Annotated in this window: 57 protein-coding genes (2 of these 57 only partly in view); 28 read left to right on the plus strand and 29 right to left on the minus strand. The window is 56.8% G+C overall.

The genetic code is table 11. The features are described 5' to 3' along the window. The 3 genes from cysT to oscA form a co-directional block, all read right to left on the minus strand. Positions 1–8, minus strand: the 5' portion of a protein-coding gene (gene cysT, locus CHB79_RS14670; RefSeq protein ID WP_089360467.1) for a sulfate ABC transporter permease subunit CysT. Its footprint begins 811 nt before the window's first position; 8 of the gene's 819 nt are visible here — the first part of the coding sequence; it begins with the start codon at positions 6–8; the stop codon falls past the left edge of the window. An 89-nt stretch (positions 9–97) separates the two neighbouring features. After that, a complete protein-coding gene (locus CHB79_RS14675) occupies positions 98–1096 on the minus strand; it encodes a sulfate ABC transporter substrate-binding protein (protein ID WP_089360468.1) in 999 nt (332 codons plus the stop codon). Positions 1097–1262: 166 nt separating this feature from the next. Beyond that, complete coding sequence (gene oscA / locus CHB79_RS14680; RefSeq protein WP_010487411.1) at positions 1263–1436, minus strand: sulfur starvation response protein OscA; 174 nt, start codon at positions 1434–1436, stop codon at positions 1263–1265. A 244-nt stretch (positions 1437–1680) separates the two neighbouring features. Between oscA and CHB79_RS14685 the strand changes: the two genes are divergently transcribed. The 5 genes from CHB79_RS14685 to CHB79_RS14705 all read left to right on the plus strand — a co-directional run bounded on the left by CHB79_RS14685 (position 1681) and on the right by CHB79_RS14705 (position 6498). After that, a complete protein-coding gene (locus CHB79_RS14685; RefSeq protein WP_089360469.1) occupies positions 1681–2262 on the plus strand; it encodes an RBBP9/YdeN family alpha/beta hydrolase in 582 nt (193 codons plus the stop codon). A 172-nt stretch (positions 2263–2434) separates the two neighbouring features. Next, on the plus strand, positions 2435–3727 hold the full coding sequence (gene hmgA, locus CHB79_RS14690; RefSeq protein ID WP_176443199.1) for a homogentisate 1,2-dioxygenase: 1293 nt from the start codon (positions 2435–2437) through the stop codon (positions 3725–3727). A gap of 412 nt (positions 3728–4139) precedes the next feature. Beyond that, entirely contained in the window at positions 4140–4934 is a 795-nt protein-coding gene (locus CHB79_RS14695; RefSeq protein ID WP_089360470.1) for an outer membrane protein OmpK, read from the plus strand. 118 nt (positions 4935–5052) lie between these two features. Further along, positions 5053–5901, plus strand: coding sequence for a DMT family transporter (locus CHB79_RS14700; protein ID WP_089360471.1), 849 nt, complete (start codon positions 5053–5055; stop codon positions 5899–5901). 99 nt (positions 5902–6000) lie between these two features. Further along, a complete protein-coding gene (locus CHB79_RS14705) occupies positions 6001–6498 on the plus strand; it encodes an LEA/WHy family protein (protein WP_245851499.1) in 498 nt (165 codons plus the stop codon). 1 nt (position 6499) lies between these two features. Here CHB79_RS14705 and CHB79_RS14710 read toward each other — a convergent pair whose 3' ends face one another. Next, entirely contained in the window at positions 6500–7585 is a 1086-nt protein-coding gene (locus CHB79_RS14710) for a GGDEF domain-containing protein (RefSeq protein ID WP_176443200.1), read from the minus strand. A gap of 936 nt (positions 7586–8521) precedes the next feature. Here CHB79_RS14710 and CHB79_RS14715 point away from each other — a divergent pair. Both CHB79_RS14715 and CHB79_RS14720 read left to right on the plus strand, forming a co-directional pair. After that, entirely contained in the window at positions 8522–8863 is a 342-nt protein-coding gene (locus tag CHB79_RS14715) for a zinc ribbon domain-containing protein YjdM (protein WP_010487399.1), read from the plus strand. Between the two features lie 180 nt (positions 8864–9043). Further along, on the plus strand, positions 9044–9772 hold the full coding sequence (locus CHB79_RS14720) for a substrate-binding periplasmic protein (protein WP_089360473.1): 729 nt from the start codon (positions 9044–9046) through the stop codon (positions 9770–9772). Between the two features lie 3 nt (positions 9773–9775). Here CHB79_RS14720 and CHB79_RS14725 read toward each other — a convergent pair whose 3' ends face one another. From CHB79_RS14725 to aptA, 5 genes are all read right to left on the minus strand, one after another. Further along, positions 9776–10306, minus strand: coding sequence for an AAA family ATPase (locus CHB79_RS14725; protein WP_089360474.1), 531 nt, complete (start codon positions 10304–10306; stop codon positions 9776–9778). Beyond that, positions 10303–10869 (minus strand): nicotinamide riboside transporter PnuC, encoded by a 567-nt coding sequence (gene pnuC, locus CHB79_RS14730; RefSeq protein WP_089360475.1) that lies wholly within the window; start codon positions 10867–10869, stop codon positions 10303–10305. The genes CHB79_RS14725 and pnuC overlap by 4 nt, the downstream gene beginning before the upstream one ends. A gap of 281 nt (positions 10870–11150) precedes the next feature. After that, the gene (locus tag CHB79_RS14735; RefSeq protein ID WP_089360476.1) at positions 11151–12647 is read right to left on the minus strand and encodes a CoA-acylating methylmalonate-semialdehyde dehydrogenase; all 1497 of its coding nucleotides are present in this window, start codon (positions 12645–12647) and stop codon (positions 11151–11153) included. A 95-nt stretch (positions 12648–12742) separates the two neighbouring features. Beyond that, positions 12743–13039 carry a cupin domain-containing protein gene (locus tag CHB79_RS14740; RefSeq protein WP_010487391.1) on the minus strand — a complete coding sequence of 99 codons (297 nt, stop codon included), beginning with the start codon at positions 13037–13039 and terminating at the stop codon, positions 12743–12745. Continuing rightward, positions 13039–14385, minus strand: a complete 1347-nt coding sequence (gene aptA / locus CHB79_RS14745; RefSeq protein WP_010487388.1) for an omega-aminotransferase AptA — start codon at positions 14383–14385, stop codon at positions 13039–13041. Before aptA ends, CHB79_RS14740 begins: the two co-directional genes overlap by 1 nt. 121 nt (positions 14386–14506) lie before the next feature. On the opposite strand from aptA, the gene CHB79_RS14750 reads away from it, so the two are divergent. From CHB79_RS14750 to CHB79_RS14760, 3 genes are all read left to right on the plus strand, one after another. Beyond that, entirely contained in the window at positions 14507–15427 is a 921-nt protein-coding gene (locus tag CHB79_RS14750) for a LysR family transcriptional regulator (RefSeq protein WP_089360477.1), read from the plus strand. Positions 15428–15693: 266 nt separating this feature from the next. After that, the gene (locus tag CHB79_RS14755) at positions 15694–16617 is read left to right on the plus strand and encodes an aldo/keto reductase (RefSeq protein WP_010487385.1); all 924 of its coding nucleotides are present in this window, start codon (positions 15694–15696) and stop codon (positions 16615–16617) included. Between the two features lie 31 nt (positions 16618–16648). Next, positions 16649–17962 (plus strand): NTP/NDP exchange transporter, encoded by a 1314-nt coding sequence (locus CHB79_RS14760; RefSeq protein ID WP_089360478.1) that lies wholly within the window; start codon positions 16649–16651, stop codon positions 17960–17962. On the opposite strand, the gene CHB79_RS14765 is transcribed toward CHB79_RS14760, so the two are convergent. The 6 genes from CHB79_RS14765 to CHB79_RS14790 form a co-directional block, all read right to left on the minus strand. After that, a complete protein-coding gene (locus tag CHB79_RS14765) occupies positions 17959–18924 on the minus strand; it encodes a PDR/VanB family oxidoreductase (protein ID WP_089360479.1) in 966 nt (321 codons plus the stop codon). The two genes, CHB79_RS14760 and CHB79_RS14765, sit on opposite strands and share 4 nt — an antisense overlap. Then, entirely contained in the window at positions 18921–20357 is a 1437-nt protein-coding gene (locus CHB79_RS14770; protein ID WP_089360480.1) for an amidohydrolase family protein, read from the minus strand. The genes CHB79_RS14765 and CHB79_RS14770 overlap by 4 nt, the downstream gene beginning before the upstream one ends. A gap of 39 nt (positions 20358–20396) precedes the next feature. Then, positions 20397–21185, minus strand: a complete 789-nt coding sequence (locus tag CHB79_RS14775; RefSeq protein WP_089360606.1) for an ABC transporter permease subunit — start codon at positions 21183–21185, stop codon at positions 20397–20399. 70 nt (positions 21186–21255) lie between these two features. Then, positions 21256–22065: an ATP-binding cassette domain-containing protein gene (locus CHB79_RS14780; RefSeq protein ID WP_089360607.1), complete on the minus strand. Its 810-nt coding sequence runs from the start codon at positions 22063–22065 to the stop codon at positions 21256–21258. A gap of 23 nt (positions 22066–22088) precedes the next feature. Continuing rightward, positions 22089–23123, minus strand: coding sequence for an aromatic ring-hydroxylating dioxygenase subunit alpha (locus CHB79_RS14785; RefSeq protein ID WP_089360481.1), 1035 nt, complete (start codon positions 23121–23123; stop codon positions 22089–22091). A gap of 64 nt (positions 23124–23187) precedes the next feature. Then, complete coding sequence (locus CHB79_RS14790; protein ID WP_089360482.1) at positions 23188–24219, minus strand: ABC transporter substrate-binding protein; 1032 nt, start codon at positions 24217–24219, stop codon at positions 23188–23190. Positions 24220–24760: 541 nt separating this feature from the next. Between CHB79_RS14790 and CHB79_RS14795 the strand changes: the two genes are divergently transcribed. The 10 genes from CHB79_RS14795 to CHB79_RS14840 all read left to right on the plus strand — a co-directional run bounded on the left by CHB79_RS14795 (position 24761) and on the right by CHB79_RS14840 (position 35622). Further along, on the plus strand, positions 24761–25426 hold the full coding sequence (locus CHB79_RS14795; protein WP_089360483.1) for a TetR/AcrR family transcriptional regulator: 666 nt from the start codon (positions 24761–24763) through the stop codon (positions 25424–25426). Further along, on the plus strand, positions 25426–26010 hold the full coding sequence (locus tag CHB79_RS14800; protein WP_089360484.1) for an IMPACT family protein: 585 nt from the start codon (positions 25426–25428) through the stop codon (positions 26008–26010). The genes CHB79_RS14795 and CHB79_RS14800 overlap by 1 nt, the downstream gene beginning before the upstream one ends. 218 nt (positions 26011–26228) lie before the next feature. Beyond that, positions 26229–27770, plus strand: a complete 1542-nt coding sequence (locus CHB79_RS14805; protein ID WP_089360485.1) for an ABC transporter ATP-binding protein — start codon at positions 26229–26231, stop codon at positions 27768–27770. Positions 27771–27780: 10 nt separating this feature from the next. Then, positions 27781–28878 (plus strand): ABC transporter permease, encoded by a 1098-nt coding sequence (locus CHB79_RS14810; RefSeq protein ID WP_089360486.1) that lies wholly within the window; start codon positions 27781–27783, stop codon positions 28876–28878. Between the two features lie 52 nt (positions 28879–28930). Next, positions 28931–29857: an ABC transporter permease gene (locus CHB79_RS14815; protein WP_089360487.1), complete on the plus strand. Its 927-nt coding sequence runs from the start codon at positions 28931–28933 to the stop codon at positions 29855–29857. 165 nt (positions 29858–30022) lie between these two features. Next, positions 30023–30709: an SDR family oxidoreductase gene (locus CHB79_RS14820; RefSeq protein WP_089360488.1), complete on the plus strand. Its 687-nt coding sequence runs from the start codon at positions 30023–30025 to the stop codon at positions 30707–30709. A 152-nt stretch (positions 30710–30861) separates the two neighbouring features. Further along, the gene (locus CHB79_RS14825; RefSeq protein ID WP_089360489.1) at positions 30862–32217 is read left to right on the plus strand and encodes an 8-oxoguanine deaminase; all 1356 of its coding nucleotides are present in this window, start codon (positions 30862–30864) and stop codon (positions 32215–32217) included. A 213-nt stretch (positions 32218–32430) separates the two neighbouring features. Then, complete coding sequence (locus tag CHB79_RS14830) at positions 32431–33513, plus strand: BMP family ABC transporter substrate-binding protein (protein WP_089360490.1); 1083 nt, start codon at positions 32431–32433, stop codon at positions 33511–33513. Positions 33514–33595: 82 nt separating this feature from the next. Then, positions 33596–34570: a 2-oxoglutarate and iron-dependent oxygenase domain-containing protein gene (locus CHB79_RS14835; protein ID WP_089360608.1), complete on the plus strand. Its 975-nt coding sequence runs from the start codon at positions 33596–33598 to the stop codon at positions 34568–34570. 104 nt (positions 34571–34674) lie between these two features. Then, complete coding sequence (locus CHB79_RS14840; protein WP_010487364.1) at positions 34675–35622, plus strand: adenosine deaminase; 948 nt, start codon at positions 34675–34677, stop codon at positions 35620–35622. Positions 35623–35749: 127 nt separating this feature from the next. Here CHB79_RS14840 and CHB79_RS14845 read toward each other — a convergent pair whose 3' ends face one another. From CHB79_RS14845 to CHB79_RS14865, 5 genes are all read right to left on the minus strand, one after another. Then, positions 35750–36217 (minus strand): copper chaperone PCu(A)C, encoded by a 468-nt coding sequence (locus CHB79_RS14845; protein ID WP_089360491.1) that lies wholly within the window; start codon positions 36215–36217, stop codon positions 35750–35752. A 116-nt stretch (positions 36218–36333) separates the two neighbouring features. Further along, positions 36334–36753, minus strand: a complete 420-nt coding sequence (locus CHB79_RS14850; RefSeq protein ID WP_089360492.1) for a DUF302 domain-containing protein — start codon at positions 36751–36753, stop codon at positions 36334–36336. A 79-nt stretch (positions 36754–36832) separates the two neighbouring features. Further along, on the minus strand, positions 36833–38242 hold the full coding sequence (locus CHB79_RS14855; protein WP_089360493.1) for a PepSY-associated TM helix domain-containing protein: 1410 nt from the start codon (positions 38240–38242) through the stop codon (positions 36833–36835). 96 nt (positions 38243–38338) lie between these two features. Continuing rightward, positions 38339–38728 (minus strand): DUF2946 domain-containing protein, encoded by a 390-nt coding sequence (locus CHB79_RS14860; RefSeq protein ID WP_089360494.1) that lies wholly within the window; start codon positions 38726–38728, stop codon positions 38339–38341. Between the two features lie 61 nt (positions 38729–38789). Continuing rightward, complete coding sequence (locus CHB79_RS14865) at positions 38790–39707, minus strand: LysR family transcriptional regulator (RefSeq protein WP_010487355.1); 918 nt, start codon at positions 39705–39707, stop codon at positions 38790–38792. A 114-nt stretch (positions 39708–39821) separates the two neighbouring features. Between CHB79_RS14865 and CHB79_RS14870 the strand changes: the two genes are divergently transcribed. The 3 genes from CHB79_RS14870 (at position 39822) to CHB79_RS14880 (ending at position 41527) form a co-directional block, all read left to right on the plus strand. Then, positions 39822–40115: a putative quinol monooxygenase gene (locus tag CHB79_RS14870; protein WP_245851505.1), complete on the plus strand. Its 294-nt coding sequence runs from the start codon at positions 39822–39824 to the stop codon at positions 40113–40115. A gap of 10 nt (positions 40116–40125) precedes the next feature. After that, positions 40126–41142 (plus strand): zinc-binding alcohol dehydrogenase family protein, encoded by a 1017-nt coding sequence (locus CHB79_RS14875; protein ID WP_089360496.1) that lies wholly within the window; start codon positions 40126–40128, stop codon positions 41140–41142. 124 nt (positions 41143–41266) lie between these two features. Further along, on the plus strand, positions 41267–41527 hold the full coding sequence (locus CHB79_RS14880; protein ID WP_425439605.1) for a hypothetical protein: 261 nt from the start codon (positions 41267–41269) through the stop codon (positions 41525–41527). Between the two features lie 21 nt (positions 41528–41548). On the opposite strand, the gene CHB79_RS14885 is transcribed toward CHB79_RS14880, so the two are convergent. From CHB79_RS14885 to CHB79_RS14895, 3 genes are all read right to left on the minus strand, one after another. Next, positions 41549–42739: a multidrug effflux MFS transporter gene (locus tag CHB79_RS14885; protein ID WP_089360498.1), complete on the minus strand. Its 1191-nt coding sequence runs from the start codon at positions 42737–42739 to the stop codon at positions 41549–41551. A 241-nt stretch (positions 42740–42980) separates the two neighbouring features. After that, the gene (locus CHB79_RS14890) at positions 42981–46121 is read right to left on the minus strand and encodes an efflux RND transporter permease subunit (RefSeq protein ID WP_089360499.1); all 3141 of its coding nucleotides are present in this window, start codon (positions 46119–46121) and stop codon (positions 42981–42983) included. A gap of 11 nt (positions 46122–46132) precedes the next feature. Further along, entirely contained in the window at positions 46133–47278 is a 1146-nt protein-coding gene (locus tag CHB79_RS14895; RefSeq protein WP_089360500.1) for an efflux RND transporter periplasmic adaptor subunit, read from the minus strand. Positions 47279–47421: 143 nt separating this feature from the next. On the opposite strand from CHB79_RS14895, the gene CHB79_RS14900 reads away from it, so the two are divergent. Then, positions 47422–48042 (plus strand): TetR family transcriptional regulator, encoded by a 621-nt coding sequence (locus CHB79_RS14900; protein WP_010487341.1) that lies wholly within the window; start codon positions 47422–47424, stop codon positions 48040–48042. Between the two features lie 91 nt (positions 48043–48133). On the opposite strand, the gene CHB79_RS14905 is transcribed toward CHB79_RS14900, so the two are convergent. After that, positions 48134–48682: an RrF2 family transcriptional regulator gene (locus CHB79_RS14905; protein WP_089360501.1), complete on the minus strand. Its 549-nt coding sequence runs from the start codon at positions 48680–48682 to the stop codon at positions 48134–48136. Positions 48683–48981: 299 nt separating this feature from the next. On the opposite strand from CHB79_RS14905, the gene CHB79_RS14910 reads away from it, so the two are divergent. Next, positions 48982–50187 carry an NAD(P)/FAD-dependent oxidoreductase gene (locus CHB79_RS14910; protein WP_010487337.1) on the plus strand — a complete coding sequence of 402 codons (1206 nt, stop codon included), beginning with the start codon at positions 48982–48984 and terminating at the stop codon, positions 50185–50187. Positions 50188–50248: 61 nt separating this feature from the next. Here CHB79_RS14910 and CHB79_RS14915 read toward each other — a convergent pair whose 3' ends face one another. Beyond that, positions 50249–50446: a heavy-metal-associated domain-containing protein gene (locus tag CHB79_RS14915; RefSeq protein ID WP_089360502.1), complete on the minus strand. Its 198-nt coding sequence runs from the start codon at positions 50444–50446 to the stop codon at positions 50249–50251. A gap of 150 nt (positions 50447–50596) precedes the next feature. On the opposite strand from CHB79_RS14915, the gene CHB79_RS14920 reads away from it, so the two are divergent. The 3 genes from CHB79_RS14920 (at position 50597) to cueR (ending at position 53914) form a co-directional block, all read left to right on the plus strand. Beyond that, the gene (locus CHB79_RS14920) at positions 50597–50989 is read left to right on the plus strand and encodes a hypothetical protein (protein WP_089360609.1); all 393 of its coding nucleotides are present in this window, start codon (positions 50597–50599) and stop codon (positions 50987–50989) included. An 85-nt stretch (positions 50990–51074) separates the two neighbouring features. Continuing rightward, complete coding sequence (locus CHB79_RS14925; RefSeq protein ID WP_089360503.1) at positions 51075–53450, plus strand: heavy metal translocating P-type ATPase; 2376 nt, start codon at positions 51075–51077, stop codon at positions 53448–53450. A gap of 56 nt (positions 53451–53506) precedes the next feature. Beyond that, entirely contained in the window at positions 53507–53914 is a 408-nt protein-coding gene (gene cueR, locus CHB79_RS14930) for a Cu(I)-responsive transcriptional regulator (RefSeq protein WP_089360504.1), read from the plus strand. A gap of 153 nt (positions 53915–54067) precedes the next feature. Here the strand turns inward: cueR and CHB79_RS14935 are convergent, their stop codons facing one another. The 4 genes in view from CHB79_RS14935 to CHB79_RS14950 are tightly spaced (at most 2 nt apart) and all read right to left on the minus strand, a layout consistent with a single transcriptional unit that may run on beyond the window. Beyond that, a complete protein-coding gene (locus CHB79_RS14935) occupies positions 54068–54523 on the minus strand; it encodes a GNAT family N-acetyltransferase (protein WP_089360505.1) in 456 nt (151 codons plus the stop codon). Between the two features lie 2 nt (positions 54524–54525). Further along, positions 54526–55128 (minus strand): HAD family hydrolase, encoded by a 603-nt coding sequence (locus tag CHB79_RS14940; protein ID WP_089360506.1) that lies wholly within the window; start codon positions 55126–55128, stop codon positions 54526–54528. Further along, a complete protein-coding gene (gene tesB / locus CHB79_RS14945) occupies positions 55125–55994 on the minus strand; it encodes an acyl-CoA thioesterase II (protein ID WP_089360507.1) in 870 nt (289 codons plus the stop codon). The genes CHB79_RS14940 and tesB overlap by 4 nt, the downstream gene beginning before the upstream one ends. Next, positions 55987–56240 carry the 3' portion of a nitroreductase family protein gene (locus tag CHB79_RS14950; RefSeq protein WP_089360508.1) on the minus strand. 1369 nt of this gene lie beyond the right edge of the window, so the window shows 254 of its 1623 coding nt (coding positions 1370–1623); the start codon falls outside the window, past its right edge — the gene reads right to left on this strand; it ends in the stop codon at positions 55987–55989. The genes tesB and CHB79_RS14950 overlap by 8 nt, the downstream gene beginning before the upstream one ends.

Genomic DNA, 56240 nt, shown 5'->3' on the forward strand with positions numbered 1-56240 from the left:
CGCAGCATGATCAATCCTTAACAAACAACCACGCAGGTGCAGTGCAACTTTAAGTAAGCTGTGCTGCACAACTGCAATTGTGGGCCTGGCCCGCTGACTACTGGACTTGATAGATCTGGTCGAACACACCACCATCGTTAAAGAACTTCGGCTGCGCGACTTTCCAACCACCAAAGTCCTTATCGACAGTGACCAATTTCAAGGCCGGAAACTGCTTGCTGAACTCGGCGGCAATTTGTGGATTGCGTGGGCGATAAAAATGTTTGGCGGCAAGGCGCTGCCCTTCATCGCTGTAGAGATATTCAAGATAAGCCTGCGCCACTTCACGCGTGCCTTTGCGCTCGACGTTCTTATCGACCACGGCAACAGGAGGCTCGGCAAGAATAGACAGTGAAGGTGCGATAATCTCAAACTGATCGCCGCCCTCTTCCTTCAGTGCCAGAAAGGCTTCATTTTCCCAAGCCAGCAATACATCGCCAATTTGGTTGTTCACGAAGGTGATGGTTGAGCCACGTGCGCCGGTATCCAGTACCGGCACGTTGCTATAAAGCTTCTTTACAAAATCCTGTGCCTGTTGGTCACTGCCAAGCTTTTGCTTGGCGTAGGCCCAGGCTGCGAGAAAGTTCCAGCGTGCTCCGCCCGATGTTTTCGGATTCGGCGTGATAACCGACACGCCCGGCTTGATTAGATCATCCCAATCCTTGATGGCCTTGGGGTTACCTTTGCGCACCAGGAAGACAATGGTCGACGTGTAGGGTGTGCTTGATTGCGGCAAGCGTTCTTGCCAATTTTCAGGGATCAACTTGCCGATGCGGTGTAGTTCGTCGATATCGCCGGCAAGCGCCAGGGTGACAACGTCAGCCGGTAAACCATCGATCACCGCCCGGGCCTGTTTGCCAGAGCCTCCATGGGATTGCTGAACCTTGATCGCCGGATGTCCTTCAGCCTGCCAATGTTTATTAAATGCAGCATTGAACTCGCTGTAGAACTCACGGGTTGGATCGTACGAAACATTCAACAAGGTTTGCGCTGCGGCGACGGGACCAGCAATGAAGGCGCTCGCCAGAGCGGCGAATGTAAGACCACGAATAAGCATGATGCAACTCCCTAAACAGACATTTGATTTGGACATGGCCGCACACAGCCTGGGGCTGATTAACGGATGCAATACCGGTACGTGTTGGGTTATCACGCCCTCCGGTGGTCCAGTCGGGCTAGGGTGAAAGCGGGAAATCCTTCGGAAACTGACGAGCTCCGCCAACCTATTGGTTTGCGGTTACCAACCTGAATTTTTCTTTGCGTTCTATTTGCACCACCTGGCCGTTATGCACGGCAATCTCTACCGAACCAAACTTGAGGCCGTTGAGCGCATTTTTGATTTCGCGCAACACCTGTGCGTCGTCCAGGTTGTTCGATTTTTTTTCTGTCGCAGTCATTGCTAGGCTCCTATCCCACCCCTGATCTTTGCCTGCAGGTGGGTCTGAATCGATATTAGGAGAGCCTTTCTATTCTTAAAAATACTATTTATTAACATATTTATTACTTTTTAGAATAAACAAACTCAAGCATCTTCATCTCGCCAAATCGATCAAAAGGAATAAGAAAATAATTTTTTATTCTTTTATTAACCAACCAATATTACCTACCCTGCTGGCGTCAAACACTTAATGAGCCAAGCCCATGCCTGAGCAATCCATTCGCTACTTAATCATTCCAGGCTGGCATGGCTCACCTGCAGAACATTGGCAAAGCCACTGGCAACGCGTGCTGCCGAACAGCAGCCGGGTCGAGCAAGACAACTGGCAACACCCACAAAAAACCAGTTGGGTTGAGCAATTGCAGCGTGCAATAGCAGATGACACACGGCCAGTCGTGCTTATCGCCCATAGCTTGGGCTGTGTGACTGTGGCTCATTGGGCCGCGCAAGCACCTAAAGAGCTGATCAACCGAGTACTGGGTGCGCTGCTGGTTGCTCCAGCCGATGTAGAACGACTCAACTGCCCTGGCCCACTGCGCAACTTTGCGCCCATACCAAGTGCCAGGCTGCCCTTTCCCAGCCAGCTAATTGGCTCGGATAACGACCCCGCCGCCAGCGCCAATCGGGCGCTGCAATTAGCGCAAGCTTGGGGCAGCGAAGTCTCAATTCTGCGCGGTGTCGGCCATATCAATGTGTCATCGGGCCATAGCCGCTGGGAGCAAGGCTTTAGTCATCTTTACCGTCTACAGCGGCAACTGGAAGACGATAGTCGGAAGATGGCCTGATTCACGCTTTAGCACTTTAGCCAACGCGACTATTCACCCGCTCCACCTTTTCTCAATACACACCGATCTGCACTTGCCAGAGCGGCGGCTGTGCGTCTGATTTCGCCGTGGTTTGACGACCAACACAACTCAAGTTACGCTTAACGTAATTCAATTACACAAAAATAAAATCATGAAATCCCAAGACCTCGTCTACTTATCGGGCTTTGCCAACCACCACAGCAGTGAAGCATTGCCGGGTGCTTTGCCGATCGGGCAAAACTCGCCGCAAAAAGTACCTTATGGTTTGTATACAGAGCTGCTCTCAGGCACTGCATTTACTGTCCCACGGGCAGACTCGCGGCGAACCTGGATGTACCGCATAAAGCCCTCGGCCAATCACCCCGCCTTTGTACGCATGGATAAACAGATTTGCGGTGGCCAGCTGGGCCCGGTCACCCCGAATCGCTTGCGCTGGAACCCCCTGCAAATACCTGAACCTGCGACTGATTTCATTGATGGTTTAGTTACCCTCGCCGCCACCAACGCTGCCGATCAGGCAAGCGGGGTCAGCGTGCATGTCTACCGAGCTAATTGCTCGATGACCCGGGTGATGTTCAACGCCGATGGCGAGCTGTTGATCGTGCCGCAGCAAGGTCGCCTGCGAATCGCCACGGAGCTTGGTCTGCTTGTGGTCGAGCCACTTGAAATTGCAGTAATCCCGCGCGGCATGAAGTTTCGTGTTGAGTTACTCGATGCCAGCGCCCGCGGCTATATCTGCGAGAATCACGGCAGTGCTTTCCATTTGCCGGAGTTGGGACCGATTGGCAGCAATGGTTTGGCCAACCCGCGCGATTTCCTCGCACCGGTCGCCCATTTCGAGGATGTGGAGCAACCGGTACAGCTGGTGCAGAAATTTCTTGGCGAGTTGTGGGCAACACAGCTTGATCATTCGCCGCTGGACGTGGTCGCCTGGCATGGCAATAACCTGCCCTATAAATATGATCTGCGCCGTTTCAATACCATTGGCACCGTCAGCTTTGATCATCCGGACCCGTCAATCTTCACGGTGCTGACCTCACCAAGCAATACGCCAGGCCAGGCTAATGCAGACTTTGTGATCTTCCCGCCGCGCTGGATGGTGGCCGAAAACACCTTCCGTCCGCCCTGGTTCCACCGCAACCTGATGAATGAGTTCATGGGCTTGATCAAGGGTGCATACGACGCCAAGGCCGATGGCTTCTCGCCCGGCGGCGCTTCATTGCACAATTGCATGAGCGCCCATGGCCCCGACAACACCAGTACAACCCAGGCGATTGCTGCGGATTTGCAACCGCATAAGATCGATAACACCATGGCTTTTATGTTCGAGACCTGCAATGTACTTCGCCCAAGCCAACACGCCCTGCAGTGCCCGGAACTCCAGGCTGATTACGATGCGTGCTGGGCCGGCATGAGCAAGACATTCAATCCAGACCAGGTTTAATCCCATCATCACGGCACGGCTCAGGTGCGATTGATCCTGAGCCGATGCACCGCTCGTTCCCACGCCCCGCTTGACCTTTGCATACAGCCCGTTAGTATGCCGCGCTTTTCATCTCGCCCGGATCCTAGATACATCTCGTAGCAACAGCTATCAAAGCTGGCTGAGCAACGCTTGCCCTGCAACGCCCCAAACTGATGCAAAACTGTCCTTTTGGTCAGAAAAATGGCTGTTAATGGCGCCTGCGCAGTTGATCACTCTGTAACCAAATACAGCAAAACTCCCCGAAAAACCGGGTTTATAACCGCACAAAGACAAAAAATTGCCGATTGGCTTTGTTTTTGCTCTAGAAGCGACAGCCTGACCGAATAGACAGGTTTAAAACTATAATTCTGCGCACCAGGAGCACCATCCGATGAACCGTTTTATCTCTACTCTGATGTTAGCCGGCGGGCTTCTGGCTGGCGGCCAGGCTGTAGCTGGCGATTACCTGCAATGGCAAAACAACAGCTTCACCTATCTTTACGGCAAGAACTTCAAGGTTGATCCGGAAGACCAGCAAACCGTAACTTTTGAACATGCCAGCGGCTGGAGTGTCGGTGACCTGTTTTTCTTCGTCGACGGCATCACCTACAACAGTGCCGAGCGCAATGGCGCCGGTGACAGCAGCACCTTCTATGGCGAGTTTGCACCGCGCCTGTCGTTCGGCAAGCTGTTCAACACCAAGCTGGAGTTTGGCCCCGTCAAGGACGTGCTGTTGGCCATGACCTATGAATTTGGCGAGGACGACACCGAGTCGTACCTGATCGGTCCGGGCTTTGACCTGGCAATTCCCGGGTTTGATTATTTCCAGATCAATACCTATTTGCGCACCACCGATGGCAAGCGTGATGGCGATAACGTCTGGCAGATCACGCCAGTCTGGAGCTACACAATCCCAGTGGGTAACTCGGATATCCTGATCGACGGTTTCATGGACTGGGTGGTCGATAACGACAACAGCTATCACGCCAACCTGCACTTCAACCCGCAAGTCAAATACGACTTGGGCAAGGCCCTGAGCTGGGGTGAAAAACAACTCTATGTGGGCATCGAATACGATTACTGGAAAGACAAATACGGTATCGATAACGATAGCTACCTGGGCGACACCATCCTTGATGGCACGAACCAGAGCGCGACCAACTTCATCGTAAAAGTACACTTCTAAAGGCCAAGCGCAGGCGAACACACGGTTGGCCTGCGCAATTTACAGCTTGAGCCTTCAGTACAATGCCATTGCCGTTGCTTGTGTGATTAGATGAGCCATCTGCATACAAGGATGCATCATGTCTTCACGCACGCTGTTGCTTACCGCCTTGGCAATGCTGGCATTTGCCGGTAACTCTATTGTTTGCCGGCTCGCGCTGAAAACCACTGAAATAGACGCTGCAAGTTTTACCAGCGTACGGCTCGTCGCCGGGGCAATCACCTTGCTGGTGATCCTGCGTTTAAAAACCGCTGCGCAACCCTTGTCCGGCACCTGGTCAGGTGCCCTGGCGCTGACGACCTATGCCATCGCCTTTTCATTCGCCTACCTCAATCTCGATGCCGGTAGCGGCGCGCTGCTGCTGTTTGGCGCAGTCCAGTTGAGCATGATTGCCTGGGGCTTTTATCGCGGTGAACGCTTCAGCTTCGCCACCACGTTTGGCCTGGCAATGGCACTCGCCGGGCTCCTGGCCTTGCTGCTACCTGGCGCCAATACACCTGCGCTGGGCAGTGCCTTGCTGATGCTCTTGGCCGGGGTTGCCTGGGGTGTTTATTCCCTGATGGGCCGCGGTGCTACCGATCCACTGGCAACGACAGCCGGCAATTTCTTGCGGGCAGTGCCAATCGGCTTAATCATCAGCGCTGTCTTTATCAGCCGCCTGCAGTGGGACTTGGCTGGCTTGGGCTACGCTGTGCTATCCGGGGCGGTTACGTCAGGGGTCGGCTATGCGATCTGGTACAGTGCATTGCGTGGGCTGAAATCCTTCCAGGCGGCCACCGTACAGCTCAGCGTGCCAATCCTGACCGCATTGGCTGGCAGCCTTTTACTCGGCGAAGCCCTGAACCTGCGCCTGCTGTTAAGCTCGGCGGCAGTGCTAGGCGGTATCGCCATCGTTCTCCAAAGCAAGCAGCGCAACACGCAAAACTAATAACCACAACCTAAGTTGTCGGATGTGGTCTATAGCATATACATCCGTTGGCTGCTGCGCGCCGCCCATATGCCTGCACAATTGAATGGAATCTTCATCATGTTCAACTTCACCACATCGCTTCAATCGCTGTTACGAACCGCGCTCATCGGTTTTTTGCTGATCAGCTTCACGGCTTGCAGCAGCCTGACGCCCCGCGATCCGCTCAAGATCGACCTGGTCGGCATCGAGCCCTTACCCGGTGAAGGCCTGGAAATGCGTTTTTCGGTAAAACTGCGGGTGCAAAACCCGAATGACAGCGCTATTGATTACAACGGCATCGCCCTGGACCTCGATGTAAACAATCAGCCGCTGGCCAGTGGTGTCAGCGACCAGAGTGGGCAGGTTCCGCGCTTTGGAGAGACGGTGATCAGCGTGCCCGTAACCATCTCGGCATTTTCGGCGATGCGCCAGGCAATGGGCGCGTCAAGCTATAAACCCGGCCAGGGCCTGCCATATGAATTGAGCGGTAAATTTGCAGGCGGCTTGTTCGGCACATCGCGCTTTAGTGACTCGGGGACCCTGAACTGGCCAGCCCCCAACAACATGACACCTTGAGCTAACTCGATTGCGGATCGCTTTTGACAACGCAATTGCGACTCGCACGCTTACCTTCATAAAGCGCTGTATCTGCACGCTTTATCAATTCAGCCAGCTTCTCATTCGGCATCAACATCGCCACCCCCAGCGTCAATTGCATCTCTAGCTCAAGGTCGTGTGCATTCAAAGGGGTTGCTGCAACCTGCTGCCTTATACGCTCGGCGACTTGAATGGCACCCTGCAAGTTTGTATGGGGCAACAAAACCAAAAACTCCTCGCCCCCCCAACGACAACAGCTGTCCGTATCGCGGGCGATAGCGCTGATCAACTCGCTGACATGCTGCAAAGCGACATCGCCAACCGGATGGCCATGGCGGTCATTGATCATTTTGAAATTATCGACATCCGCCAAAATCACCGATAAGGGGTATTGCTGACGTCGGCTTTGCAAGACTTCCTGCTCAGCCAGTTGCCCCATTCGCCGACGATTAACCAGCTGTGTCAGCGGATCATACGCCGCCAAATACTGCAGCTTGGACTGAATGCGCGAAACGGTGACAAAGTGGGTAAAAGTCAGCATGGATATGCTGATAAAGCAAATCAGCAAGTTCAAGATCCGCAACTGCTCCAATGCCTCGGTACTCATCGAGTTTGTGGTAGTTCCGGGCAATTTGAGTTCAGCCATAAACATACCAATGGCCATCAGCAGACAAATAAGCACCTTGAGCCTGAGTCCGATTCGCCCGGCAAATATAACAAGTGGAATCAATGACATAATCAGATAATGAAACCCTGCACTGGAACCAAAGTGTTCTGAGAACAGCCATATATATACGGCCACCATCGAAAACAACGCCAGCACGCTGGGGAGAAATACCGCAAAAGAACGCTGCTGCCCGCACAACGGATAGAATGGCAACTGAATAAACATTGCCATAAGACTGAGTTGCCACCACGCACTATGATTTAACCAGAGCACAAGCGCATGCAGTGGGTTTACAACCATGATTATAAGAATGCCGCGCTGTACAAAAGAGCGGAAGTTCATTCTGATGAAGTCAGTGTCGAGCGGGTCTCGCTCCACCCCTGACAGGAAAGATGGCATTCGTGTGCTCTCCATCATTCCAAAGGCCTCTGGCGATGACAGTAGGGTTTCAGCATCTGTAATAAAAATAAGGCATCCTGCCTCATAACACCCTTGCCGTGTCGTCCATGAATTGAAAGGTCAGGTGAGCCAGGCACACGCGCGTGATGAGTGAAGCGATCAGGTTCGATAAACCGGAAGTATTCTCCGCTATAGAGTTCCGGTGCAGAAAAAATTACAGTGGCCATTGCCGTGACAATCCTTGTTACGTATAAGCGCTATTTACAGCAAAAAAACAAATACCTTTCGTCTGCTCCTTTGACCCGCTACCTCAGGGAAGGGAATTAGTTCCGAGCCCATACAAAAGATTCTTAGGCATCCAAGCCTAGCCAAAGAGCGATATATTAAACCATGAGGTATAACACCCCAGGCTGAATTGACCTGCGAGCGACCCGTTTAATTCAATATCCAACACTGTGCGCGGTCATATAATGCTTTGTTTCTTGCAAAAGCAAGAATACCCCCAAAACTGGCAGGCCATGTTATTCACCTTGTAGGAAATATAGGATTATTAATTTTATTTTTCCGCCGGGGACACTTATTGTGAACTGGCTCACAGCCATACAGGCTTCACTAAAGACATCAATAATGGCGCAGTGATAGCGAGTGCTATTTCGAAGAAAATAATTATCATGAATAGCAAGCGACTGCCACAGGTTCTTTCACGCGGTAAAGTTGATTGTTACTGGCCATTATTAAAGGCCTCTGGAAAAATCTCAAGCATCCGAATTGACGCCCGTAACTCTGACGAACAGAGGTACGTATCGCACTGCTTCAAACTATCTGACCCGCCTTCAAGCCATCGCCCTAGGCCGCAAGTCCAGTTTGTTGGCCGCTACGCGTGTAAAACCCTATATAATATACGGCCATTTATCAGACTGAACCCGAGGTCGCGCTGTGAGCTCCCTGCCGCCATGCCCCAAATGCAACTCTGAATACACCTATGAAGACGGCACCATGCTGATGTGCCCTGAATGCGCACATGAATGGTCTGCCAACGCCGAGGACAACGCGGCTGATGACATAAAAGTGATCAAGGACTCCGTCGGCAACCCACTGCAAGACGGTGACACAGTTACCGTGATCAAGGACCTCAAGGTCAAGGGCTCGTCGCTGGTGGTCAAGGTCGGCACCAAGGTCAAAGGCATTCGCTTATGCGACGGCGATCATGACATTGACTGCAAGATCGACGGTATCGGCGCAATGAAGCTTAAATCAGAGTTCGTCAGAAAGGTTTGATCTCGCAGATCTGGGCGGGTTCAAGCCCCTGGCCTGCCCAGATTCGACCCTTGGTTCCAGCCTTCTGAGACGCCCCTCGAGCAGCTCGAGTGCAAGTTGTACATATACAGCCAGCATTGGCTAGCATTGATATGTACTGCACCGTGCTTCTATCCGGCGCTCGACCAAGCGGGGCTCACCATGCGCTACCTTCTTCTCGGCCTATTGCTGTGCATCTGCGCACCTGTATCTGCGGCTCCCTTGCTGGCTGTGGCCGATGATCAGTTCGCGCCCTACAGCTTCACGCAAGCCCATAGTGAGACACCGATGGGCCTGGATGTGGACTTGGTCAGTGCAGTTTTGAGCGAGGCAAAGCTGGATTTCAGAATACGCCTGTATCCATGGCAGCGCGTCAAGCAAATGCTCGAACGCAATGAGGCCAACCTGGCATTTGCTTTCGCAGGCACTGCCGAGCGCATGAATCAATACCTGTTGGTGGGGCCGCTGCGTACTGGCGCCACGGTATTTATGACCACCCATAAGACAGCCATAACCGACTGGCAAAGCCTCGAAGACCTGGCGCCCTATGTAATAGGCCAGGTTAGGGGCTATGCCTACGAAACAACCTTTGACCACGCTGAACTTTCGCGTGACACCAGCGCACTCAATCCAAGACAACTGGTGTCGATGCTATTGGCAGGCAGAATTGACATCATCATCGGTGACAAGACCCAATTGATGTATTTCGTGCAGGAACAAAACTCGGCGTCCAAGGTACGGATTTTACCGCGCGTATTGGTCGAAATGCCGCGCTACGCTGCATTCAATAAAAATGACCAACAACACGCCAAGGCGTTTGCAAGCGCCCTGCAACGGCTGAAAGACAACGGTAAACTGGACGCCATCCTCAAGCGCTGGCAGTACGATTGAAGGCTATGCCGGCGAGCCCAGCCACTGCCCGACACAGCTCAAGGCTTGGCGTTGGCGCTCAGCCCAATCACCTTGCAAGGGGATAAAAGGCTGCTGATGGCAAAGCAGCCAGTCACGACAGGCCTCGAAGAAACGCACCCGCTCAGCCAATTGCGGCTGGCAGCGTTGGCCATCCTCGACCCAGGGCACTCCTCGCGGATCGAGCAATAAATTCAGGTCATAACGGCGCGCGAGCAAGGCGTCCTCGATCCAGGCGGGACAATCGCCAAACAGCTCACGGCTCCACAGCATATTGCTCAACAGGTGAGTATCGAGAATCAAGAGTTCAGGCCGCTCGGCGCGGGCTTTATCTTCCCATTCCAACTGGCCCCGGGCGATGGCTGGAATATCCGCGTAACAGGTATCGCGCTGCTGTTGATCAATAAAATAGCGCACATACTCGCCAACCACGACGCCGCCAAACTGCACCTGCAGGCTAGCCGCCAACCAGCTTTTGCCGGTCGACTCTGGCCCGGTCAGCACCAGCACCTTCATGCGTATGCAAGCTCAGGGGTGCGCCGCCAGCTGCGCCAGCCTTGCACTGCAAGCAATGTGAACAACGCATACAAAGCCGCTGTCAGGTACAGCTCTTTGCTGATAAACAAACCGACGAAAACGACATCGACGATGATCCACAACATCCAGCACTCAAGACGTTTCTGCGCCATCCAGACTTGCGCAACCAAGCTGAACGCGGTCAGTGCCGCATCCAACCAGGGTGACGCGGCGTCTGTATGGGTCGCCATCAAGTAGCCCAGGGCGACACTGCCCAGCGCACCAATCAGCACACTGCCCGCCAGCCCCGATGCGCTCAGACGACTGACCTGCCGACCGTTATGCTCGCCACCGCCACGGGTCCACTGCCACCAGCCATAGAGTTGCAACACCGCATAGACAACCTGCAAGAGCATGTCCGAATAAAGCTTGATGTCGAAGAAGATCCAGCTATACATCAACACCATGACCAGCCCGACCGGCCAGCACCAGATGTTCTGTTTCACCGTCAGCCACACGGCAATGACGCCTAACGTGGCAGCCACAAGTTCAAGGGGTGACATACAAGCCTCAGAAGCGCTGCGCTCTTGTTCAAAAATTCTGCCGATTGTATCCAACTCTGCAGATCACTGCGCGCGCAGCCGTTGATGGCTGCCTTTGATAATGGGTGGGCAAAACAGCGCTACCCACCCTACACGCGGCCCCCGATGGCGTAGGGTCTGGCAACGCCAAGCTTGTCCACCAGCATTCAACACTGCAAATAAAAAGACCCGCCAGGTATGACGGGTCTTGTTATTTACTAACGCTTCAGAGGCTGCTCGCGCAGCCCTGAAACCAGCCCTTGTTAACCGTTGCTTGGGAAGGCAAAGGAAGCGGCTTCATGGCTGGCACGTTGCGGCCAGCGCTGGGTGATGGCTTTGCGACGGGTGTAGAAACGTACGCCGTCCGGGCCGTAGGCATGCAGGTCGCCAAACAGCGAACGCTTCCAGCCACCAAAGCTGTGGTAGGCGACTGGCACTGGCAGAGGCACATTGACCCCAACCATGCCGACTTCGATTTCGTCACAGAACAAACGTGCAGACTCGCCATCGCGGGTGAAGATGCAAGTGCCGTTACCGTATTCGTGATCGTTGATCAGCTGCATGGCCTCTTCGAGGCTATTGACGCGAACCACACAGAGCACTGGGCCGAAGATCTCTTCCTTGTAGATGCTCATCTCAGGGGTTACGCGGTCGAACAAGCAACCACCGAGGAAAAAGCCCTTCTCGTTGCCAGCAACACTAAAGCCGCGACCATCGACAACCAGTTCGGCACCAGCAGCAACGCCCGCATCGACATAGCCCTTGACCTTGTCACGGTGAGCGCCAGTAACCAGCGGCCCCATGTCCAGCCCAGTGGAAGTACCCGCGCCAATTTTCAGTGCCTTGATCTGCGGCACCAGCTTTTTGATCATCGCATCGGCAACCTGGTCGCCCACGCAAACGGCAACGGAAATTGCCATGCAGCGCTCGCCACAGGAGCCGTAGGCAGCGCCCATCAGTGCGCTGACTGCATTGTCCAGATCAGCATCTGGCATCAACACGGCGTGGTTCTTCGCCCCGCCCAGGGCCTGGACGCGCTTGCCGCGCTTGGTGCCTTCGGAGTAGATATATTCGGCAATCGGTGTCGAGCCAACGAAGCTCAAGGCTTTGACTTCTGGCGCTTCGATCAGCGCATCAACCGCTTCCTTGTCGCCATGGACAACGTTCAGCACGCCTTTTGGCAAGCCCGCTTCCTGCAGCAACTGGGCGATATACAGCGTCGAGCTTGGATCACGCTCGGAAGGCTTGAGGATAAAGCAGTTACCGCAAACGATTGCCAGTGGATACATCCACAACGGCACCATCGCCGGGAAGTTGAACGGCGTAATACCAGCCACCACACCAACCGGCTGGAAGTCGCTCCAGGCATCGATATTGGGGCCGACATTACGGTTGTATTCGCCCTTGAGAATTTCTGGCGCAGCGCAAGCGTACTCTACGTTTTCGATACCGCGCTTCAACTCACCGGCGGCGTCTTCGAGGGTCTTGCCGTGCTCTTCACTGATCATCTTCGAGATGGCGGCTTCATGCTGCTCAAGCAATTGCTTGAAGCGGAACATGATCTGCGCACGCTTGGCCGGCGGCGTATTGCGCCATGCCGGGAAAGCAGATCTGGCCGAGTCGATCGCTTGCTGGATGGTCGCGCGATCAGCCAGTGCAACCTGGTGGATAACCTCGCCTGTAGAAGGGTTAAACACGTCTGCGGTGCGGCCAGTGCCGGCGACTTGCTCGCCATGGATTAAGTGATTCACTGCGCTCATGGAATTCTCCGTTGGCAACTAGTTTATGAGGGTTGGACCTTATCCAGCGCCCTAAGGTATTTGAAGCGAGGGGCACCTTGTGCGCCCCCTGATATCTATTGCGCTGCTTTGATCTCGGTTTCGACGAACACCACTTCGTGATCGCTGGCGTTGACCACATTGTGCTCGACACCGGCTTTGCGGAAGTAGGCTTGGCCGGCAACCAAGGTTGCATGCTTCTCGCCTTCAGGCGTTTCCAGCAGCAGTGTGCCCGCAGTCATGGGCACCACCACATAGTCGTAGCCGTGGCAATGGGCACCGGTTTCGCTGCCCGGCGCAAACCGCCATTCGGTAACTATGACATCGCTGTTATCCACCTGAACGGTCGCCACCGCCTGTGTACGCTTGGTCATTAATCGATACCTTGCAGTGCCTGGCCAACGGCATCGAAGACGCGGTCGAGGTCTTCGCGCTTGGCATTGAAGGTTGGCCCAAACTGCAGGGTATCGCCCCCGAAGCGCACATAGAACCCAGCTTTCCATAAGGCCATGCCCGCCTCGAATGGTCGGATTACCGCATCACCATCGCGCGGCGCCAACTGAATGGCTCCAGCCAGGCCACAGTTGCGGATATCAATGACGTGCTTGGAGCCTTTGAGGCCATGCAGCGCATTGGCAAAGTGTGGTTCGATTTCAGCCGCTTGCTGCACCAGGTTTTCACGCTTGAGCAACTCAAGCGAAGCCAGGCCAGCCGCACAGGCAACCGGGTGCGCCGAGTAAGTGTAGCCATGGCTGAACTCAACCATGTGCTCGGGCGAGGGCTGGTTCATAAAGGTTTGATAGATTTCGTTGGACGCAATAACCGCGCCCAGGGGAACCGCGCCATTGGTGATTTGCTTGGCGGTGTTCATGATGTCTGGCGTCACACCGAAGTATTCAGCGCCCGACCACTTGCCCATGCGGCCAAAGGCGGTGATCACTTCGTCAAAAATCAGCAGGATATTGTGCTGGGTGCAGATCTCGCGCAAACGCTGCAGGTAGCCAACTGGCGGCACCAGCACCCCAGCCGAGCCCGACATGGGTTCGACAATGACCGCGGCGATGTTCGACGCATCGTGCAGCTCGATCAACTTGAGCAGCTCATTGGCCAACTCAACGCCGCCGGTCTCGGCCATGCCCTTGGTGAACGCCATGCCCGGTTGCAGCGTGTGTGGCAGGTGATCAACATCCATGAACTGGCCGTACATCTTACGGTTGCCGTTGATACCACCGAGGCTGGTACCGGCAATGTTCACCCCATGATAACCACGGGCGCGACCAATGAACTTGGTCTTGGCTGGCTGACCCTTTAGACGCCAGTAGGCCTTGGCCATTTTTACCGAGGTATCGGCGCACTCGGAACCGGAACTGGTGAAGAACACATGGTCGAGGCCAGCAGGCAACAAGTCGGCAATTTGCTCGGCCAGCTGGAATGACAGCGGATGGCCATACTGGAAGCCAGGCGAGTAGTCGAGCGTACCCAGTTGCTTGGCCACGGCATCCTGGATTTCCTTGCGCGAGTGACCGGCGCCACAGGTCCATAGGCCAGAAAGGCTGTCGTAGACCTTGCGTCCCTTGTCATCGGTCAGCCAACTGCCTTCGGCAGACACAATAAAACGCGGATCGCGATGGAAGTTACGGTTGGCGGAAAACGGCATCCAGTGAGCATCCAGCTTGAGCTGGCTGGATAATGGCGGAGTAGCAGACTGGGGCATGTTCATGGGACGGCCTCGCTAGAAGACAATGTTCGGACGTGAAGTACGCTTGCCATTAAAGGTGCCACGGGCATAAAGTCGGTAAAACTTAACTATTCATATCTTTAGTTCTCCGGTTACTAAACTAATGAGCACTCGCCGTCCCGATCCACTGGCCCAAGTCAGCGACTTTGATATCCGCCTGCTGAAACTGTTTCGTAGCGTCGTGGAATCCGGCGGCTTTTCTGCGGCCGAAAGCGTACTGGGCATAGGCCGCTCAGCCATCAGCCAGCAAATGAGCGACCTTGAGCAACGCCTGGGTTTGCGCCTCTGCCAGCGGGGACGAGCCGGTTTTGCCTTGACCGAAGAAGGCCGCGAGGTGTTTCAGTCGACCCAGCAATTGCTCGCTGCCCTGGAAAGCTTTCGCACCGAGGTCAACGGCTTGCATCAGAACCTGCGCGGCGAGCTGAATATCGGCCTTACCGACAACTTGGTGACCGTACAGCATATGCGCATCACCAATGCCCTCTCGCGGCTCAAGGAGCGCGGCCCGGATGTGCGCGTCCACATCCGCATGACGCCTCCAAGCGAAGTCGAACAGGGTGTGCTCGACGGCCGCCTGCATATCGGCGTAGTGCCGCAATCCGGCGCATTGTCCGGGCTCGACTACCAGCCGCTGTATGATGAGCGTTCACTGCTCTACTGCGCCGTAGGCCACCCGTTGTTCTATGCTGACGACCAGTTGCTTGATGACGAGCGCTTGAACACCCAGGACGCTATCGCCCCGACCTTTCGTTTACCGCCGGAAATACAGACCCACTATCAAGTGCTCAATTGCACCGCCAGTGCCTCCGACCGTGAAGGCATGGCCTTTTTAATCCTGACCGGACGCTACATTGGCTATCTGCCCGACCATTACGCCAATGCCTGGGTCCAGCAAGGTCGCCTGCGCGCCCTGAAACCTGACGTGCGCTTCTATGACTTGAATCTAGCGGCCGTGACCCGCAAAGGTCGCCGGCCGCACTTGGTGCTTGAAAGCTTCCTTGAAGCCCTGGCAGCCGTAAGCTAAGGAACCCCTGGTAGCCACTACGCTTGATATTGCTGCATCAGTAACAAGGGGTAAGCAAGGCGAATCAATTGCTCATTTGCCGGCACCCAGGATCGAGCGCGATCCCGGTCGTTGCAATTCAAAGGCAAGCTGATCTTGCCGATGAGTAGCCACCCGTTGAAACTGAAACAGCCGGTAACAACTAGTCTAATGCGGTGTCCCGAGGCCAGGCAGCATCAGGCTATCATCCCTTGATGCGCTGCTGCGCACCCTTGAAAGGAGGATTCATGTCCAGCCGCCGCCATTTTATTCAACGCAGTGCCACCTTGCTGGGCCTGGCAGCCGCTGCGCCTTTACTGCCCAGCCTGGCATTGGCCAGTGAACCCAGCCAGTTGCTGCGCCGCAAGATACCGGCCAGCGGTGAGATGCTGCCAGTCATTGGCATGGGTACCTCGCGCACCTTCAACGTGACTCCGGATGCAGACGGAATCAACTCGCTCGACCTGGTCATGCGCAACTTTATCAATGGCGGCGCGACACTCATCGACACCGCGCCGAGCTATGGCACCGCAGAGGTCGTTACCGGCATGCTGCTCAAACGCATTGATACCCAGCGCAAGGCATTTCTGGCGACCAAGCTGTCGGCCACCGGGCGCGATAACGGTTTCGAGCAGTTCAGCTCCAGTCTCCAGGCGCTGCAGACCGACAAGGTCAGCCTGCTGCAGGTGCACAACCTGCAAGATACCGCGACGCAAATGAAGCTGATGCGCGAGCTGAAGGAACAAGGTCGCATTCGCTACACCGGGATCACGCATTACCTTGAGTCCGCACACGACGACTTGCTCGAGGCACTCAAGCAACACAAGCCCGACTTTGTCCAACTCAATTACTCGATCGGCGAACGCAATGCCGAAAAACGCCTGTTGCCTTACTGTGCGGATAACGGCATTGCCGTTCTGGTCAATCGACCCTTTATGCGCGGCCAACTGCTCAGCAAGGTCAAAGGGCAGTCTCTACCGGGCTGGGCGATTGATACAGACGCCACCTCCTGGGCGCAACTGCTGCTTAAATTCATCCTCGCACACCCCGCAGTTACCGCCGTGCTACCGGCCACATCAACACCTCGCTACGTGACCGACAATATCAAGGCGGGCATGGGTCGACTGCCGGATGAAGCACTGCGCGAACGAATCGTCCAGGCCTTTGGCTGATGATAGCCACGCCCGGGCACCAGCCACCTTCATGACTTGCGCGCAGCGGTTCGCCAGCGCCATCAATGCCAAACCTGAAGAACTGCTGGCTGCGCTAAGCGGATTCACCCTGTTTCTGTGTCTGTTCAGCGGCTACTTCATGCTGCGCCCGATTCGCGAGGCGATGGGCATTGTCGGTGGCGTGGACAACCTGCAATGGTTGTTTAGCGCAACTTTTGTCTTGATGCTGATCGCCGTGCCGCTGTTCGCATGGCTCAACTCACATGTGCCGCGCGAACGCTACATCGACTGGGTCTACGGTTTTTTTATTCTCAACTTATTGGGCTTCGCAACGCTTTTTAGCCTGATTGAACGCGATGTATGGCTGGCCCGCAGCTTCTATGTGTGGCTATCGGTCTACAACCTGTTCGTGGTTTCCGTGGCCTGGAGCCTGATGAGCGATGTGTTCGACAGCGAACAGGCCAAACGCCTGTTTGCCTTTATCGCGGCGGGTGCCAGTTGCGGTGGTTTGCTCGGCCCGGCCTTTGGCGCGTTGCTCATCAGTACGCTTGGCGAAGGCGGCTTGATGCTTTGCGCAGCAGCACTGCTGGCGTTGGCATTGCTGAGCAAAGGCTACCTGATGCATTGGCGCGCCATCAGCGGTGCAGGAAGACCGGGTGCAAAACACAACGAAAACCCACAAAAACCTGTGCTGGGCAACCCTTTTAGCGGCTTCACTCAGGTCGTGCGCTCTCCCTATTTATTGGGCATCAGCGCATTCGTGATTTTGTTGGCCACCGCCAGCACCTTTCTGTACTTCGAACAGGCGCGCCTGGTAGCCGAAACCTTCACCAGCCGCGACGAGCAAGTCCGTGTATTCGGCCTGATCGACTTTACTGTGCAAGCGCTGTCTTTGCTCGCGCAGCTGTTTATCACCAGTCGTATCGCCCAGCGCTTTGGCATCCGCGCCCTGCTCGCCGGGGTGCCGTTTTTAGTTTGCCTGGGCTTTATCGGCTTGGCCCTGGCACCGACCTTCGCCATGCTCGCCGCCTTGATGATAGTGCGGCGAGTAGGCGAATACGCCTGCGTACGCCCGGGCCGTGAAATGCTCTTCGCACCACTTGATGCGCAGACCAAATACAAGGCCAAGAACTTTATCGACACCCTTGTCTATCGCGCCGGTGATGCCGCCAGCGCCTGGGTCAAGGCGCTGATCGACAGTTTGTCCAACGGCGTGATGGTTGCTGCACTGGCCGGAGCCCTGTGCGCGGCAGTTTGGGGCTTGCTGGGCTGGTATCTGGGCGGGCAACGTGAACAGCAAAAGCAACAAGTCGAGGCCGAAACCAAGACCGAAGCAACCAGCTAAAGATCCAGCACCAATTCATTGCTCGAACAGCTGGAAACACAAGGCATTATCCATTCGCCTGACGCGCGCTCCGCATCCGACAAATACTGGTCGTGATGATCAATTTCACCGCTGACAACCCGGGTCATGCAAGCGCCACACATGCCCATGCCGCAAGAAGTGGCGATATCCACGCCAACCCGGGCGGCGGCTGCCACCAGCGTTTCACCCGGATTAACGGCAACCTGCTTGCCGCTCTTGGCCAACAGCAATTGCACAGCTGGCGCCTGATTGGCTGCTGCACGCTCAGGCGCTTGCAGCTGAGCCTGAAAGTGCTCGCGGTGAAGCACCTCGCTCGGCCAACCAGCGGCGTCTGCCAATTCAAACACGCGTTCCATAAACCCTGCCGGGCCACAGCTGTACAGCAAAGTGTCGGGCTGGCGATTAGCTAACAGCGCAGGCAATTGTCGAGCGATTTCGACACTGGATAACCCGCAGAACAAGCTGACATCAGGCTGGGCTTGCAATTCGTCCAGAAAAGCACTTTGGGCACGGCTGCGACTGAAGTAATACAAATGGACCGAGCGTTGCTGCGCCCGGCACGCGCGGTACATGGCGAGCAATGGCGTCACACCAATCCCCGCTGCGACCAGCACCACAGGCGCATTGCCCGGCGCCAAAGCAAACAGATTACGCGGCATGCCAACCTGCATACGCGCGCCCAAACGCAGTTGTTCATGCAACCATTGCGAACCGCCGCGGGATTCAGGCTCGCGCTTGATGGCCAAGCGTAAACAGCCTTCCCCGGCCAGGTTGGTCAGGGAATACTGGCGCACTAGGCCACTGCCAAACTGCAGGTCGACATGGGCCCCAGGAGTCCAGCTAAAGGGCAAGCCATCGTCATTTACCGGACACAGCTCGAAGCCAAGGATGCCTTCGGCTTCCTCGCGTAAACCACGGACTTTCATCTCGACCCAGCTCATGCCCGCAGCCCTGCGCGTTGCTGCAGGCCACACACTGCCGCAGCCGCTTCACGGCCTAGCGCAGCCAGGTCGAGACCAGCGATATGATCATTTTCCACCACCCGCTTACCGCCGACCAACAGCGCCTGCAACCGGGCGCGACCGCCGCAGGCAACCGGAGCAATGGCCAAGTCATGCAGGCCAAAATAGCGTGGATCATCCAGGGCATAAATCGCCAGATCCGCCGCCATGCCAACGGCCAGCCCGCCTAAGGCATCCAGCCCTAGCACCTTGGCGCCGCCGGTGGTGCCCCAGCGCACCACATCTTCAATGCTTGCCGCATCAGCGCCGCCTTCGAACTGGCCACCGGCATAGCGCGGCTCGGCCAATTGGCCTTTACGGGCACGCTGCAGCAGCCAGGCAGCGTGAGTTTCACTGAGCATGTCAGCCGCCTCATTCGATGCCGCGCCGTCCACACCAATCGACACCGGTACTCCGGCAGCCTCCAGCGCAAGGATGTCAGCGATGCCACTACCGAGTCGCCCATTGCTCTGCGGGCAATGGGCGATACCAGTACCGGTTTGGCCGAGCATGCGAATCTCGTCAGGTAGCAACTTAACCAGGTGAGCGAACCAGACATCAGTGCCCAGCCATTCGTACTCGGCGCAGAACTGCACCGGCGTCATATTGAATTTGCCGCGGGCGGCGTCCAGATAATCCACGGTTTCAGAGAGATGGCTGTGCATGCGGATACCCAACTGGCGGGCAGCACGGGCAGTTTCACGCAGTTCATCCGGCGTGGTCGAGTGCAGCGTGGTGGTCGGCGCCATGACAATGCGCCGATATGAATCGGCTGCCGGGTCGTGATACTGCTGGGTCAGGCGAGCGACATCGGCCAGGTAATCATCGATTTTTTCCGGGCGCATGGCCTGTGGCAACTCGGCTTCAAGCTGACGCGTCTGGGTTGCGCCTCCCCTGCACAGGACAAAGCGCAAACCCAGCGCCTCGGCCTCTTCAAACAGAATCGCGGCGCTGTCAAAGGGCATGCCCGGGTAATACAAATAATGGTGATCGGCCACCGTGGCACAGCCCGAACGCGCCAGTTCGACCAAACCAATGCGCACCGCCAAGCGGAAGCTCTGCTCATCAAAGGCTCCCCGAAAACGGTAAGGCGTCGAGGCCAGCCACTGGGTCAGGCTCTGGTTAAGGCCCTGCGGCTCGCCCTTGAGCAAGGATTGAAACAGGTGATGGTGGGTGTTGACCCACGCCGGGTACACCACGCAATCGCGAGCATCAATTTGCGCCTCTCCAACCTGTGGCGATAATTGACCAATCGCAGCAATACGCCCATCAACAACCCGGATATCTGGCCCACTCACCCGTGCAGCGCTGCCAGGTAAGCCGGTCAAGATGGCGCTGGCGTTGCGGATCAGCCAACTGTTGTTTGTATTCATTAATGTCTCTCCTGATCAAGCTGGCGGTAACCAGCCAAGTCATCCTTGTTCGCTGTCGTGCCAATGGCCCAGGCTCAACCGAGCCAGCGCCGCCATCACACTAAACAGCAGCACCCCGGTGAGGGAAATCAGCACCAGCGCGGCGAACAGGCGCGGAATATTCATCTGAAACCCAGCCTGCAAGATCTGATACGCCAGCCCTGCTCCGGTACCACCAGTGCCCGCGACAAACTCAGCAACCACCGCGCCGATCAACGCCAGCCCGCTGGCAATGCGCAGGCCGCCAAAGAAGAACGGCAGCGCGCTGGGAATACGCAAGCGCAACAGGGTTTGCCAGCGACTCGCACGGTTCAGCTTGAACAGGTTGAGCAGCCCTGGATTAACACTGCGCAGCCCCAATACCGTGTTTGAGATCACCGGGAATATCGCCACCAGCGTGGCACAAACCACCAGCGCCAACGTGGTATTACTGACCCAGATGATGATCAGCGGCGCAATCGCCACCACCGGCGTGACCTGCAATAAAATCGCATAGGGAAACAGGCTGGCCTCGATCACCCGGCTCTGGACAAACACAAACGCAGCCAGCACACCGAGCACCACAGCCAGCAAGAATGACAGCAGAGTGATTTTCAGGGTTACCCACAGCGACCCGAGCAACAAAGGCCCGTCAGCCACCAAGGTTCGGCCTATGTCTGCCGGGCTCGGCACCAGATACACCGGGACGTCCAAGGCGACACACAGTATCTGCCAAATGCCGAGCAAGACGGCCCCGACCAGCAATGGGGCGGCGATGCGTTGCACAGCAGGGTTGGCCAGTAATGGCATATGCGATGCCGTCATTTTCCACCTCCACAAGCTGTCAGATCGCGTTCAACCATCTGGTCAAATTGAATATTCAATGGCCACCCTCCGCGTTGGCTTCGGCCAGCAAAGCCGAGAGCTGTGCACATTGCTGGATAAACTCAGCTGAGGTGCGATAGGCCTCATCACGCTGCTGCGGGCCGTTGATCGCCACATCGGCAATAACCCGGCCGGGCCGGGCGCCCATAACCACCACCCGCGACGATAGATACACCGCCTCGTAAATACTGTGGGTGACAAACACCACGGTCAGGTCGCGCGCAGCCCAGAGCTGACGCAAATCGCTGTCGAGGCGATTACGGGTGAACTCATCCAGCGCACCAAAGGGCTCATCCATCAGCAGCAAATTAGGCTCGGTGGCCAGCGCCCGGGCGATGGATGCACGCATCTGCATGCCGCCAGAGAGCTCTCGTGGATAGACATGACCAAACTGACCCAAACCGACCAATTGCAGCGCATCATCCACTCGCCGCTGGCTTTGCGCACGCGGGACGCCGGCCAGATCCAGCGGCAGGCGTACGTTATCGGCCACTTTTGCCCAGGGCATCAGCGTGGCCTCCTGAAACACCATTGCCAATTTCTGTTCAGCGGCTGAGTGGTTGATCTGGCCCTTGCCCCACCAACGCACATGCCCGGCGGAGGGCTGCTCAAGACCGGCAAACATTTTCAGCAAGGTACTCTTGCCGCAACCGGAAGGCCCCAGCAGCGATACAAATTCACCGCGACCGATTTCCAGCTTGAGTCGCTGCAAGGCGTGTGTGCCATTGCCGTAGGTTTTCTCCACGCCATTGGCCAACAGCACAGGAACACCATGTACAGGGTTGTGCGGGTTGCTCTGCACCATAGCCGCCGCATCCAACACCGCATTCATAGCGGTGTACCGGCTGGGCGGAATTGCTCTTCTTCACCATGCTTTTGCAGCAACTCGAAGAGCATTTTGCGCATGATCAAACCTGGCCGGTCAGACTCCATGTGAAACTCCACGCGGCGACGGGTATCGACGCAGGCATCGTAGTCGGTGGCTTCGAGAATCTCTTGGTCTTCACGGGTGATGGGCGCATCCCAGGCAATCAACTCTTGTGTACTGATCGCCTCTTCGCTGTCGTTGCGATACAACCACTGCACCAACTGAATCCGCTTGTCATCAATCGGTGTCGCGCAGTTGTAAATGATGTGGTGAATACCGCTGTCGGGATAGGTGCAACCAAAGCGGCGAACAAAAGGTAGGTGCCAACGGTTGAACAAATGCCGCGTGGTGGTTGGCGTATCAGTGCCCGTCACCCGGTGCCCGGCAGGCGGGTTATTGATCGGCACTATGGTCTCAGCCTCAAAGCCCCATTCGGTTTGCTCTAGGTTGTATTTCGACGGTTGTGGCTGGTTGATCATGCCGAAGTTGGCTTTGTGTACGAAGGAGAAATGCGAGTTGTCGAAGCTGTTTTCCATAAAGCGCAACGGGCTGGTTTGCCACTCTTCGTAAAACTGGAAGATGCGCCGATAAGCCGGCGCGCCATCCTCTTCGAACACTGGAATAGCTTGCAATGGCTCGCCCAGGCAAACCCAGACATAGCCATATTTCTCCGTGCAATGATAAGCATCAGTACGCGCCCCAGCAGGGATTGGCGCGCCTTCGGCCTGCTGCGGAATGCATACACAGGCCCCGCTCTGGTCGTAGCGCCAGCCGTGATAGCCGCAGATGATAACGCCATCTTCAACCCAGCCTTTGGATAACTGCGCAGTACGATGGCAGCAGCGATCAGCCAGCGCCACCGGGCCTTGCTTGCCCATGAATATAACCAAGCGCTCACCTAGCAAAGTGAACGGCTGCGGACCTTCGGCCAGTTGGCTGACAGGCATCAGCGCATACCAAAAACGACGCAATACGGGTTGTTGAGTCACTAACATGGAGCGTTCCTCTAATTCGGTTCTACAGGCTGCCAATACGTTGCTGGCAGCGCGGCAATAGGGATCAGCGCGAGGCGGTGTCGTTTGCCTGTGGCAGCACACCCAGGTCACGAACAAACGCTGTGCTGTAGGCCTTTTTCCAGTCGGTGTCTGCTTTGAGCAGCTCGCTTTTGACCATAAAGTTGCGGGTCGCCCGCCAGCGCGCATCGGTCATCACGCCGATGCCCAAGGTGGCTGCATCGCCGCCCTCAACCAGCTTCAGCTCCTTGAGTTTGCTGACGCCCCAGGCGAGCAGTTCATCGTCCATGCTTGGGTTGTCTTTTTTAATCAGCGCATTGCCCGGTGCGGGGTCTGCCAGGTAGCTTTTCCAGCCTTGCATGGTGGCCGCAACAAAGCGCTTGAGCACTTCGGGACGCTGGGCTATCACGTCTTCACGGGTGACTAAGGTCGAGCCATAAGGTGGATAACCCGCATCAGCAAACAAGAAGAACTTTGGATTCCTTCCAGCCTTGGTGGCTTGAAACAACTCGGAACTGGCATACGCCTGCTGCACCGCATCGGGGTTGTTGAAAAACGGTTGCAGGTTGAAGGTATAAGGCCGTGCCTGGGCATCGCTTAATCCATATTGGCCTTTCAACCATGGCCACCAAGTGGTTTGCCCAGAGGTTGAAACCAGAACGGTTTTGCCTTCGAGCTCATCAAGTCCCGTAACATCGTCATGGGTCAGCATGCCCTGCGGGTCGCCCTGAAATGGCGCTGCGATAGCCACAACCGGCATACCTTGCTCGACACTCTTGAGCACTTGCAGGTCGTAGTTGACGATGACATCAGCCTGTTTATTAAGCAGCAGCTGCATGCCATTGACCTGTGGCCCGCCCATTTTAATGGTCACATCAAGACCGTTCTGAGCATAAATGTCCTCGGCGACAGCCTGATAAAAACCGCCATGTTCAGCCTGGGCATACCAGGATGTCAGCAAGACGACTTTGTCATTGGCCTGTGCCACAGGAGCGGCAATGCTGGCGCCTAGCAGCGCGACCGGCAGCAAGTAACGGAGTAACGAAGCGGTAGAACCCAAAGCACTGCGTGATTTCATGGCAAACCTCTCCCAGGGGGAAGACACATAGAAAGCCGCGCCAAACCCTGTATGAGGCTGGCTGCGAGGGAAACCGATAGGGGCTGATTGAGGCTGCACGCTTAAAGTCACCAAGTGGCTGAAGCGGCGCGGAGACAGAGAACCAAGAGTTGGCAAGTAGCGCATATCAGACACCTCTCTCGTTCTCGGCTCAAAAGCCAGAATCAAGCACCCAAATACCGGGTGTGTAACCGGGGTGGTTACAAGAGCAATGTCCCGCGTCGTTACCGACACTGACCGCTTCTACTCAATCAGGGTCTTGCAGAGGCTGTGCCAATATCAACAAAGTGGCGTCGCAGAGGGCTCGCATACAAACTAGCCAGCTAGCCCCAGGCAACGGATAGCATCAAGATTGCGCACCGCCGAAAAATACGCACCAGAGCCGTGCAAATTTGTGGTGATAATGACGCCGTTGTATTTTTTTACCTGCCGAGCTTGTCACCTAGGCGCCACTCGGGTATCTGTTCACTCGCCCAGCTAACTGAATGAATCGGAACTGCTCATGACTCTCGAAGTGCCAGCCCATAGCGCCAACAATAGCGGCAAGCCTGCGGGGCGCATCCGCCAGAAAAATGAAGAAGCCATTCTGCGTGCTGCGGAAGAAGAGTTTGCGCGCCATGGTTTCAAGGGCACCAGCATGAATACCATTGCGCAGAATGTGGGCCTGCCCAAAGCCAACCTGCACTATTACTTCACCAATAAACTTGGGCTTTACCTTGCGGTTCTGAGCAATATCATCGAGCTTTGGGACAGCACCTTCAACAACCTTACGGTTGATGATGACCCAGCAGAATCCCTGAGCCGCTACATTCGGGCGAAGATGGAATTCTCACGGCGCCAGCCAAAAGCCTCGCGCATCTTTGCAATTGAAGTGATCAGCGGTGGCGAATGCCTCAACGAATACTTCAATGAAGACTACCTCACCTGGTTTCGCGGTCGAGCGGCAGTATTCGACGCCTGGATTGCGGCCGGCAAGATCGACCAGGTTGACTCCACCCATTTGATTTTCCTGTTATGGAGCAGCACCCAGCACTACGCCGATTTTGCCGCGCAAATCTGCCGGGTCAGCGGCCGCTCTCGGCTGACCAAGCAAGACTTCGAAGCAGCAACGAACAACCTGATTCATATCATCCTTAAAGGCTGCGGACTAACACCGCCAAACGTCTGATGGCCCATACCCTCGCCAGCCCCTGTCAGTTTCACGAAGAGATACGCAAAAGCCGCTTTATCACCCTGGCCGGGCATGCGGACAGCCCAGCAGCAGCCCAGGCATTTATTGATCAGTTCAGTGACAGCAACGCCACCCATAACTGCTGGGCGTGGAAGGTTGGCCAACAGTACCGTTTCAATGACGATGGCGAGCCAACTGGCACTGCCGGACGACCGATTCTGGCAGCGATCGAAGGCCAGGGGTTCGACCAGGTCGTGGTTTTGGTTATTCGCTGGTACGGCGGCATCCAGCTGGGTACCGGTGGTTTATCTCGCGCTTATGGCGGCGGCGCCAACAAATGTCTGCAAGCCGGCGAGCGCCAGCAATTGGTCGAACGCATCCGTTGCAGCTGCCACTGTCAGTTCGCTGAGTTGCCGCGTCTCAAGCCACGGCTTGCCGAGTTCGATACGGTGATTGAGCATGAAGCATTCACCGCGCAAGGCGTCGACCTGGACCTGGCGATCAATGCCGAGCATTTCGACGGCTTCGCCCAGTTCGTCGCCGACCTCACCCGCGGCCGTGAAACACTGATCAGCCCTTGAAGCACGTCCGCGCCTGATGCCCGGCCAGGCGCGAGTCATGCAGTAACACCACACGCTCTGAAATTGCTCCCTGCAATCACAATGCCGCCCCAAACTGGCGCAATAAAACGACCTTTTTTGCAGTCCCCCGCAAACACCAGCGCTAGGACGGGCTTTTCTGACCTACTGGCCAAGTTTTTGCTTTAGCTGCGCTAGTCGTTTTTTTCGAGTCACTGCCCATGTCTAGCTCCACTCCACTTGCGCGCCTGCAATTGCGCGGCATCACCAAACGCTACCCCGGCTGTGTGGCCAATGATCAGATTGACCTGAACATCCAAGCCGGTGAAATCCATGCATTGCTTGGCGAAAACGGCGCAGGCAAAAGCACCCTGATGAAAATCATCTACGGCGTCACCCAGCCCGATGAAGGTGAAATCCGCTGGCATGGCGAAACGCTTAAGATGCGTGACCCGTCCATGGCGCGCACCCTTGGAATCGGCATGGTGTTTCAGCACTTCTCGCTGTTTGAAACCCTGACCGTTGCCGAAAACATCGCATTGGCCATGGGCCGCCAGGCCGGCACCGCACAGCAGCTGGAGCCGAAGATACGCGAAGTGTCAAAGCGCTACGGCATGCCGCTTGAGCCGGAACGATTGGTGCACAGCTTGTCGATTGGTGAGCGCCAGCGCGTCGAGATCGTGCGTTGCCTGATGCAGGACATCAAGCTGTTGATTCTCGATGAGCCCACTTCGGTGCTGACCCCACAAGAGGCCGACGAGTTATTCACCACCTTGCGCAGGCTGGCAAGCGAGGGCTGCAGCATCCTGTTTATCAGCCACAAGCTCGGTGAAGTTCGCGCACTCTGCCAAAGTGCGACCGTCTTGCGTGGCGGCAAAGTCTCAGGCCACTGCATTCCGGCAGACTGCACAGATTTGGAGTTGGCCAGGTTAATGGTTGGCGACGCGCAAGGGCTGGAAACACGCCATGCCAAAGTCAGCGGCGCCAACCTTTTCCTGCAAGTTGACCAACTGTCCTGGTACAACCCCGACCCATTTGGCACTTCGCTCAAAGATATACAGCTCAATGTGCGCAGTGGCGAGATCGTTGGTATCGCAGGTGTCGCGGGCAATGGCCAGGATGAGATTCTGGCGTTGCTCAGTGGCGAGCAACCACTGCCCAAACGTGAAGCATTGCGCATCAGCTTCGCCGGCCAACCGGTGGCGCATTTGAAACCTGATGCACGTCGTCAACTGGGCCTGGCGTTTGTGCCAGCAGAGCGCCTCGGCCACGGCGCGGTGCCGGACATGAGCCTGAGCGACAACGCCTTGCTCACTGCCTTCCAGCAAGGCCTGGTCAGCAAGGGCCTGGTCAAACGCAGCAAAGTGGTGGCGTTCGCCGAGGAAATCATCCGCCGCTTCGCGGTGAAGACACCGAACGCCGAAACCGCTGCGCAGAGCTTGTCAGGCGGTAATCTGCAGAAATTCATTCTCGGCCGCGAGATCATGCAAAACCCCAAGCTGCTGATCGCCGCGCACCCGACCTGGGGAGTTGACGTGGGTGCTGCAACGGCGATTCATCGAGCGCTGATCGCCCTGCGTGATGCAGGCGCGGCAATTCTGGTGATATCCGAAGACCTCGATGAACTGTTCCAGATTTGCGACCGCATTGGCGCACTCAGCAGCGGCAAGTTGTCGACCCTGGCCAACACCCTTGAGACCAATCCGGTCGAGGTCGGTCGCTGGATGGCTGGCCAATTCAACACTGATGCAGTTCTGAGCTGACGGAGTTTTTATGTTGTTATCCCTTGAACCTCGCGGCCAGCAATCACGCGCCATGCTCTGGTTTTCACCCTTGCTGGCGGCGGCATTGACCTTGCTCTGCGGCTCCTTACTGTTTTTATTGCTCGGCCACGACCCACTGCTGACCTTGCACACCTTATTGATTGCCCCTCTTAGCGACTGGTATGGCGTGTCTGAACTACTGGTCAAGGCCTTGCCTATTCTGCTCTGTGCGCTGGGGCTGGCCGTGGCTTACCACGCCCGGATCTGGAACATAGGCGCCGAAGGCCAGTTACTGCTCGGCGCCTTGGCCGGTAGCGCCGTGGCGGTACATATCATCGACTGGGAAAGCCGCTGGGCGCTGGTGCTGGTCATCAGTGCCGGTGTAGCCGCAGGTGCGGCCTGGGCAGGGCTCACGGCATGGCTGCGGACGCAGTTCAACGCCAATGAAATCCTCACCAGCATCATGCTCAACTACATCGCCCTCAACCTGTTGCTCTATTGCGTCCATGGCCCGCTGAAGGACCCAGAGGGTTATAACTTCCCCGAGTCGGCGATGTTTGGTGACTTCAGTCGGCTGCCACTGCTCAGTGAAGAGGGTCGGGTCCATGCGGGCCTCTACTTCGCTTTGCTGGCATTGGTTGCGGTGTGGGTGTTGCTGCAGAAAAGCTTCCTTGGTTTCCAGATCAAGGTGCTCGGCCTTGATCGTCGTGCGGCCGGTTTTGTCGGTTTTAGGGAGAAACGCCTGGTCTGGTTCGCCCTGCTCGTCAGCGGCGCATTGGCGGGCCTGGCCGGGGTCGGCGAAGTGGCCGGACCGATCGGCCAATTGGTGCCGCAGGTGTCGCCTGGCTATGGCTATGCCGCAATTACCGTGGCTTTTCTCGGGCGCCTGAACCCGCTGGGCATCCTCTGCGCCAGCCTGCTCATGGCACTGCTCTACCTGGGTGGTGAGACCGCGCAGATGGCGATGAATCTACCGCAAGCTATTACCCAATTGTTCCAGGGCATGATGCTGTTCTTCCTGCTCGCCTGCGATGTGCTGATTCTGTATCGCCCGCGATTGAAGTGGAAATGGACAAAACGCACAGCCACCCAAGACGCCTTGGCCTGAGACAGCTGCATCTGGCCAGGCCAGATGCGTTAGAAGAATGTGAGGAAGCTGTATGGATATCGATCTACTGAGCAATATTTTCTTCGCCATGGTGCGCACCGGCACCCCGCTGCTGCTGGTCGCACTGGGTGAAATGGTCTGCGAAAAAAGCGGCGTGCTCAACCTGGGCCAGGAAGGCATGATGCTGTTTGGCGCGGTGACGGGTTTTATCGTCGCGTTCAGCACCGGCAATCTCTGGCTTGGCGTCATGCTGGCAATGGCAGCGGGCATGCTCCTGTCGATGCTGTTTGCGGCTGTGGCCCTGGGCTTCAACGCCAATCAGGTGGCGACCGGCCTGGCCCTGACCATCTTCGGCGTTGGATTATCGACCTTTGTCGGCGCCGCCTGGGTGGGTAAGCCACTGACCGGTTTCGAGCCGGTGGTTATTCCCTTGCTGAGCGATATTCCACTGATAGGCCGCATGCTGTTCGCTCAGGATCTACTGATCTACCTGTCATTCGTCTTGTTTGCATTGGTGGCCTGGGTAATGCTGAAAACCCGCATCGGCCTTATCGTCCAAGCCGTTGGCGAAAACCCGGATGCCGCCAGTGCCATGGGCCTGCCGGTACTGCGCGTGCGCACCCTGGCCGTACTGTTCGGCGGCGCCATGGCAGGGCTGGCCGGGGCTTATTTGTCGCTCGCCTACACCCCCATGTGGGCGGAAAACATGACCGCAGGGCGCGGCTGGATTGCTCTGGCGCTGGTGGTATTTGCCAGTTGGCGGGTATTTCGCGTATTGCTTGGTGCTTACTTGTTTGGCCTGGCAAGCATCATTCATCTGGTCGCCCAGGGCGTTGGCCTGTCGATTCCATCGAACCTGCTGGCAATGCTGCCTTACCTCGCGACCATAGTGGTCTTGGTGTTGCTATCGCGTGATCCCATCAAAACCCGCCTGTTCGCTCCGGTATCTTTGGGTAAACCCTGGCAACCCGGTCATTGATAAAGAGCGCCTGGCAAGGAGATCAACCTCGACAGTTTCTGCGCTTTAACCCGAGCAGCAACAACACAACGCCCCGAATTTTCGGGGCGTTTTTTATTGCCTGATGCCTGCTCAAGCCAGATCATGCACAGTGTCGAGATCCGACTAACGCTTCAGGAGTATTTCATGACCGAGCCAAAAACAGCATTGATCATCGGTGCCTCGCGGGGCCTGGGCCTGGGCCTGGTGAAGCAATTCAACCAGTCAGGCTGGCAAGTCACGGCAACGGTGCGTGCCCCACAGCGGGCGGATGAACTAAAAGCGCTGCACGGGGTGCAGGTCGAAACCCTGGATATCGACGATAGCCAGTCACTGGGTGCACTGGCCCAACAGCTTCGCGGTCAGGTGTTCGACCTGATCTTCGTCAACGCAGGCGTGCTGGGCCCCGAGCATCAGTCGGCCACCGCTGCGACGCAGGCTGAATTGGGCCAACTGTTTATGACCAATGTCAGCGCACCGATTCGCTTGGCCGAAAAACTGGTCGATCAGCTTCGCCCAGGCACTGGCGTGCTGGCGTTCATGAGTTCGGTACTGGGCAGCGTCACCAACCCCGAAGGCAATAACCTGGCGCTGTACAAGGCCAGCAAGGCGGCGCTCAACTCCTTGACCAACAGCTTTGTATGTTCCTTGCCTGAGCCGCGCCCGACCGTGCTTTCCCTGCATCCGGGCTGGGTCAGAACAGAGATGGGCGGCCCCAATGCCGAGATTGATGTCGAAACCAGTTGTGCAGGATTGGCCGCTCAGGTGCAACACTTTGCTGGCAAAGGCGGTCATCATTTCGTTGACTACAAAGGCCAGGCAATCCCCTGGTAAGAAGCAAGCCAGGTCGCAACGCGCTGTGGTTGAACTGCATCGCGTTGACGGTTATCGTAAGCAGCTGTCGCAATCCCCTGCGGCACACCTGGATCAGCAGACAGGGTTAACACTGAGCTGGCTACCTGAAATCAACTCAGAGGGCCTGCACGGTGCCTAATACTCATATCTGGATCAAAACGCCTCTCGCTACTTTCACTGCCAACGGCCTTGATGCCTCGGGCGGCATTGTTGTGGAACATGGCGTCATCAGCGAAATTCTCGGCGCAGGCCAGCAGCCTGCCAAACCCGGCTATGCGGTCTTCGACGCCCGCGAGCATGTGGTGCTGCCGGGGCTGATCAACACCCATCACCACTTCTACCAAACGCTCACCCGTGCCTGGGGACCTGTGGTCAACCAGCCGCTTTTCCCCTGGCTGAAAACCCTGTATCCGGTATGGGCTCGACTGACTCCGGAGAAACTCGCGCTGGCCAGTAAAGTGGCACTGGCCGAACTTTTGCTGTCCGGCTGCAGCACTGCCGCCGACCATCACTACCTGTTTCCGGGCGGGCTGGAAAACGCCATTGACGTGCAGGTCGAGGCTGTTCGCGAGCTAGGCATGCGCGCCATGCTCACCCGCGGTTCAATGAGCCTGGGCGAGGCCGATGGCGGCCTGCCACCGCAGCAAACCGTACAGCAAGGCCAGGTAATCCTGGAAGACAGCCAACGGCTGATCAAGCAATACCATGAGCGTGGCGAGGGTGCGCAAATCCAGATCGCCCTGGCGCCCTGCTCGCCCTTCTCGGTGACCCAGGAAATCATGCGCCAAAGCGCTGACCTGGCTGAAGAATTGGATGTACGCCTGCACACCCATCTGGCCGAAACCCTGGATGAAGAGGACTTCTGCCTGCAGCGCTTTGGCCTGCGCACCGTTGACTATCTCGACAGTGTTGGCTGGCTGAGCTCACGCACCTGGCTGGCCCACGGCATCCATTTCAACCCGGATGAAATCGCACGCCTGGGTCAGGCGGGCACCGGCATCTGTCACTGCCCCAGCTCCAATATGCGGCTCGCTTCAGGGATCTGCCCGACGATCGACCTGGAAGCAGCAGGCGCACCAATCGGCCTGGGCGTCGATGGCTCGGCATCAAATGATGCCTCGAACATGATCCTCGAAGCCCGTCAGGCGCTCTATATCCAGCGCTTGCGCTACGGTGCCGAAAAGATCACCCCCGAACTGGCGCTCGGCTGGGCCAGCAAAGGCTCGGCGCGCTTGCTTGGCCGCACTGACATTGGTGAGCTGGCCGTGGGCAAGCAAGCCGACCTGGCTTTCTTCAAGCTGGATGAACTGCGTTTCTCCGGCAGCCACGACCCTGTCTCGGCCCTGCTGCTGTGCGGCGCAGACCGTGCTGACCGCATGATGATTGGCGGCCAGTGGCGCGTCATCGACGGCCAAATCGAAGGCCTTGATGTGGCCCAGCTGATTGCCGATCACCGTCAAGCGGCCAAAGAATTGATCGCCGGCTAACAGGCTTGCACCACTTGGCAGCACGCAGGTGATTTTCGCCCGAACGGCTGCACCAACACAGAACCCTGCTCCGGCAGGGTTCGTGTTTTCACGGACAAGAAATCGCCTGACGCGGGTAATTGTCTAGTTGGTCAGTTTTTTGCAACCGACTCAGCGCCAACAAGAATTGAGCGCTTAGCCGCAATTAATTTCACCTACGGAGCAATACCCGCTATGCAGAAGAAGAGTAAAAAGCCACTGCTGCGTGCCCTCGTCGCCGCCCTCGGTTTCAGCGCCGCCATGAGCGCCTCCGCAGCTGACCCATTGAAGGTCGGCTTCGTCTATATCGGCCCTATCGGCGATCACGGCTGGACCTATCAGCATGAGCAAGGGCGCAAGATGTTGGCTGAGCAGATGGGCGACAAAGTCGAAACCAGCTTCGTCGAAAACGTGCCGGAAGGCGCTGATGCCGAGCGCGTGATCCGCAACATGGCGAAAAGTGGCTACGACCTGATTTTCACCACCTCCTTTGGTTACATGAACCCAACGCTGAAGGTCGCCAAGCAGTTCCCGAAAGTAACCTTTGAGCATGCAACGGGTTACAAGCAGGCCAAGAACCTCGGTACCTATTTGTCGCGCTCGTACGAGGGCCGTTATGTCGGGGGTTACCTCGCCGCGAAGATGACCAAGACCAAGAAAATCGGTTACATCGCCTCCTTCCCGATTCCTGAAGTGATCCGCGACATCAACTCGATTCAACTGGCGCTGGACAAGTACAACCCGGGCACCGAAATCAAGGTGGTGTGGGTCAACTCCTGGTTCGATCCAGGTAAGGAATCAGACGCAGCCAACGCATTGATCGACCAGGGCGTTGACGTGGTATTCCAGCACACCGACAGTCCGGCTCCGATCCAGACCGCAGAACGTCGCGGCGTGTATGCGGTTGGCTATGCCTCCGACATGCAGCATTTCGGCCCGAAAGCCGTGCTCACCTCAATCGTCAATAACTGGGGCCCGCACTACATCAAGTCGGCCCAGGCGGTGATCGATGGAAACTGGAAATCCCAGGATTACTGGGGCGGCTTGAATGACGACACCATCCAGCTGCCAATCAGCGACCTGGTGCCTGCGGATGTCAAAGCTGAAGCCGAGCAGATTGAAGCAAGCATCAAGAGCGGTGAGTTCCATCCGTTCACTGGCCCGATCAAGGACCAGAGCGGCGCCGTCAAAATTGCCGATGGCGTCGTAGCCACCAATGCCGAATTGGCGTCGATGAACTACTACGTAGAGAACGTCAAGGCAGAGCTGCCCAAGTAACCTGCAGCAATGCAAATTGGCTCTTAATAACTGATTGGAACTGCCGGCCATCAAAGCCGGCAGTTTATTCTCAGAGAAGATCATGAATCCAAATCAACTGCCCCTGATCGATATCGCGCCGCTCTACAGCACAGATGAAAACGCCTGGCGGCAGGTCGCCAGACAGATAGACCAAGCCTGCCGCGAGTGGGGCTTTTTCTATATCACCGGCCACCCGATCAGCACTCAGCGCATGACCCAGCTGGCCGATGCAGCAAAAAGCTTCTTCGCCCTGCCCGATGCTGAAAAGCTCAAGATTGATATTACCCAGACCCAGCTTCATCGAGGCTACGGCGCCATTGCCACCGAGCAGCTCGATCCGAACAAGCCCAGCGACCTCAAAGAAACCTTCGACATGGGTTTCAACATGGCCGCCGATCACCCGGATGTAATCGCTGGCAAACCCTTGCGCGGTCCCAATCGCCACCCGCAGATAAGCGGCTGGAGCGAGCTGCTGGAGCAGCACTACAACGACATGCACGAGCTGGCAAAAACCTTGTTGCGCAGCATGACAATCGCCTTGGGAGTTGAACGCGACTTTTTCGATTCGCGCTTCGAAGAGCCGATCAGCGTGTTCCGCATGATCCACTATCCACCACGCCACACCGCCAGCAGCGCAGACCAGCAAGGAGCAGGCGCGCATACCGATTACGGCTGCGTAACCCTGCTCTACCAGGACAGCGCAGGCGGCTTGCAGGTGCAGAATGTCAACGGCGAGTGGATTGATGCGCCGCCCATAGAAGGCAGCTTTGTGGTCAATATCGGCGACATGATGGCGCGCTGGAGCAACGACCGCTACAAATCGACACCGCACCGGGTTATCAGCCCGCTGGGCGTGGATCGTTATTCGATGCCGTTCTTCGCCGAACCGCACCCCGACACCGAAATCAGTTGCCTGCCCGGCTGCTCCGACGCCAATAACCCGCCCAAGTACGCGGCCACCACCAGCGCCGAATACCTGCTTTCCCGCTTCGCCGATACTTACGCCTATCGCCGCACCGAACCAGCCCAGGGCTGAAATCAACCACAGAGATCAACGGCGGGGTCATGGCATTGCCCTCGCCGATTCCTGACCCAGTGGTTAAACTGGAGCCTGACTCAAATAGCTGACGAGAAATGACCATGTACGATTGGCTCAACGCCTTGCCCAAAGCCGAACTTCACCTGCACCTTGAAGGCTCGCTTGAGCCTGAGCTGCTGTTTGCCCTGGCCGAACGCAATAAAATCGCGCTGCCCTGGAATGATGTTGAAGCGTTGCGCGCGGCCTACGCGTTTAACAATCTGCAGGAATTTCTCGACCTGTATTATCGCGGCGCCGATGTGCTACGCACCGAGCAGGATTTCTACGACCTGACCTGGGCGTATCTGGAGCGCTGCAAGGCGCAGAACGTGATTCACACCGAGCCCTTCTTCGACCCGCAGACCCATACCGATCGCGGCATTCCATTTGAGGTAGTGCTCAGTGGCATCAAGCAGGCGCTGGATGACGGGCAAAAGCAGCTAGGCATCAGCCACGGCTTGATTCTCAGTTTTTTGCGTCATTTGCCGGAGGAGCAAGCCTTCAAGACCCTTGAGCAAGCGGCCCCCTTCCGCGATGCCTTTATCGCCGTCGGCCTCGACAGTTCAGAAATGGGCCACCCGCCGAGCAAGTTTCAGCGGGTGTTCGACAAGGCGCGCAGCGAAGGCTACCTGACCCTGGCCCACGCAGGCGAGGAAGGCCCGCCGGAGTACATCTGGGAAGCGCTGGACCTGCTGAAAATCGAACGTATTGATCACGGCGTCCGGGCGATTGAAGACGAGCGCCTGATGCAGCGCATCATTGACGAGCAGATTCCACTGACCGTTTGCCCGCTGTCCAACACCAAGCTCCGCGTGTTTGACGACATGCGTCAGCACAACATCCTTGAAATGCTTGAGCGCGGCGTCAAGGTTACAGTCAACTCCGACGACCCCGCCTATTTCGGCGGCTACGTGACCGAGAATTTCGCAGCGCTGCATGCCAGCCTCGGCATGACGCAAGACCAGGCCAAGCGCCTGGCACAAAACAGCCTCGACGCACGTATAGCGTAAAACAAGCTGGTGCTGTCACACCCTACGAGTGATGCTTATTCCGTAGGGCGGACAGCGCTTTTCTGTCCGCCATTTGCAAGGCAAAACATGATTGCCTGGCGCTTTGTGGTGGAGTCACACCCTGCGACTAGTGCTTATGCGCTTCGCCAGCCGCTGGTGCGTCCTTCTGCACATTGACTTGCACCTCGACATCGCCGGCCTTTTCAAAGGTCAAGGTCATTGGGAAGTGCTCACCGGCCTTCATCTGCTGCTCCAGGTTGAACAGCATGACGTGGTAACCCATGGGCTCGAACCTGGCCTGGCCGCCAGCAGGAATGTCCACGCCTTGCACCTGCTGCATTTTCATCACATCGCCGGCATGTACGTGCTCATGTATCTCGGCCTTGCCAGCAACCGGAGTGTGGACGGCAATGAGACGATCAGCCTCCTTGCCCTTGTTATCCACAACAAAATAAGCCGCTGCGGTTGGCGCAACGGGTGGCATCTCGCGAGACCAGGGATGCTCGATGTGCAGATCACCAAGGTCGAACTCATGGGCATTGGCCAAAATGGCTGGGTTCATTAGCGCCGCGACCATCAATATTTTTTTTAACATTCAAGCTCTCCAGTCACATTGAATACAACAAATGGCATGACAGCCCTGCCAAGCTGCAACCCTGGCGCTTATCGATTACAACTCGACATGGGCTATCAATAATCAAGCCGGTTCAATCAGCTCGCCGCGACCATATAATCAAGCCAGTCAGGCAGCAGTGAATTAATCGCCGCAATCGCCCCATCGGCACCATTAAGCTGGTATGCGCTATCCAAGTGATCGATATCGGTACAACGCACCCAGACCTGGCCGTCATCGGCTTGCCAGATAAACACCCGGATTGGCAACTCGAAACCCGCTTCAATATTGGCACTCAACAATTTGCCGACCAACGCGGTGTTCTGGATCAGCAGGCATTCCGTGGAGTTAACCTCCTTCCCGGATAACCCGGCAACCTCTTGTTGATTCAGACGCGCGACTCGCATGACTTCAGGAAAGGCGTCCAACTTGGTAAACAGACGATCCGCCGTCTCTTTTACCGAGTTGGAGCTTTTACGCACCCAACGTCCTTCACTGATAGTGTTTTTGTCTTCCATGGCAATCTCCTTGAGTGATCAGATAAATCATCTAGTGCAACCGCGCGTACTGCTTCCCCGCGTTCACTGTTGATACCGTTCAACCGGTTTGCAGTTGAGCGTTAATACGACAACGTGTAAACAACCAATCCAATGGCGCAACCAGCAATAATGAAGCGCCAACCAAGGGGAACAGACAAGCGACCACCAACATGATCGCCAATCCCCCACGCCAGACCGGCAAGTCGTGGCGCAACGGCGGCACACCGAAGCCCCCTTGCGGGCGACGCTTCCACCACAATACCAAACCACTGATGCTGCTGAGTAAAATCATCAGGCACACCGCCAGCATTAACAGCTGGTTGGCTAGGCCAAACATCTTGCCCTCATGCAACATGACGCCGGTTTCCACGATTCTGGCGACCAGCCCGTAATCGCTCCAGCGGATATCCGCCAGTACCTTGCCGCTGTATTGATCGATATGCAGCGTGGCATCGTTACGTGGGTCGTCGGCAAACACACTGACGCTGTAGACCCCGCGCTCGCCCGCAGGCAAGGTCACGCTGTAGCCAGGATGCACACCAAGCGCATCCGCGCTATCGACCACCTGCTGCAAACTGACTTGGGCGCTGCTGGCCTGCCCATGCATCTGCGCCATGCCCTTGTGCGCGGCATGGGGATCGGATTCAGGCAGCGGCGTGACTTCCGCCGCCCAGGGCACGGTTTGGTTGGTGCTGGTGTTGAGGCTACCGGCCAGCTTGGTCGATTGCGGCACGTTATCCCACATGGCTGCCGGAAAGTGATTCCAGGCACCGGCAAACTTGGCGCCCCAGAAGCCAGTCCAGGTCATGCCGGTCAACAGCATGAATAACAGCAGCAGCGAGCCCCAGAAACCGACAACGGCATGCAGGTCGCGCCAAAACAGCCGTCCGCGATTGGCCAGGCGCGGCCAGAACAGCGCCGTTTTACTGGAACCCCTTGGCCACCATAGGTACAACCCCGAGATAACCAGGACTATTGCCCAGCCGGCCGCCAGTTCTACCAGGCGATCGCCAACAGTACCAATCATCAACTCGCCGTGGATCTTGCGCGCGATTGCCTGCAAGTTGTTCTCGGCATCCTGCACGCCGAGAATGTCACCGTTATAGGGGTTCACGAATACATTGAGCGTGGCCTCGGGCGTGGCCACTACAAATTGCGCACTGGCCTGTGCATTGGCCGGCGGCAAGTACTTGCTGATACTTGCCTGCGGGTACGCCTGCTTGACCAAGGCCATCTGCTGATCAGCACTGATGCGCTGTTCGGCGACTGGCACCTGCATCAGGTCCGCGTACATCAGCGAATCCAGCTGTGGTTTGAACAGGTAAATAATTCCGGTGACCGACAGCATGATCAAGAACGGAATGACCAACAGTCCTGCGTAAAAATGCCAACGCCAGGCCAGGTTATAGAACGACGGCCTCGATGAGCCAGCCCTTGCCGGCTGCTCTGAAATCTGAATATCTCGCATCAGTGTTCCCCAATCCAAATGCACTTGCCCAGCGCACAGCGCTGGCAGGCATCAAGCAATTCTTATGGTGGCTGCCACACAAGCGGCAAGTAGAAGCTAGGCGCTGAAGGGGGATGCGCGGGGATTGGCTGAAGGCCAGAGGTAGCGGACCGGCCGCCTTGACAATGGCGCAGGTGAAATCAATCTGCGCGGCGAACTCAGGAATAAACCGAGCACGCCAAAGAACGCGGCCAGGGCAATGCCAACGAATGTCGAGCACATTGAACAGCCAAAGCCTGTCGCGGGGTTGAACAACACAGTGTCGGAATCACTGATATCCAGAGTGCCGCCACTATTGCCCTGAGCGGAGCAATAAGCACCGTCGATACCGCTGAGTTGCAACGCTGTCATCTGCCCATGGCTGATACTGCAGGCGAACGCACTGAACAGGACACTGGCGTACAGTATCCAGGCAATCAACGAACGATCTGCCCGGTTCATTTTCATGGTGGACGACTCTAAAACTCTATGTCTGGAACATCTGCGGCTGTTATGGCGCAGTGCAATATTAATCGGCCCATGGCGCTTTAGCCAGCAGCGCGCTACAGCGAGCCTGCACAAAGTCGCGCAGCACATGCACCGGTTTACTTAACTGCGAGCGGTGGGCGCAGATCAGGTTAAGTGGCGTCAACTCGCCAAGGTAGTCATTCATAAGCACACGCAATCGCCCTGCCTGAACATCGGCGGCAACGTCCAACCACGACTTGTATACCAAACCCTGCCCGGCGACCGCCCAGCGCCGCACCACATCGGCATCATCACTTTGGCGGTCACCTTGCACGGTCATGCTCTGCTGGCGCCTGCCTATACTGAATTGCCAACGATCATGAATACGGCCGCCCAGCATGTACAGCAGGCAGTTGTGCCCTGCCAGTTGTTCCAGGGTTTGTGGCTCACCGTGGCGCGCAATATAGGCTGGAGAGGCACAGAGCACCCGGCGATTGGTTGGCGCTACCGGCAACGCCACCAGGCTTGAATCCTCTGGCGCGCCGTAGCGCAAGGCGATATCCACGGGCTCGCGAAAGAAATCGGTTATCCGATCCCCCAGCAACAGGCGCAGTTGGAGTTGTGGGTGGGCTTGCTGGAACTCATCGAGCCAGGGAAGCAAGGTGTTGCGACCAAAATCCGAAGGGGCGCACAGCTGCATCAAGCCACTGATCCCGACCTTGGTGCCCGCTAATTGCAGCCGGCCTGCTTCAATACTCTGCAATGCCTGGTGCGCGTGACTGAGGAAAGCCTGGCCCTGCGCGGTCAGGCGCAAGCTACGGGTCGAGCGGGCGAACAAACGCGCATCAAGCTGTAGCTCCAAACGTTTCAATGCTGCGCTGGCCACCGCTGGAGATATCTCCAGCAAGCGAGCCGCGGCTGACAAGCTGCCAGCTTCAGCGGTGCGTACGAACAATTGCAAATCGTCAAGACGAAGCATCCGGGCTGCCTATTATCAAAATAATGTTGAAATAGACTCTAGTTTCTCCGGCTTTTTCTAAAGGATCAATTAATTCAACATGACCCTATCCATCCGGCATCCGAGGCTTCAATCATGAGTAGAACATTGGCTTTAGTCGCCACGATCACCGCACTTCCCCAGCACCAGGCACAGGTGGAAGCACATTTGCGCACACTGGTTGCTGCCAGCCGCGAAGAAACCGCTTGCATTCAATACGACCTTCACCAGCAACAGGACGCGCCCGCAGTATTCGTCATGATCGAACAATGGCGTGACGCAGCCGCACTTGAAGAACACAAGCAAACCGCGCACTACCAACATTTCTCGACGAGTTGTAGCGAACTGCTGCAGGGCGTTGAAATCAAGTTACTAACCCAGATTGCCTGAGGAGCCAACCATGAAAGCAGTTGCTTACTACCAATCCCTGCCGGCAGATAACCAAGAGTCGCTGGTCGATTTAGAGCTTGCCGCGCCCACTCCGGGCCCGCGTGATTTGCTGGTCGAGGTCAAGGCGATTTCGGTAAACCCGGTGGACACCAAGATCCGCCGGAACGTCGCCCCGGAAAACGCTCAGCCCAAGGTACTCGGCTGGGACGCAGCTGGCGTGGTCAAGGCGGTCGGTGCGGATGTCAGCCTGTTCAAGCCCGGCGACCAGGTGTTTTACGCAGGTGCGATCAACCGTGCGGGCGCCAACAGCGAACTGCACCTGGTGGATGAGCGCATTGTCGGCCACAAGCCCAAAAGCCTGTCATTTGCAGAAGCGGCCGCCATGCCCCTGACGGCCATTACCGCCTGGGAACTGTTGTTCGACCGCCTGCAAATCACCCAGGGCAGCATTGACCAGGGCCAAAGCCTGTTGATTGTAGGCGGCGCTGGTGGCGTGGGCTCGATGCTGATCCAACTGGCCCGCACGCTGACTGGCTTGACCGTAATTGCTACAGCCTCGCGCCCGGAAACCCAGGCCTGGGTGCGTGAACTGGGTGCCCATCATGTACTCGACCATAGCCAGCCATTGCATCAGGAGTTGCAGCGTATCGGTCTTGAGCATGTCAGCCATGTTGCCAGTCTGACCCAGACCGACCAGCACTTTGCCCAATTGGTTGAGGCACTCGCGCCACAGGGCCGCCTGGCGTTGATTGATGATCCGGCTGAGCCACTGGATATCATGCAACTCAAGCGCAAGAGTCTTTCGCTGCATTGGGAACTGATGTTCACCCGCTCGCTGTTCGAAACGGCCGATATGATCGAACAGGGCCGCCTGCTCAATAAAGTTTCGGAGCTGGTTGATACCGCAGCGATCAAGACAACGCTTGGCGAACACTACGGCGTGATCAATGCCCAGAACCTGCGCCGTGCACATGCACTTCTCGAGTCAGGCAAGACCAAGGGCAAGATCGTCCTGGAAGGGTTCTAACGGCAAGCCGGTGGCGTTTAGCTGCCGGCCAAGCCCTTTGCTGGTGCTGGTCGGGCAGCGCTCACACAGCAAAAATATTCAAATTATCGATTCTAACTGCCAAACGCGAAATTGATTTGCGTCAGTGAAATTTCATATCCCAAGTCTAAACTGGTTCGACCAACCGCAGGAGGCGAACCATATGGATATCCGGATCAGCCCACTCAGCCAAAGTCAGGATTCGCGCTGGCAGGTTATTTTTGACGGTCATAAAGTCACGTTCAACAATGAAGCTGATGCACGTAACTTTGCCTCCACCCTGTTGGAACGCCTGCAGGCACCACACGACCTGCCTGACGATGGGCAGTCCCAGCAAACGGACGCTTCAGGCAATCGGGGTTCCTGAAATAACCATTCCAGCGAAATCCTAGATCGCCGGATAACCTGCGCGGTGCTCAGCCCAGACGGTAAAGCGCGAGCACAATGCAGCCAGCAATGCGCAGCCAAAAATAACCAAAGCCATTGGCCATGCAGTGCCATTATGCAAATAGCTCACGAGCGCTGCGGCACTGGCAGCAATAGAGAACTGCAGGCTGCCCAGCAACGCCGAAGCGCTACCTGCATGACGTCCCTGCCCAGCCATCGCGCAGGCGGAAGCATTCGGGAGCAGAACCCCCAAGCTGGCGATGCAACCAAATAATGGAATCAGCAGCGGCCACAAATGCTCAGGCTGGTTCAGGGCGATAATCAACAACGCCGAACCGCAGGCCAGGTAAAACCAGACAACCCGGCGCAAGCAATAGCTTGGTCCATGCTTGGCGACCAGCCAGGCATTGACCTGTGCCATCAGAATAAAGCCTGCCGCATTACTGCCGAAAACCCAGCCATAATGCTCGGCGGGTACACCATAAAGCTCAATAAAGACAAAGGGAGAACCGGCGATATAGGCAAACATTCCCGCCACGGCCAATCCGCCTGTCAGCGCGTGACCAATAAATGGCCAATCAGAAAACAAGCGCAGATAGGCCCCGAGCGCACCCGACAAAGGCGCACTCGCATGCGTGTTATCCAAGGTTTCCGGCAGCCCACGCCAAACCGCGACCGAACACAGCACACTGAAAATAGTCAGGCAGACGAAAATCGATTGCCAGCCAAAAGTGCCCAGCAACACCCCGCCCAGCACCGGCGCCAAAATCGGCGCCAGCCCCATCACCAGCATCAGTTGCGAGAACACTTTTGCCGAGGTGATCGGGTCGCAGAGATCACGCACCACAGCGCGCGAAATCACCATGCCTGCGCATCCGCCCAGGGCCTGAACAAAACGCGCGGCGATCAGCCACTCAAGGCTGGGCGCCAGCGCACAGGCCAACGACCCCAGCGAAAACAGGCTGACGCCAATCAGTAATGGCTTGCGGCGACCAAAACGATCGGCCAGTGGCCCGTAGACGAGCTGCCCAATCGCCAAGCCAAGGAAGTACACCGCAAGCGATTGCTGTACATGCTCGACATCGGTTGCAAATGCGCTGGCAATACTCGGGAAGCTCGGCAAATAGAAATCAATTGCCAATGGCCCAAAAGCGCTGAGAGCGCCGAGTATCAGTAAGGTCGATAATTTCATGAAACGCTCTGCATTAAGCCAAAAACAGGTATTTACCGCGCAACGGAACCGTCAGGGAAAGACTGCGCCAGAGCCCGGGGCTGCGTGCAATGGCTTTGCCTGAGCGAACTTTAGTACAGTCCTGCCAGGCCAGAGAGAAGCGAGGCAATTGCTCGCGGCCTCTGTCAGAGCAGCCTTGCGCCAATAATACAAACAGCAACGCCGCCACTCTTGCGAATGGCGGCGTTGTTTTACTTCATGATTAAACCGAGTCGCTATGTGCGGGCTGGTCCTTCTTGCCCTTTTTGCTGAGTTTTTCGCCAAGGGACTCAACCAGCATAAAGAACATTGGAATCAGGAAGGTCGCCAGCAACGTTGCCGCCAACATGCCACCGATTACCCCGGTACCAATCGAGTGTCGGCTAGCAGAGCCCGCACCACTGCTGATGGCCAGCGGTACAACACCGAGGATAAATGCCAGCGAGGTCATCACGATTGGCCGGAAGCGCAGGCGCGCAGCCTCCAGTGCCGCCTCGAAGATACCCAAGCCATCACGGCGCAGCATCACCGCAAACTCGACAATCAGAATTGCGTTCTTCGCCGCCAGGCCAATGAGGGTAATCAACCCGACCTGGAAGTACACATCGTTCTCAATGCCGCGCAGCCAAACCGCGAGAATCGCACCGAATACCGCAAAAGGCACAGCGGTGACAACCGCAAGCGGCAATGTCCAGCGCTCGTATTGGGCAGCCAGAATCAGGAACACCATGATCAGGCCGAATACAAAGGCCAGGCTACCCGACCCCTGGGTTTCCAGTTCCTGGAATGCCGAACCTGTCCACCCGATGCTGTAGTCGCTACCAAGCACTTCGTTGGCCACTTCCTGGATGGCTTGCAACGACTGACCCGAGCTATAGCCTGGAGCAGGCCCACCGAGAATTTTCGCCGATGGGTATACGTTGAAGCGGGCGTAGGTGTCAGGACCCAGAATACGCTCGACCTTGACCAGCGACGCCAATGACACAAGGTCACCGGAGGCCGAACGCACATAGACCTGGGACAAGTCCGACGGCTTGCGGCGGAACTCAGGCTCTGACTGCAGGCTAACCTGCCAGGTACGTCCATAGAGGCTGAAGTCGTTGACATAGTAGCTGCCGAAGGTCGACTGCATCGCCGTGAATACGTCACTGACAGCAACCCCAAGCGAACGCGCCTTGGTACGGTCCAGATCGATGTAGTACTGCGGCACATCAGCGTTAAAGGTGGTTTGCAAGCCGGCCAGTTCCGGACGTTTGCTCGCCGCAGCAAGGAACTCCTTGACCTTGCTGGCCAATTGCTCCGTGGTGCCGCCGCTACGGTCTTGAATGTAGCCTTCGAAACCACCGGTGGTGCTCATGCCGGTAATAGGTGGCGGGTTGAAGGTCAGTACCACACCGTCTTTCTGCGAAGCGCCCATGCCCATGAACTCATGGGTCAGGTTGCGTGCATCAAGCTCTGGAGTGGTGCGCTCGCTCCAATCTTTCAAGGGCACAAAGGACACACCAGCGTTACTGCGGGTACCGAAAGTCAAGATGTCGAAACCGGCAAAGGTCACCACATCTTCCACCGCTGGATGCTTCATCAATTGCTGGGTCACATCGCCTGTAAGCTTCTCGGTCCGGGTCAGCGACGCGGCTGGAGGCAAGAAGTAGGCGTTGATCACATAACCCTGGTCTTCATCCGGCACCAGCGAGCTAGGCACCCGGCCAAACAGCATCACCATCAGCACTATCATGCCGCCAAACAGCAGCAAACCGATGGCCGAACGCTTGAGGAAGAAACGCACACCCGAGGTATAGCCGCTGGTGAACTTGTCAAACCCACGGTTAAACCAGCGAAACGGTGCAGCAGGCTCCTGGTGATCGGGTTTAAGCAACAAGGCGCAAAGTGCCGGACTCAAGGTCAAGGCGACGATGCCCGAGATCACTACCGATACGGCAATGGTCACCGCAAACTGTTTATACATCTCCCCGGCCAGGCCTCCGAGGAACCCCACCGGTACGAACACCGCGCAGAGCACCAGAACGATGGCCACGATTGGCCCCGTCACTTCCTCCATGGCCTTGATGGTGGCTTCTTTCGGGCCAATCTTGTCGGTTGCCATGACCCGCTCGACGTTCTCGAGTACCACAATGGCATCGTCCACCACGATACCGATTGCCAGCACCAGACCAAACAGCGTCAGCAGGTTGATGGAGAAGCCCAAGGCATACATACCGGCAAAGGTACCGATCAAGGAGACTGGAATAGCCAGTACCGGAATCAGGGTTGCTCGCCAGTTTTGCAGGAAGATAAACACCACCAGTACAACCAGCACCAGTGCTTCGAAAAAGGTGTGAATAACCTCTTCAATCGATACCTTTACGAATTTGGTGGTGTCGTATGGGATCTTATACGCCATGCCGTCCGGGAAATTCTTCGATACCCGCGCCATGGTTGCCTGAACCGCCTCGGCGGTGTCCAGCGCGTTGGCTCCCGGCTGCAGGTACACACCGAACGCAGCGTTCTGCTGGCCATTCATCGAGGTCATCAGGGAATAGTCCTGAGCCCCCAACTCGACTCGCGCGACGTCTTTCAAACGCAGGCTTGCACCTGTCGCATCGGAACGAAGAATAACGTTCTCGAACTCTTCAGGCTTGGAAAAACGCCCCTGAGTGGTAACGGTATAGGTAAAGTCCTGCTCTTTTTTCAGCGGCTGCTGGCCAAAGCTACCAGCGGCGAACTGCGAGTTCTGTTCACGAATGGCATTGACCACGTCAGTCGGCGTCAGGTTGAACTGGGCCAGCTTGTCCGGCCGCAGCCAGATACGCATCGAATAGTCCTTGGAACCGAACTGGGTGACGTCCCCCACACCGGGCAGGCGCTTCAACTCATCGATCACGTTGATCAGGGCGTAGTTACTGATAAACACCGGATCACGGGAGTCATCCGGTGAAAACAAGGTCACTACCTGAAGAATGTCGGAAGACTTCTTCTCCACCTTCACGCCCTGGCGACGGACCTCTTCGGGCAGCTTGGCCAATGCAGCCTGCACCCGGTTGTTGACGTCGATTGTGGCTTGGTCGGGATCACTGCCAACCTGAAAGTAGACCGACAAACTCATGGTGTTGCCACCCGAGTTTGACTGCTGGTAAATCATGCCCTCGACGCCGTTGATCTCTTGTTCGAGTGGCGCGGCTACTGTCTCGGCAATAACCTGCGCACTCGCTCCCGAGTAGGTTGCGGTCACCGACACCTGCGGCGGGAGAATTTGTGGGTATTGGGCAACTGGCAACGAGCGCATGGCCATCAGGCCTGCGAGCACTATCACCACCGAAATAACCGTTGAGAAAACCGGTCGTTCAATAAAGAAACGAGAAATCACCTAGATACCCCTTACGATTTCTTATCAGCGGCGGCAACGTCCGACGCGACCTTGACAGGTGTATCCGGGCGAACCTTGGTCAGGCCTTCGACAATGACCTTGTCCCCCGCGCTGACGCCGGACTTGATCACCCAGCGACCTTTTGAGGTCCGACCTACGCTGACCTGACGCACACGGGCAACGCCTTTGTCATCGACGACATAGACAAAGGTGCCATTCGGCCCTTGCGCGACTGCACGCTCAGCAACGGTCAGCGCATTCGGTATGGAGATACCCTTGATCTGCACGCGAACGAACTGCCCGGGCAACAGGGTCTGCTTCGGATTGGGTACCACTGCACGAGTGCTGACGGTGCCGGTGCTGCGGTCGATCAGGCTATCGGTAAAGTTGACCTTGCCCTCCAGCGGGTAGGTCGAACCGTCACCATAGGTGATACCAACGCGCACGGCCTCGCCATCAAGCACCAATGAGCCATCAGCCAATCCATTGCGCATGCTTTCGACATCACTGTCAGGCGCGGCAAAGTTGACGTAGATCGGATCCAGTTGGGTAATCTTGGTCAACAGGCTCGCATTAGGGTCACCAGCGACCATCAAGCTGCCTTCGGAGACTGTTTCCTTGCTGGTGATACCCGAAATCGGCGCGGTAACTGTGGTGTAGTCGAGATCAATCTGCTTGGCCTGCACTTCGGCCTTGGCAGCCTGGATATTGGCTTTGCTTTGCTCGAAGTTGGAGACAGCGTTATCCAGTTCGCTCTCGCTGGCATAGCCTTTTTTCTGCAGCTCGCGGATACGCCTGAGGTCACGCTCGGTCTGACGATAGCGCGCCTGTTCCTGCGCCAAGGCACCCTTGGCCTGGGCCAGCGCAGCCTGGTAGATACGCGAGTCAATGCGGAACATCAACTGGCCTTGCTTGACGCTGCTACCTTCAAGGTAGGTACGTTCCTGAAGAATTCCGCTGACTTGCGCACGCACTTCGATCTCACGGAAACCCGCGGTGCGAGCCGGGTACTCAAGCTCTAGGGGTAGAGGTGCGACTTTAACTGTTTCGACTGAAACCTCAGGTGCAGGAGGCGCATCTTCAGCACGAAGCTGTGCGCTCAAAGTGCAAAAAGCCAGGAATCCCAAGGCGACCGGGAAAGAACGTGCAAAAACCATAGGTGTCTCCGAGACAACGCAGCGCGCAAACTAAAGGCGAGAATGCTAATTACATACAGGTGTGTTTGTAAATAGAACTATACAGCTAATTTATCTACAATCGTTTCAATAACCTGAGCCTAGTCATAAATAACTAATCCGACATGCGCCGAACTAAAGAAGAAGCCGAAAAAACCCGTGCCGCCATTCTCATGGCGGCCGAAACATTGTTCCTGGAGCATGGCGTAGCCAAGACCAGCCTTGAACATATTGCCAGGCATGCCGGTGTCACCCGTGGCGCGGTGTACTGGCACTTTGAAAATAAAGCCCATTTGTTTCATGAAATGCTCAACCAGGTGCGCTTGCCCATTGAGCAAATAACCGAGCAACTGTGCACAGGCTTTGAAAACAACCCAATACTGGCGCTTCGTGACCTGTGCGTAGACGCCTTGCAAGACCTGGCTCTCAACCCACAAAAACAGCGGATCTTTACAATTTTGCTCCATCGCTGTGAATTGACCGAAGAACTGCAGGAGGCGATGGATCGTCACACTGAATTCATCAATCAGTTTGTTGCATTGTGCGAGCAATATTTCAGCCAACCTTCAATATCTGCGCATTTACAACCAGGCGTCACCCCGCGCCTGGCTGCAAGAATGCTCAATGCATTGATTGTCGGCCTGCTCAGCGACTGCCTTCGCGACCCAAGCCTGTTCGACCTGAATCAAGACATCAAGCCGGTTTTCGCCGCCTTGTTCAACGGGCTGCTGAGGCAAGCGGCATAGCAGCCTGCCCAGTATTGCTACAAACCCATCAAGCCTAGACCACTGACGCGAAAACGCACCATTTTCGCGCAGTTGTCCTGATAGTTGATGCTCAATCCACCTGCTTATGCTCGATTGCCTCGTTGCGCGCGGGCTTGGGTTCGCGGCGCTGTGCCATCCACTCACCGACCTGGCTGGCAAACGTCTCAGGCACTACACGCCCAACGCGGCGCGCCATATCGAGGATTGTTTGCTGTGCCAGCGCCTCCTCCATGCGCTTTTGCGCAGTCAGCATGACCCCATGAACGGTGCAGGTGCCAGCCTGCGCCCAGGTCGGCGGAGAACCTGCAAACAAAGCGCAGCGGCTGCGAATTTCGCGGCAATCAAAAATATCCTTGCGTCCATCGATCGCGGTCACTATATCCAGCACATTGATTTCATCGGCTGGCCGCGCCAGCTTGAAGCCGCCCTTGACCCCTTCCGTTGACGCCACCAACCCCGCCTTGGCGAGCTTGGTAAAAACCTTGGCCAAATATTCTTGCGGCACACCTTGCAACTCGGCCAGGTCACGCACGCTGGCTTCCCGAGGGTTGCCCTGCTCGTCCACTAAAAACAGCAGGCAATGAATCCCGTACTCAACGCCCGCACTGTAAAAAGACATCACAATCTCCGACTAATCTGGTCGTAAATCTAACAAATAGCCGCCATTGCAACAAGCAAGACGGCTGTTTCCGGCGACGCACCCGACTCATCCACAAGCATTTCCGCGCACAGGCTGCCCGCACATCCGACCAAAGGTAATGCAATAATGCTTGCCGATTTTAACTACGACCAATATAGTCGTAGTTATGTGCTTGAGCTCGCAGAGCCATTGCAAGCGAATCACCAAGGAGTCGTGCCCTCCGGCCAGACGCCGCTCTAATCAATATGTTCAAACTCGTTATCATTCTGGAGCTAACCATGAAACAGCAGATTTTGATTCTCGGTGCAGGCTTTGCGGGTATGTGGAGTGCATTAAGCGCGGCCCGCTTGCTGGATCAACATAAGCGCAATGACATTTCAGTCAGCGTGCTCGCACCTCAAGCAGAGCTACGTGTTCGCCCGCGTTTCTATGAGCCGGAAGTGCACAGCATGAAAGCGCCGCTTGATGCGCTTTTCGACGCCGTTGGCGTGACCTTTATCAAAGGTTCGGCGCAGGCCATAGACACCGCCAGTAAAAGCGTTAGCTACCGCGATCCCGAGGGCCAGCAACACCAGGTCGCTTATGACCGTTTGATCCTGGCGACTGGCAGTGCCGTTGCGCGGCCAGACCTGCCCGGGATCAATCAATACGCATTCGACGTTGATCAGATCGAACAAGCTGCGCGGCTGGAATCGCACATCAAGGCACTGGCCAAACAACCTGAAACCGCCGCCCGTAATACCGTCGTGGTAGCAGGCGGTGGCTTTACCGGGATCGAAACAGCTACTGAAATGCCTGCCCGGTTGCGCGAAGTGCTGGGCAAGGATGCAAAAATCCGGGTGATTATTGTTGACCGGGGCCAGCATGTCGGCGCCGCGATGGGTGAAAATATCAGCCCGATAATCGCCCAGGCCACTTCCGAGCTGGGTGTTGAATGGCAACTGGGGGTTGCGGTTACTGCTGTCGACGCAGGCGGCGTCACCCTCTCTGACGGCCAGCGCATCGAAGCCAACACTGTAGTCTGGACAGTCGGTGTGCGCGCCAGCGCCTTGACCGAGCAAATTGCTGGTGAACGTGACAACCAGGGGCGCCTGCATGTCGACGCCAACCTCAAGGTGATTGGCCAGGCCGATATCTTCGCCACGGGAGATGTGGCCTACGCCGCCACGGACGACCAGGGAAACTACGCCCTGATGACCTGCCAGCACGCCATCGCCCTGGGCCGCAGCGCCGGTAATAACGCGGCGGCAAGCCTGCTTGATAGCGCACCAGTTCCTTACCGCCAGGAGAAATACGTGACCTGCCTGGACCTCGGACAATGGGGCGCGGTGTATACCGAAGGCTGGGATCGTCAGGTCAAGCTGGTAAAAGAGGAAGGCAAACAGCTTAAGACCCAGATCAATACCCAGTGGATCTACCCGCCTGTAGCTGATCGCGCGATCGCCTTGGCAGCAGCCGACCCACTGATTCCGGTCGTCGCCTGACCCCCTCCGGCACAGGACGGATGACAGCTTGCTCATCCGTCCCGTGATCGACCAGCAAGCGCTACTGAAGATGGGCGGCGTAGCCTGCCTTGCTGATCAGCGCGCCCAGTTGAGTTGCATCCAGGATGCTGTCTACACGAACCTCGGCGCTTGCCAGATCCACCTCGACTTGCGCCTGTGCGTCAGCGGTTTTGATCACGTCGGTAATGGCTTTTATGCAGTGCCCGCAACGCATGCCATCGACTTTGAATAGTTGCATGTTCAATCTCCAGGGTTACTGATTCAGGATCGTTTGGCGCAGTATCAAGCTTGCTGCACTGGGAAGGTCAAGCGCTGGCGGTTATGCTGTTTGGCAATGACCTGCTGCGCCCTAACCCTCTGCCCGGGTCCTGACTCTTCGGTGATCAATATGCGTCGATTAGCCCTATCTGTGATTTGTACTGCCATCGCCGCCAGTTGCTTGAACGGCGCTGCACAGGCTGGTGACTACAGCCGCGCTGGAGGCTATGCGGTTTTGATTATTTCTCGCGAACGCCTGCAAGTGTCGACCCAATGCGAGATTGGCCTGTATTTGCAAGACGAACTGACCGCGCGCCTGGATCAGGGCCAGTCAGCTTCGTTCAACCTACCGCCGGGGGAAGTCTCGGTGCGCTTGGCCACCGTTGGCAACAAGACCTGCCAACCGGGCATCAACCAACTGGACGGCCAGCGCTTGCAGCTCAGAGCCGGGGAAATCAGCCGCTACAGGATCAGCCAGACCAATGCCGGTTATAAATTGATTCCTGCGCCCTCCATGAACTAGCCACGCTCGATAATATTGCCAAAGCACTTGACCTTGCCAAGATGGTAAGGTTGATCATGTGGGTGAACTTCAAGGAGATCGCCACATGTCCGCCCCCCAGACATTCAACCTGCCTATCGCAGGCATGACCTGCGCCAGCTGTGCCGGACGTGTCGAGCGCGCCTTGCGCCAATTGCCTGAGGTCAGCGACGTCAGCGTAAACCTGGCCGGCGAATACGCTCGCATCCAGGCGCCGACAAACAGCCTGGGCACGCTCCTCGACACCATTCAAGACGCAGGTTACCAAGTGCCCAGTGCAGCCATGGAGCTTTCGCTCCAAGGCATGACCTGCGCCAGTTGCGCTGGCCGTATTGAGCGGGCGCTGGCCCAGCAACCGGGTGTGCTCGAAGTCAACGTCAACCTGGCCACCGAACAGGCTCGACTCAGGGTCTTGCCCGGCACGGACAGCAAGCGGCTAGTCGATGCCGTCAGCCAGGCTGGCTACAGTGCGACCTTGATCAATGGGCAGGCTGAGCAGCCGGACAGCGTCGGCCACAACCTGCGGCGTGAACGCTGGCTATTGGTCACAGCATTGCTGCTGGCCGCCCCGCTGGTATTGCCAATGCTCCTGGCACCATTTGGCGTGCATTGGATGCTCCCCGCCTGGGCGCAGTTTGCCATCGCCACGCCGGTACAGTTCATCCTTGGCGCCCGCTTCTACCGAGCTGCCTGGAAAGCATTGCGTGCCGGTGCCGGGAACATGGACCAACTGGTTGCCATCGGCACCAGCGCCGGTTATGGCCTGAGCCTTTACCAATGGCTGATCACTCCAGCCGGGCAAACACCGCATCTGTACTTCGAAGCGTCAACGGTGATTATTGCGCTGATCATGCTCGGCAAATATATGGAGAGCCGTGCCAAACGGCAAACCACCAGCGCCATTCGTGCCTTGCAGGCGTTGCGCCCCGACCAGGCCCTGCGCTTGAAGGATGGCGAAGAACAATGGGTTGCACTGGGCGATCTGGCCTTGGGCGACCAGATCCTGGTCAAACCCGGTGAGCGTTTTCCGGTGGACGGCAGGGTGCTGGAGGGACAGAGCCATGCAGATGAAGCGCTGATCAGCGGCGAAAGCGTGCCGCAGGCCAAGCAACCAGGCGACTCAATCACCGCAGGTGCGATCAACGGCGAAGGTCGCCTGCTGATCGAAACCACGGCGCTGGGCGCAGAAACCGTGCTGGCTAAAATCATTCGACTGGTTGAAGACGCCCAAGCCGCCAAGGCCCCTATCCAAAAGCTGGTGGATAAAGTCAGCCAAGTATTTGTACCCGCCGTTTTGGGCATCGCCCTGATTACCCTGATTGGCTGGCTGATCGCTGGCGCCAGTGTCGAGACAGCCCTGCTCAATGCCGTGGCGGTACTGGTGATTGCCTGCCCATGCGCACTGGGCCTGGCGACACCCACGGCGATAATGGCGGGCACCGGCGTGGCAGCGCGGCACGGTATTTTGATCAAGGATGCAGAAGCACTTGAAGTCGCGCACAAGGTCAATGTTGTTGCCTTCGACAAGACCGGCACGCTTACCTCAGGCACGCCGCAAGTGGCCCACCTGCAAGCGGTCGATGGCGACACTCAAAACATGCTGCAACTGGCGGGGAGCCTGCAAAGCGCTAGCGAACACCCGCTGGCCAAGGCCGTGCTGGATGCCTGTGCTGAACAAAACATCACACCGCTGGCTGTGACCGCCAGCCAGGCCTTGAGCGGTCGTGGAATCGCCGGAACATTGGCTGAGCGCAGCCTTGCCCTTGGTAATAGACGTTTGCTCGAAGAGCATGGCTTGGGCCCAGGCGACCTGGCCGCCAAAGCCGAAGCCTGGGAGGCTGAAGGGCGCACCCTGTCATGGCTGATCGAACAAAAACCGCAGCCACGGGTGCTGGGTTTATTCGCCTTCGGTGACACCCTCAAAGAGGGCGCCAAAGAAGCGATCAGCCGACTGAAGGCGCTGGATATCGACACCCACCTGATCAGTGGCGACAACCGCGGCAGCGTCGAGAACGTCGCCCATCAACTGGCCATCGACTCGCTCCACGCCAATGTATTGCCTGCGGACAAAGCCTCCATCATCAAGCAGCTGAAAACAGGTGGCGTGGTGGCAATGGTCGGCGACGGGATTAACGATGCACCCGCTCTGGCCTCGGCCGATGTCGGTATCGCCATGGGTGGCGGCACTGACGTGGCAATGCAAGCGGCAGGCATTACGCTGATGCGCGGCGACCCACGCCTGGTGGCTGCGGCGCTGGACATCAGCAATCGCACCTTTAACAAGATCCGACAAAACCTGTTTTGGGCCTTTGCCTACAACATAGTCGGCATTCCACTAGCCGCCCTTGGTTACCTCAACCCCATGGTGGCTGGCGCGGCGATGGCGCTTTCCAGCGTCAGCGTGGTGGCCAATGCCTTAATGTTGAAACGCTGGCGCCCCTGAGTCATGCCTGGTGGCGGTCGAGAAGTATGGCAAAGAATGCCTGATGGAGACTTGATATGAATATTGGCCAAGCAGCAAAGAAGACTGGGCTTAGCGCAAAGATGATTCGCTATTACGAGTCGATCGACTTGCTGCCAGAGGCTGGGCGCAGCGACAGTGGCTACCGAATCTACAGCGCCGATGACCTGCACCGCCTGACCTTTATCAAGCGCTCAAGGGACTTGGGGTTTTCCCTGGCGGAGGTCGCCAAGCTGCTGGCCCTGTGGCAAGACCGTGACCGCGCCAGCGCCGATGTGAAGCAACTCGCGGGCGAGCATATTGCGCAGCTCAACTGCAAAATCCGCGAGTTGACGGGCCTGCGCGACACCCTGCAAGAGCTGAGCGATCATTGCCACGGCGATCATCGCCCAGACTGCCCGATCATCAAGGCACTGGAACCAAACGCAAAGGATGACCATATGTAGGGTGCGATAACGCGAAGCTTGTCCACCAGAAAGCGCCAAGCAATCCTGTTCCGTGCTGCAAATGGCGGACAGAAAAGCGCTGTCCTCCCTACGAAACAAGCATCACTCGTAAGGCGTGACAACGCGAAGCTTGCCCACCAATGCCCACGCCGGTCAGGGCACAAGCGTCTTGGTCATGACGATTATTTTTTCGACGCCTTCGTACACCTCACGAATGGTGGCGTAGCCAAGGCGCTTGTAAAAGCCTTCGGCGGTAATCGATGAAGGTACGCTCAAGGTGCTGATTGAACGCTGCAGCGCCAGCGCTTCTATTTGCGTCATAAGTGCCAAACCAGCGCCACGTCCTTGATACTCCGGCAAGACAAAAACCGAGCGAACGGTCATGTCGTCCAGGCTGGCAGTGCCGATCACCACACCAGCGTCCAGCGCAACATAGGTGTCTCGCATCGACATGCGCGCGGCAATTTGCCCGGCAGAAAAGTGCTCGGGCAGGGACTCGATCAGTGCGGCGGGGTAGTCATTGGCATTGGTTTGCCTGATCGCGGCAATGATCAGCGTGCTGATCGCTGAAGCGTCGTCCAGCTGCGCCTTGCGCAACACGAGCCCCATGGCTAGTTCGAACGCCCATCGAGCTGACCGAGCAGCGCGCCGCAGTCCAACGCAAAGTGATCAACCAACTCTGGCCAGGGGTTGCTGGGCAAATTGACCAGCACACTGTAGGCACCAGCCGCACGGGCGCATTGCAGGTCAAACCGATAATCCCCGACCATGATCAACTGCGAGGGCGCGACCTGCCAACGCTGCGCCAGATGCAATAAACCATCGGGGTCTGGCTTGGGCAGCGCTTCATCCCGGCCAATCACGTCAGCCGCGGCAAAGCAATCGCCAACACCAATGGCCTGCAAGGTCAGCAGCGCCAGCTCATGGGCATTGCGCGTCAATATACCCAGTTGATAACCACGCCCGGCCAACTCACGCAGCAGCTCGACCGCGCCCGGGGCAGGCCGCGCATTGAGTGCCAGCTCACGCTCATGCTCCAGTAACCAGGCGTGCTTGGCCTTGGCTTCATCAGCAGGCAGCGCAGCGAGGTGGTGCAGGATATCCTGCTCAAGCGGAATTTCCAGCGCATGCTTGATCGCCTCGAAGTCATGCACGGCCAGGGTCAGGGTGCCATCCATGTCGAATACCCAATGACGGGCTTGGTGCAAACTCATTTCCAGTCTTCGCGCAGGCGGATCAAGCCTTCCTGGGCGACCGAGGCAACCAGTTTGCCCTGGCGGTTGAATACGCTGCCGCGTGCGAAACCACGGGCATTACCCGCCCAGGGGCTGTCCATGACGTAGAGCAACCAATCGTCCATGCGCAGGTTGCAATGAAACCACAGGGAATGATCAAGGCTGGCGACCTGCATAAACTTCTGCCACACCGAAATACCGTGCGGCAGCATCGAGGTGGTAAGCAGGTTGAAGTCCGAGGCGTAGCCCAGGATGTACTTGTGCAGCGCAGGGCTCTCGGGCAGGGTGCCATCTGCCTTGAACCAGACATACTTAACCGGCTCGGTAACTTCCGGCTTGAACGGATTGCCGACGGTGACCGGGCGAATATCAATCGGCTTGTCACTCAAGGCCCGCTCGCGCATGCGCTCGGGCAGCAGGTGCGCGACCTGGCGCGCCAGCTCTGTCTCGGACTGCAAGTCTTCCGGGCCTGGAATATCCGGCATTTCAATCTGATGACTAAAGCCAGGCTCGTCGGCCTGGAATGATGCACTGCAGGTGAAGATCGGTTGGCCCTTCTGGATTGCCATCACCCGTCGGGTGCTGAAGCTGCCGCCATCACGCACGCGATCAACCTGATAAACGATCGGCAGGGTTGGATCACCCGGGCGCAGGAAATAGCCATGCATCGAATGCACATGCCGGGCGTCATCCATGGTCTGGCTCGCCGCGGATATGCATTGGCCTAGCACCTGGCCACCAAACAGCTGACGAAAACCCAGGTCCTGGCTCACACCGCGAAACAGGTTTTCCTCGATGGTTTCCAGGCTCAGCAACGCCACCAGATCATCTAGAACTTTACTCATCAATCCGCTCCTCATCGCCCGCTGCGGCCGGTAATCGTAACCTTGGATAGGCTGGCTGAGCAGTCAGACGCTCATCCCATACGGCCTTGCCCAAGGTGAAATGGTAGAGACTTTGCCAGTGCGTGTCGGCCAAGCCCAGCAATTCGTGCACGGCATCGTCGAAATAGCAGCCGATGCCAGTCGCAGATAAGCCTGCTGCTTCTGCTTCCAGATACAATAATTGGCCAATTTGACCACATTCCCAAT

This window comes from Pseudomonas segetis (assembly GCF_900188155.1).
Lineage (GTDB): Bacteria > Pseudomonadota > Gammaproteobacteria > Pseudomonadales > Pseudomonadaceae > Aquipseudomonas > Aquipseudomonas segetis.

Excerpts from the sequence above, each read along its gene's own strand:
- CHB79_RS14675 (WP_089360468.1), bottom strand. The coding sequence starts at position 1,096 with ATGCTTATTCGTGGTCTTACATTCGCCGCTCTGGCGAGCGCCTTCATT.
- oscA (WP_010487411.1), bottom strand. The coding sequence starts at position 1,436 with ATGACTGCGACAGAAAAAAAATCGAACAACCTGGACGACGCACAGGTG.
- CHB79_RS14685 (WP_089360469.1), top strand. The coding sequence starts at position 1,681 with ATGCCTGAGCAATCCATTCGCTACTTAATCATTCCAGGCTGGCATGGC.
- hmgA (WP_176443199.1), top strand. The coding sequence starts at position 2,435 with ATGAAATCCCAAGACCTCGTCTACTTATCGGGCTTTGCCAACCACCAC.
- CHB79_RS14695 (WP_089360470.1), top strand. The coding sequence starts at position 4,140 with ATGAACCGTTTTATCTCTACTCTGATGTTAGCCGGCGGGCTTCTGGCT.
- CHB79_RS14700 (WP_089360471.1), top strand. The coding sequence starts at position 5,053 with ATGTCTTCACGCACGCTGTTGCTTACCGCCTTGGCAATGCTGGCATTT.
- CHB79_RS14705 (WP_245851499.1), top strand. The coding sequence starts at position 6,001 with ATGTTCAACTTCACCACATCGCTTCAATCGCTGTTACGAACCGCGCTC.
- CHB79_RS14710 (WP_176443200.1), bottom strand. The coding sequence starts at position 7,585 with ATGCCATCTTTCCTGTCAGGGGTGGAGCGAGACCCGCTCGACACTGAC.
- CHB79_RS14720 (WP_089360473.1), top strand. The coding sequence starts at position 9,044 with ATGCGCTACCTTCTTCTCGGCCTATTGCTGTGCATCTGCGCACCTGTA.
- CHB79_RS14725 (WP_089360474.1), bottom strand. The coding sequence starts at position 10,306 with ATGAAGGTGCTGGTGCTGACCGGGCCAGAGTCGACCGGCAAAAGCTGG.
- pnuC (WP_089360475.1), bottom strand. The coding sequence starts at position 10,869 with ATGTCACCCCTTGAACTTGTGGCTGCCACGTTAGGCGTCATTGCCGTG.
- CHB79_RS14735 (WP_089360476.1), bottom strand. The coding sequence starts at position 12,647 with ATGAGCGCAGTGAATCACTTAATCCATGGCGAGCAAGTCGCCGGCACT.
- CHB79_RS14740 (WP_010487391.1), bottom strand. The coding sequence starts at position 13,039 with ATGACCAAGCGTACACAGGCGGTGGCGACCGTTCAGGTGGATAACAGC.
- aptA (WP_010487388.1), bottom strand. The coding sequence starts at position 14,385 with ATGAACATGCCCCAGTCTGCTACTCCGCCATTATCCAGCCAGCTCAAG.
- CHB79_RS14750 (WP_089360477.1), top strand. The coding sequence starts at position 14,507 with ATGAGCACTCGCCGTCCCGATCCACTGGCCCAAGTCAGCGACTTTGAT.
- CHB79_RS14755 (WP_010487385.1), top strand. The coding sequence starts at position 15,694 with ATGTCCAGCCGCCGCCATTTTATTCAACGCAGTGCCACCTTGCTGGGC.
- CHB79_RS14760 (WP_089360478.1), top strand. The coding sequence starts at position 16,649 with ATGACTTGCGCGCAGCGGTTCGCCAGCGCCATCAATGCCAAACCTGAA.
- CHB79_RS14765 (WP_089360479.1), bottom strand. The coding sequence starts at position 18,924 with ATGAGCTGGGTCGAGATGAAAGTCCGTGGTTTACGCGAGGAAGCCGAA.
- CHB79_RS14770 (WP_089360480.1), bottom strand. The coding sequence starts at position 20,357 with ATGAATACAAACAACAGTTGGCTGATCCGCAACGCCAGCGCCATCTTG.
- CHB79_RS14775 (WP_089360606.1), bottom strand. The coding sequence starts at position 21,185 with ATGCCATTACTGGCCAACCCTGCTGTGCAACGCATCGCCGCCCCATTG.
- CHB79_RS14780 (WP_089360607.1), bottom strand. The coding sequence starts at position 22,065 with ATGGTGCAGAGCAACCCGCACAACCCTGTACATGGTGTTCCTGTGCTG.
- CHB79_RS14785 (WP_089360481.1), bottom strand. The coding sequence starts at position 23,123 with ATGTTAGTGACTCAACAACCCGTATTGCGTCGTTTTTGGTATGCGCTG.
- CHB79_RS14790 (WP_089360482.1), bottom strand. The coding sequence starts at position 24,219 with ATGAAATCACGCAGTGCTTTGGGTTCTACCGCTTCGTTACTCCGTTAC.
- CHB79_RS14795 (WP_089360483.1), top strand. The coding sequence starts at position 24,761 with ATGACTCTCGAAGTGCCAGCCCATAGCGCCAACAATAGCGGCAAGCCT.
- CHB79_RS14800 (WP_089360484.1), top strand. The coding sequence starts at position 25,426 with ATGGCCCATACCCTCGCCAGCCCCTGTCAGTTTCACGAAGAGATACGC.
- CHB79_RS14805 (WP_089360485.1), top strand. The coding sequence starts at position 26,229 with ATGTCTAGCTCCACTCCACTTGCGCGCCTGCAATTGCGCGGCATCACC.
- CHB79_RS14810 (WP_089360486.1), top strand. The coding sequence starts at position 27,781 with ATGTTGTTATCCCTTGAACCTCGCGGCCAGCAATCACGCGCCATGCTC.
- CHB79_RS14815 (WP_089360487.1), top strand. The coding sequence starts at position 28,931 with ATGGATATCGATCTACTGAGCAATATTTTCTTCGCCATGGTGCGCACC.
- CHB79_RS14820 (WP_089360488.1), top strand. The coding sequence starts at position 30,023 with ATGACCGAGCCAAAAACAGCATTGATCATCGGTGCCTCGCGGGGCCTG.
- CHB79_RS14830 (WP_089360490.1), top strand. The coding sequence starts at position 32,431 with ATGCAGAAGAAGAGTAAAAAGCCACTGCTGCGTGCCCTCGTCGCCGCC.
- CHB79_RS14835 (WP_089360608.1), top strand. The coding sequence starts at position 33,596 with ATGAATCCAAATCAACTGCCCCTGATCGATATCGCGCCGCTCTACAGC.
- CHB79_RS14840 (WP_010487364.1), top strand. The coding sequence starts at position 34,675 with ATGTACGATTGGCTCAACGCCTTGCCCAAAGCCGAACTTCACCTGCAC.
- CHB79_RS14845 (WP_089360491.1), bottom strand. The coding sequence starts at position 36,217 with ATGTTAAAAAAAATATTGATGGTCGCGGCGCTAATGAACCCAGCCATT.
- CHB79_RS14850 (WP_089360492.1), bottom strand. The coding sequence starts at position 36,753 with ATGGAAGACAAAAACACTATCAGTGAAGGACGTTGGGTGCGTAAAAGC.
- CHB79_RS14855 (WP_089360493.1), bottom strand. The coding sequence starts at position 38,242 with ATGCGAGATATTCAGATTTCAGAGCAGCCGGCAAGGGCTGGCTCATCG.
- CHB79_RS14860 (WP_089360494.1), bottom strand. The coding sequence starts at position 38,728 with ATGAAAATGAACCGGGCAGATCGTTCGTTGATTGCCTGGATACTGTAC.
- CHB79_RS14865 (WP_010487355.1), bottom strand. The coding sequence starts at position 39,707 with ATGCTTCGTCTTGACGATTTGCAATTGTTCGTACGCACCGCTGAAGCT.
- CHB79_RS14870 (WP_245851505.1), top strand. The coding sequence starts at position 39,822 with ATGAGTAGAACATTGGCTTTAGTCGCCACGATCACCGCACTTCCCCAG.
- CHB79_RS14875 (WP_089360496.1), top strand. The coding sequence starts at position 40,126 with ATGAAAGCAGTTGCTTACTACCAATCCCTGCCGGCAGATAACCAAGAG.
- CHB79_RS14885 (WP_089360498.1), bottom strand. The coding sequence starts at position 42,739 with ATGAAATTATCGACCTTACTGATACTCGGCGCTCTCAGCGCTTTTGGG.
- CHB79_RS14895 (WP_089360500.1), bottom strand. The coding sequence starts at position 47,278 with ATGGTTTTTGCACGTTCTTTCCCGGTCGCCTTGGGATTCCTGGCTTTT.
- CHB79_RS14900 (WP_010487341.1), top strand. The coding sequence starts at position 47,422 with ATGCGCCGAACTAAAGAAGAAGCCGAAAAAACCCGTGCCGCCATTCTC.
- CHB79_RS14905 (WP_089360501.1), bottom strand. The coding sequence starts at position 48,682 with ATGTCTTTTTACAGTGCGGGCGTTGAGTACGGGATTCATTGCCTGCTG.
- CHB79_RS14910 (WP_010487337.1), top strand. The coding sequence starts at position 48,982 with ATGAAACAGCAGATTTTGATTCTCGGTGCAGGCTTTGCGGGTATGTGG.
- CHB79_RS14915 (WP_089360502.1), bottom strand. The coding sequence starts at position 50,446 with ATGCAACTATTCAAAGTCGATGGCATGCGTTGCGGGCACTGCATAAAA.
- CHB79_RS14920 (WP_089360609.1), top strand. The coding sequence starts at position 50,597 with ATGCGTCGATTAGCCCTATCTGTGATTTGTACTGCCATCGCCGCCAGT.
- CHB79_RS14925 (WP_089360503.1), top strand. The coding sequence starts at position 51,075 with ATGTCCGCCCCCCAGACATTCAACCTGCCTATCGCAGGCATGACCTGC.
- cueR (WP_089360504.1), top strand. The coding sequence starts at position 53,507 with ATGAATATTGGCCAAGCAGCAAAGAAGACTGGGCTTAGCGCAAAGATG.
- CHB79_RS14935 (WP_089360505.1), bottom strand. The coding sequence starts at position 54,523 with ATGGGGCTCGTGTTGCGCAAGGCGCAGCTGGACGACGCTTCAGCGATC.
- CHB79_RS14940 (WP_089360506.1), bottom strand. The coding sequence starts at position 55,128 with ATGAGTTTGCACCAAGCCCGTCATTGGGTATTCGACATGGATGGCACC.
- tesB (WP_089360507.1), bottom strand. The coding sequence starts at position 55,994 with ATGAGTAAAGTTCTAGATGATCTGGTGGCGTTGCTGAGCCTGGAAACC.